Below are 57671 nucleotides of genomic sequence, written 5' to 3' on the forward strand. Positions count from 1 at the left end.
CGGAGGTAAGACCTGCGGTATCCAACCCGCGTATATCAGACTGCCAACCGTCGACGAACCTTGCCTTCGGGCCAGGCATTTAACTCCATGGTCTCTTGACAAGAGAAAAACGAGTGGCGGTTGACGGCCTCGTTCATATCAGTTCACCGAAATCGCACACAAATCATTACACAACGAGGCATTGAAGGCCCGCCCGATTTGGTTGTCGAGATCCTGTCCCCAACCACAGCCAAACGGGACAGAGGGAAAAAGATGGAACTCTATGCACACTACGGCGTCGGGGAATACTGGATTGTCGATGCAGCCAACCGCCTGTTGGAACAATACCTTTTGGACAATCAGCAATTTCGCCTGCACAACGTATACCCCGAAACACAGGAAGTCAGCTCGCCGACGATTTCGTGTGTTTCGTTCACGATGCAGGCGATTTTAGCGCGCATGCCTGAAAATCCTACTGATTAGGTCGGCGTTTTTAGGGTGAATGAAGGCGCATCCCAGCCTCATTTGATTGCTTATCGGATGCGCCGTAAACCCGTAGCTTTAGCGACTGGCGTATTCACCGCTCCCGCACGTATACGCGTTCCCCTGTGGCTGGATTGTACCAAACGCGCTGGCGAATGCCTGTCGTGGGGTCAATATTCACTTCATCCGTCAGCACAAACCCAGGCGGTGGGCTGTCAGTGTCATGCATGCGTTGACGCCGCCTTTGTCGTACAAACAAGGTCGTCCCGACTGCCACCATCACTACGCAGATTTCAACCACGAAGTAAAGCCAGTGCATCACGCATTCGCCTTGTGAATCACGACCGCAGTGCCGTACGCCACCACTTCCGACATCGACTGACCGAGCTCGCTGGAGTCAAAGCGCATCATGATAACGGCATTTGCCCCCATCGCCTGCGCATTCGCGACCATTCTGTCAATCGCTGCCTTGCGCGCATCTTCCAGCATCTCCGTGTACTCGTGAATTTCCCCTCCGGCGAGACTGCGAAACGCCGCCGTGAGATTGCCCCCAAACCCGCGGCTGCGCACAGTGACGCCAAAGACCTGTCCAAGCACTCTATCCACCTGATGGCCAGCTACCGCTTCTGTCGTGGTGATCAACATCGTAAATCCGCTCCTTTGCTCCATCATCTTACATGATATTTTATTCCAATTTGAGATTTTTCAGCTTCACTTCATACAAATCGCGTCGTCGGTCGCGCAGTTGGCGCACAGAGCCGGAATTGCGCGATCTGCGCAAAATTTCCAAGTCCACATCCCCCACCACGACCGTTTCCACGTTCGCATCACACTCGCCCACGATGCCGTCACGCGCGAAGGCAAAGTCGGATGGCGCAAAAATTCCTGATTGGGCATATTGGATATCCATATTCTCCACGTGTGTCAAGTTGCCAACCGTCCCGGCGATGACCGTGTAAACCTGATTTTCAATGGCGCGAGCCTGTGCGCAATAACGCACGCGCAAGTAGCCTTGCCTGTCTTCGGTGCAAAACGGAGTGAAGATGATATTTGCGCCTTGATCCACGGCAATGCGCGCCAATTCGGGGAACTCGATGTCGTAGCAAATTTGAATGGCAATTTTGCCGCAGTCCGTGTCAAATACGTGGACCTCGTTGCCTTCCGCAATGCCCCACCATTTGCGTTCATTGGGCGTGGCGTGAATTTTATACTGTTTTTCAATCGTCCCATCGCGCCGAAACAGGTAGGCCACATTAAAGATGTCCCCCTGCTCCTCGACAAAGTGCGATCCGCCGACGATATTGACATTGTAGCGCACGGCCAACTCCGTAAATAGCTCTATGTACTGCTCCGTGTAGGTCGCCAAACGGCGAACGGCTTCATCTGGCCGCTTCTCCTCGAGGAAAGACATGAGCTGCGTCGTAAAAATCTCGGGAAAAAGCGCAAAATCCGAGCCAAAGTCGGCGGCGACATCTACATAGTACTCTACCTGTCGCGCAAATTCGGCAAATGAGTCAATTTTTTTCATCATGTATTGCACCGTACATATGCGAACGGGAAAAGCAGCTCGGTACACACGACGGGATTTGGGACGGTAGTCGATGTTATTCCATTCCATCAACGTCGCAAAGGAGGCAGACGCCGCATCGTCAGGCAAATAACGGGCGTTTACCCGCTTGATTGTAAAGCCCTCCAGCAGTTGAAAGGACAACACTGGATCATAGATATTGTGTTTTTCGACCTCATCCACATAGGCGCGCGGTGTCATCTCCGAACGATACTTGTGGTAATTCGGGATGCGGCCGCCGATGATGATGCTGCGCAAATTGAGCCGTCGCGCCAATTCCTTGCGGGCCTCATAGAGGCGGTGGCCAATTTTCATGCGCCTGTATTCGGGATCCACCATGACTTCGATGCCATAGAGATTAAACCCGTCGGGATCATGGTTCGTGATGTAGCCATTATCGGTAATGACGTCCCACGTATGTTGGTCATCATACTCATCAAAGTTCACAATCAGGCTGGAACAAGATCCGACGATTTTATCTTCGAACTCAACACAGAACTGCCCTTCTGGAAAAATATTAATATGGCTCTCCAATTGGGATCGCTTCCAGGGTTGCATGTTCGGAAAGCATCGTTTCCAGAGTTCCATCAATTCATCGATGTCTTCCATGCGAAGATTGCGAACCAAAATCTTCTTCTCGTATTTTGACATATCTGAGTCAGGCAAACTCCCACATCCTCCATTGAAATCGCGTTTCTCGGCGCAGACACATCAAGCATGGTGGTCTACCTCAATTTTACGTGGAAGCGCATCGAATTACACACCTTTGGCTGAAAAGTTGCTCCAAAAATGAGCCGAGGGCGGATCGAACGATCCCGCCATATAAGCGTCGCAAATTTGTATTAAATCAGATTCTTCGTTATCCTTAAGAGGCACATTATCTAAAGGAGATGGTTATTTGAGTGTAAAAAAACTGGCGCTGGCCGTTTCATCCGTTGCGCTTGCAGGCGCAGCAATCACTGGATGCGGGGCGTCAAACAGCCAGAACACCAGCAATGCTACAGGGGGCGCCAAGGCTTCAAAAAACATCACCATCGGCTGGCTCGGTTGGACAGAAGATGTCGCAATCACTTACCTTTGGAAGCAAATCCTCGAAAACAAAGGTTATCACGTCTCGCTCAAAGAATTGGATCCCGGACCTTTATTTCTCGGATTGTCAAACCCGAATAATCTGGATTTCTTCATGGACACATGGATACCCAGTGATAGTATTTTCGTCAACAAATATAAAGCCAAGCTGAAAGATTTAGGCGTTTGGTACACTGGCTCTTCCAGTCAGGGCATCGCGGTTCCCCAGTATATGAAGAATGTGAACACACCGCAGGATTTGCAGAAGTACGCGAGTGAATTCGGCAATACGGTCGTTGGGATTGAAGCGGGGTCAGAGGAGATGACAGCGGCGCAAAAGTGGTTGCAAGACTATGGGGTCACCAATATGCACCTGCAGAGCAGCAGTACCACGGCCATGCTCACATCGTTGGAACGCGCATACCAACAGCACAAACCAGTGGCTGTTGTGATGTGGACGCCACACTGGGCGTTTACGAAGTATCACCTCAAGTACATCAAAGATCCGGATAAAATCCTTGCGTCCGACGATTCCATTCATATTGAAGCGAATGGTAATTGGGCAAACGCAAACCCGCAAGTGACGAAATGGCTGCAAAACTTCAAATTGAATGCGACACAATTGAGCGCGCTTGAAGAAGATGTCAATGCAGCAAGCGACAAACAGCAGGGTGCAAACAAGTGGTTGCAACAGAATCAATCACTGGTCAACAGTTGGCTGAAGTAACTGCCATTTGCAAAATGTCTCGGTTCGTAAATTCGCCTAGGACTGTGTCTGAATAACGCCTTGGATTCTCTTGGCTATCTGCACATTTATTCCGAAACAGCCCTCGGTGATTGCCTTTTGGCACTTGACCAAAAGCGGCACAATCCAGTTCAATACAACGGAATAATGTAAATCATGGAGAATGTTTGGGCAGACATGTGTCAGTGACGGTATCTAGGACGTTGCAACGCCTGTCGCATCGGAAAAGAGGGACTGTTTCAAATCGTATGCTCCCCTTTCAGTAGCAGTTTTTTCATTCATAACAACTGTCTACTGTGAGGGGAGCATATCATCTTGGAACAAACCATAGACTCGCATGTCGCTAACACGACATCCCATCACTGTTCAAAAGCGGTACAATGCCTGATAGCGCGCCTGATGCTGTCTCATCCATTGCCGCAGGTCTTGAAACATCGCTGGATAATCCTGCACGACTGGCGCAAAATCCGCGCGTGTGTTGACAAGCGTTTTATCAGAGAAGACCTCATCCGTCGGTTGAATGGCCACATCGTCTTTTTCAAACACGGAGGCCATCACGCAAAGGAGATCATACTTGGAAACCGCTGATGTGCCTGTCAGATGCACGAGACCACTTAAGTCGCTTTGCAATTCCTGTTCAATGATCCGCGCCAACGTCAAAGTCGTCACACCGTTCCAAAATACGCGTCGGAACCCCTGTATGGTCCCGGTTTGCCGCATCAGCCAATGGAATAACCCAATGCCGTTGCGCTTAAGCTCCGGCCCCACAATCGAAGTGCGAATCACCAAGTGGTTTTGGCGGACAAATTCGCCAAGGCTTTTAGTCTTGGCATAGGCGCTTGTCCCATCCTTCACTGCCGTTTCGCTGTAGTGGCCTTCGTTTCCCGAAAACACGCAATCTGTGCTGATATGAATGACACGCGCGCCATGCATATCGCCATAATCAGCCAACCAGTGCGGCAACAGACTGTTGACGTAAATCGCATCGGTCAGTTGTTGTGCCGCATGATCATTTAGCATGCCCACCGCATTGATGATGACGTCCGGTTGACAAGCGCGGAGGCAATCGTAAACAGCTGTTTTGTCGATCCCGTTCAACGTCCGCGCCCGGCTGTCACGCGGTTGACCGCGAACGGTGTAGACGAGGTCCACATGCTCGCGCGTTTCACACACATAATCCACGATGACGTGTCCTGCCATGCCTTCGCCGCCGAGCACCAGCACCTTCATGAGAGAAAACCACCTGTTCGCAGCATGGCTTCAATCGCTGGCTTTTTGAGCAGCCCAGCATTCGAGTCGTACTCGACAAATGTCGCCGGTTGGTAATGGCGGTACACTTCCTGCAAATCTTCAAATCCATGTGTCGGCAGAATGACATAGTACTGGTCACTATAGACGTAAGTGTGCAGCGCCTCTTGGCGGGAGACCAACACCTCATGCAATTTCTCGCCAGGCCGCACGCCGATTTCCGTAATCGGCACCCTTTTCTGACTGAGCTGTTTGGCCATCACATTCGCCAAGTCCTCAATCTTGCACGATTTCATCTTCATGACGAAGGTCTCGCCGCCCAGGGCGACCTCTGCTGCAGTCAGCAGCAAATCAATCGCTTCTGAAACGGTCAAGAAAAAGCGAGTCATCCGTCTGTCCGTCAACTGCAGTCGCCCTGTCGTCTGGATTTGCTGCTTGAACAACGGCACGACACTGCCGTTGGTTCCCAACACATTGCCGCCGCGGATACAGACAAATTTGGTGAACTCGCTATCGTGATTCGCATGTAAAATCAGCTTCTCGCCGATCGCTTTGGTCATGCCGTAAAAGTTGATGGGATCCACCGCTTTATCAGTCGATACGTCGATCACTTTCTTGACCTTGTTGGCAATACTCGCTTGAATCACGTTTTTGGTGCCGGTCACGTTGGTCTTCAATGCTTCCAATGGTTGCTTTTCACAAATCGGCACATGTTTTAACGCTGCTAGATGGAAGACATAGTCCACACCTTTACAGGCTTCCATCAACGCATTGCCGTCGCGCACGTCCCCGATGACAAAAGAAAGCGGCGCGTCGGCGGGAAACGCACGTTGCATCTGCACTTGGGCGTACTCATTACGTGAGAAAATGCGAATTTCCTTGGGCGGCTGGCTCAAATTGAGTAGCTTGCGCGTCAACTCATGGCCCCATGACCCTGTGCCACCGGTAATCAAGCATGTCTGCTGCTCAAACATATGTGAGCCCTCCCAATATAAATTTTGTGATTTTGCTAGAAACCAGCGGGTCTTCATAGCCCTCTGGCAGCGGCCAATCCCGTTTTGCCTGCAGGGCAAGTGCGGTCGATTGGACGATGTGGGCGCTTGTCAGCCCTGACAGCACGTTGCTGCCGCACAGAATCGTCTCTGGCCGCTCTGTGCTTTGGCGTATGGTCACGGCCGGAACGTGAAAGATGCAGCTTTCCTCCTGCACCGTGCCGCTATCGGTCAGAACGCAGCGCGCATGCTGTTGTAGCTTGACGAAATCAAAGAAGCCAAATGGCTCAATCAACCGGACATTCTTTGCTTCTTTGATGCCAAACTGCTGCAATCGCGCTTTGGTACGAGGATGCACACTCACGACAACCGGCAAATTCCATGTCTCTGCAATTTTTTGCAAGGCAGCAGAGATGGCATTCAATCGCTCCTTGTTATCCACATTCTCCGCGCGGTGCGCGGTCACGAGAAAATACTGATTCTTTTCAATCCCCAGCTTGTCGTGAATTTGGCTGGCAGCGATTTGACTTTGATAATGCTGGAGCACCTCGTAAATCGGATTGCCAGACACCCATATCCGCGCTGGCGGCATCCCTTCACGCAAAAGATTCTCCCGACTGCCAGGCGTGTACGGCAAATTGAAATGGGAGACGGCATCAATGATTTTCCGATTCGTCTCCTCCGGCACAGACAAGTCGTAACAACGATTCCCGGCTTCCATGTGGTAGACCTTGATATGCATCCGGGCAGCCAAAATCGCGCACAACGCACTGTTGGTATCGCCCAAGACGAGAATCGCATCAGGTTGTTCGGCCTGAATCAACTGCTCCACCTGTCCGAACATCGCCCCTATCTGTTGGCCAAATGAGGTTGCTTGGTGCTGCAGCGCATGATCCGGCTGACGGATACCGAGTTCATCAAAAAAGACATCTTTCAGCCGCGGATCAAAATTTTGCCCTGTGTGCACCAAAATGTGACGTGACGCCAGTTGATCCAGTTGCTCAATGATGAGTGACAAACGAATCAATTCGGGCCTCGTCCCCACAATTGTCATCACGCGCACAAATATGCCCTCCTTTGCTTGTTGCGCCAATCCGGGTTATCTATTTCAAGCACCGTGCAAATTGAAGTGCGTCTAAAACGGAACTTGTCAAGTTGATTTGCCGCTGCCAACCAGTGGCCTGTTGCAATTGGCCTGGGTCACCGACGATGGTCTGCGGCTCGTTCGGACGAATAAACACCTCGTTAACCGCTGTGTGAAATGAGCGTTTTGATGCTTGTTGCAAGCAGTCAAGCAGCGTTTGAATCGATTGCGACTGACCGCTGCAGACGTTGTATACCTGCCCTGATGCAGGTTGTTCAGATATGGCAAGCAGCAAAAAAGCGCGTACAGCATCCCGAACATCGAGAAAGTCCCGCTCTATCTGGGTGTTGCCGATTTGAATTTCATTTTTGAGCGCATGATTTTTCTCCAACTTCACCACATCATTGATGAGTTGCCCAAAGACCCCTTGTCGCGCGCCAGGGCCAATCAGATTGAATGTACGTGCGACGATGACTGGCAGAGCAAACGACTTTGCATACATCTGGCAGATGGTGGTTTGGAGCAATTTGCTCCAGCCATATGGGCTTGCGGGCACTGTCGGCATGGTTTCCACCAACGCTGGCGGACTGGATACCAGCGTGTATTCGTGACTTGACCCCACAGAGACAATGCGCTTTGTTGCCGAGCTGTATTTGCGAATGGCTTCGAGCAGATTGAGCGTCCCTGCGGCATTGCTTTCGCAAGTGACAAGGGGTGCCTGCCACGCCTTGGCCGCATTTGCCTGCCCTGCAAGATGAAGCACATAGGTCGGCCTGATTTCGCGAATCAACGCATCCACTGCCGCCTGATTCGTGAAATCACAGGAGATATACTCAGTCAAGTTCCGCTTTAACGCAGCAGGCAACCGTGCTGCTGCAGCACGCGCCACACCCACCACCTCGTATGAAAATTGCGTCAAATGCTGCACCATCTGTTGACCGACAAAACCGGTGACGCCGGTGACTAAAATCACTTTTTGTTCACTGTCCATACGCTTCACCTGGATGGAGAAGCGGTGCCATCTCTTCATACTGCTCACAGGCTGTGAAGTAATCATTGGGTGTGCCGACATCGAGCCAATAAGCGTCATTTTCAAAATGGCGCACCGGATGCCGCGCACGAAGCAGCGCCGCAATCAAATCCGGCACATCGAAAAATTGGTTGTCAGGAATCATCTCCATGACCTTTGTGCTCATCATGTAAATGCCCATACTGACATGTACCGAATGACTGGGTTTCTCCTCGAATCCCACCACCTCTTCGCCATCGATGTGCAGGACACCGAGCGAAGACTTGATGCTTTTCTGCTGTGAAGCAATGGTCAGCACACTGCCGCGCTGCCGATGAAATTCAGCGAATTCCTGCAGATTGAGTGAAGTCAACACGTCACAGTTGATAACCAAAAAACCATCATCCAGCCCTTCGACTTGTTTCAGTGCGCCCACTGTTCCTAGTGGCTTCGCTTCTGTCACGTAGCGGATATCTACCCCCCAATCTGATCCATCCATAAAGTAGGCCTGAATCAAATTGGACAAGTAGCCGCACGCCATCGTGATCGAAGTGAACCCGTAGTGATGCAGTTGCCGCACGATGTGCGCCAATAAGGGTGTTCCACCAATCGGCATCAGGCCTTTTGGCAATACTTGTGTATAAGGCGCCAAGCGAGTGCCTTTGCCACCAGTCATAATGACCGCATCCATGTCATCCCTCCTCATACGATGTACTCGTCAAAGCGATACAGCGACCGATGCTGTCTCATCCACTCAATCGTCTTTGCCAGACCATCCTCCAATGAAACAAGCGGTTGCCAAGCTAACACTTGCGCCGCTTTTGCGCTGTCAGAAAACAGTCGGTTGACTTCGCTGTTTACCGGTCGCGTGCGCGCATCTGTGCTGGATATCGGCAAAGAGACCTCCCGGCCGACCATGTCCCGAATCTGTTTTGCAATCTCTCCAATCGAAATTTCATACCCTGACCCTGCATTAAACACGTCGCCGATGCCTTTTTTCGACTGTGCCGCGCAAATAAACGCGCGCGCGGTGTCCTCCACGAACGTGAAATCCCGTGTCGGTGTCAAATTGCCGAGCCGAATCTCATCACCGTAAAGCGCCTGATTGATGATGGTGGGAATGACTGCTCGCATGGATTGCCGCGGGCCATATGCGTTAAACGGGCGAATGGTGATGACAGGTAGGTCATAAGCGTGATAAAAGCTCTCGACCAGTTTGTCCGCGCCAATTTTGCTGGCTGCATACGGAGACTGCCCCTGGAGTGGATGCGCTTCGTCCATCGGCACGTAGCGCGCTGTGCCATACGTTTCACTGGTGGACGTATGAACAAGCCGCTCCACGCCAGCCTTCAACGCAGCTTGAGCGACATTGAGCGTGCCAAGGACATTGGTTTGAAACACATCTGTGGGGCTCAAATAAGAATATGGAATGGCAATCAACGCGCCTAGGTGCAAGACGATGTCAGTGCCCTGAATCGCAGCTTGAACCGTATGCGCATCGCGCAAATCACCGTAGATGAAATGAATTTCCTTTTGCACATGCTTGGGTAAATAATCGATATGTCCGCGCGTATTCAATGCGTTATAGTGAATAAATGCCGACACATCGGCACCCATCGCCAACAGTTGTTCCAAGACATGACTGCCAATAAACCCACCGGCGCCAGTTAGACATACACGTTTACCTCGCAACGTCATGAATGTATTCGCCCCCTTCTGCTTCACCATACGAGGAAAAGCAGGGAAAGGAACGGGCTTTGTCCTATAATGAAAAAGATAGACGCACAACAAGAGCGGGAAGCAGATATGTAGAATAACAACCAAATTGCCGCCACGCTGCAGAAATAGAGGAAGTGAATCTCATGAAAATCAATGGATTTGAAGTGAATGGCGTTGAAGTTGATGCAAACACGGGATGCCAGCACTACAGATCTGCACTGGATATCATCGCCATCAAGTTCCCCTGCTGCCAAACGTATTACCCATGTTTTCAGTGCCATGCGGAAACGGCGGATCACAAAGCCGAAGTGTGGCCCAGAGCACGGTGGAAAGAAAAAGCCATCTTATGTGGTGCATGCAAAAGTGAACTGACCATTGAGCAATATTTACAAAGTCAAGCAATTTGCCCAAACTGCGGCGCGCAGTTTAATCCAGGTTGCAGTTTACACCATCACTTGTATTTTGAAGTGTGAGCAACGTTGCAGGGGACATGTGAAAATCCATCCGTTTGAATGACTAGGGGCTTTTTTCACATATTCTCTAGTTGACACGTCGTAGATTCCATATTAAAATGCGAATCAAATCTTAGTATTCCAATTTATTTTAGACCTATTGAAAGCTCGCCTTGCCATGATGACATAAGGAGTATATTTCCAGTCGACCGGACAACCGGAGACTTCTCATTCGTTCGCAGATGTAGTCTGCGTAGAATGGAGGTCTCCTTTTTTGTTTTTGCCCAGCGGAAAATTGGCAGACATCCCACTGGTATTAGATATCCGCCAATTGAGGCATCGCGCATGGCACACAAAGACAAACTTGATTTTCAAACTAGGAGTGGAACCATGAAGCGTCGACTTGTAAAAGAAGCGTGGAAAATGAGAAGTGATTCTGCGAGCACTGTGTTCAAAAAAACAGCCCTTGTCTCAGGCGCTCTTCTGTCCGGTGTCTTTCTAGTGGCAGGCTGCGGCACATCTGGAGCCAAAACCACCCAGACACAGGTGATCACCTGGATGCTGCCTGAGGATCCGCTCATCGACAAATGGGCAGCGGCAATCGCTAAGTCATTTGAACAGTCGCACAAACAGGTGCAGGTCAAAATCATCACACCAGGCAGCACAGACTATGGTCAAAAATTACTGACCTTGGTCGCGGCCGGCCAAACACCCGATGTATTTACAGATTGGGGCAATACAGGTGTTTACACATTGGTATCCCATCATTTGGTTGCCAATCTGACCCCATATTTCAAAGCGGACAAAGAATCCGATGCTTACTTGCCGCAAACCTATTTGCAGGAATTCACCTATAACAAACAACTGATTGGGATCCCGTGGAACAGCAACCCAACTTTTTTGGTCTACAACAAAGATCTATTTGAAAAGTATCACGTACCTTTGCCACCGACCAATTGGAATGATAAATCATGGACGACAACCAAGTTACTGCAAGATGCGAAACTGCTCACCCACGACACCAGCAATGCCAAAACAGCGACATGGGGCGCATCGCTTTCCGCAGGTTCACTCGGTTCATTAAGCTGGCTTTGGGGAGCGGATGCCCTCAACAACCAAGGTGGTCCGGAAAAATCATCGGCCTATGCAGGGGGTCAAATCCAGAATACGTATGCGACAAACAATGGCGTTGTGCAATCGATGACCTGGCTGGCGAATCTGACAAACCTGTGGCATGTATCGCCCTCCCAAGGTCAACTAAACGCCATGTCAAGTCTAGGCAATCCATTTTTCTCGGGAAAAATCGGGATATCCGAAGTGGCTGGTGGTTGGTTGGAACGGCAAGCAGCCGTGGCCAAACCGAATTTTCAGTGGGCCATTGCGCCGATGCCCTACGGCCCTGGCGGCGTAGATACCGGACAAAGGGAGGACAATGCATTTTACCTGTCTCAGACCAGCGCGCATCCTGACACAGCTTTTCAGCTCATGGTGTATGCGACCACAGGCACAGGCGCGGAAAAGTTAATTGACTTGGCCAAAGATAATCCCCCGCATACAGGGACGAAATATTTGGATCAGTGGACCAATGAGGTGTTCAAAATCCCTGGACTGTCCATGACGAAGAGCCAGTTTACCTCCGTGTTTGAAGGCGGCATTCAGGACGATTTCCCTGACCCGGCAAATCTGATCAACGATGCGGCAGACTATGAAAATCAATTTACGCAACTGATGAGCCCTGTGTGGATCGGTAAGGAAAGCGCACTGACAGGGTTGCAAGCCGTGCAGGCTGCATGGAAAAAGAACGAGCAATGACCATTCACAAGAAGTATCCATCATGGCGATAAGGGTGTGTATGAAGAAATGGGACATCCCAAACCACAAAATCGGCTGGTCACGTCGGTCAAATCACCAAAAAGCTCGCGTTTACTGCGCGCTGAGCGCCGCTGGTTCTACATCTTCATCTCACCGTGGCTCATCAGTTTTTTGGCGCTGACCATCTACCCTATGATCGCATCTGCCTACTACAGCCTGACTGACTATAGCGTGCTCTCGCCCCCAAAATGGGTGGGATTCTCAAACTATACCAGTTTGTTTCACGATCCGCTGTTCTGGCACTCCATTCAGGTGACCATCATCTATTCGGCCTGCACCGTCGTCCTGCAGTTGGTCCTCGGATTTGTGACGGCGCTCTTGCTGAATTTGCGGATACCTGGTATGCGAATTTTGCGCACCATTTACTACTTGCCCACGGTGTTGCCCGTCGCCGCCAGCGCGATGTTGTGGACATTCCTTTTCTTGCCACAGTACGGCATCGCGGATACGGTCATCAAGTTCGTGACCGGCAAAAACGGCCCCCAGTGGCTTGCGGATCCAAAGTGGGCGCTCACCGCCTTGATCATCATGAGCGCTTGGAGTGTCGGCTCAACCATGATCATCTTTCTGGCAGGGTTGCAGTCCATTCCCGAGGAACTCTACGAGGCCTGCGAGATAGACGGCGCGTCGTCACTGCGCAAAATGTTTGCCATCACCGTGCCGATGCTCACACCGCAGCTTCTCTTAAATTTGATCATGGGGTTGATAGGCGCGTTCCAAACGTTCGTCCAACCCTACATGATGACCGATGGCGGTGGGCCGAACTACGCAACCTATCTATATTCTTTGTCCATTTACGAGAACGCTTTTCAGTCCTTCAAGATGGGACTTGCCTCTGCCCAGGCTTGGATTTTGTTCGCTGTGTTGCTCGCGTTGACGGGCTTGATTTTCAAAACTTCCGCTCGCTGGGTTTACTATGGCGGGATGGATGCGTAGGGAGGGAAAACAAATGGTTCGTCGCCTCAATGTCCGGCAGTGGGCAGGATTTATCATCCTCATTCTCGGGGCAATTGTCATCATCTTTCCGGCTTTTTGGATGTTTTCGGCCTCCTTTCAGCAAAACAGCCAGATCTTAGCGTTCCCGCCATCCTTGTTTCCACACCCGTGGACATGGATTGGATACTTGGATGGATTCAAGGCGTTGCCGTTCAGTCGCTATTTCGGCAATACGCTATTCATTGCCGTCATTTCTTCTGTAGGTGGTGTCATTTCATCTTCACTCGTTGGGTTTGCCTTCGCCCGTTTACGCGCAAAAGGGAAAAATTTCTTGTTCTACTGCGTCTTAAGCGGTTTGATGATCCCTTATTCAGTCATCATGATTCCGCAGTATCTCTTGTTCAAACAGTTGCATTGGATCAACACCTATTTTCCATTGATTGTGCCCGCATGGCTGGGGCTGCCGTTTCTCATCTTTCTCTTTCGGCAGTTCTTTGCAGGCATTCCCAATGAGATATTCGAAGCTGCGCGCATCGACGGCAGTGGCTATTTCGGATTGTATTGGCGAATGGCCATGCCGCTTGCCAAACCAGCCGTCGCCACAGCGTTTATCTTTCACTTTGAAGCGGCCTGGAATGATTTTTTGGGTCCGTTGATTTACATCAATTCAAACACGAAATATACGCTGTCCCTGGGGCTTGCCGCCTTTACCAGCAGTTGTGATTGCACGCCTTGGAATCAACTCATGGCGGTATCCGGCGTCGTGGCGCTGGTTCCGATTCTCATCTTTTTCATCGCGCAAAAGTATATTCTGCGCGGCATCACGTTAACGGCCAAGTGACTCAGTGCATGCGCCTATATGGTTTGTCAGCCTATCACAAAAGATAAATGGTAACCTAGAACTATGCCATTCTCTGGCTTGGCTGAATTTTAAGCAAACTAAAAATCATTCGAGAGGTGTAAACACGATGAGAGTACTGGTTTTAGATCTTGATTCCCTGCGCCCAGATCACCTAGGGTGCTATGGCTACACACGAAACACATCGCCCAATATCGATGCCATTGCGGCGCAAGGCGTGCGTTTTACAAATTACTACACATCCGATGCGCCCTGCTTCCCTTCACGGACGGCACTCATGACCGGACAATTCGGGATTCACAACGGCGTTGTCGGCCATGGCGGCACAGCAGGCGACGTGCGGCATGAAGGCAAGAGCCGCAGTTTTCAAGACCGGCTGGCGAGCGAGAGCCTCCCTGCGTTTTTGCGCTCGGTCGGGCTGAAAACGGTCCTGGTTAGCCCATTTGCGGAACGCCACTCTTCTTGGACGTTTTATGCCGGTTTTAACGAAATCTACAACACCGGTAAAAAGGGTATGGAATCTGCAGAAGAAGTGACCCCGACCGTGCTCAAGTGGGTCGAACAAAATGCCCAGACAGACGATTGGCTGCTCTATGTGAACTATTGGGATCCACATACGCCCTATCGCGTGCCAGCGGATTTTGGCAATCCGTTTGCGCAAGAGCCGCTTCCGGAGTGGATCACAGAGGAGGTGTTGGCACAGCATCAACAATTGGTCGGTCCCCACGGGGCGCGCGAGATCAACATGTACAACAATCAGACGAACCCTGCATTTCCCCGCCATCCCGGTGAAATCACAGACATGGATGGGTTGCGCCGCATGATGGACGGCTATGACTGCGGCGTTCGCTACACAGATGACCACGTTGGCCAAATCTTCGCATCACTTCGCGCAGCAGGCGTGATGGACGATGTGATGATTATCATCACGGCGGATCACGGCGAAAGCATGGGTGAATGGGGCATTTACGGCGAGCACGGCGTCGCCGACCAAGCCACCTGCAGAATCCCAATGATCATTCGCGGACCTGGCATCAAACAGGGGCATGTCGATGACGGTTTGCACTACCATCTGGACCTCGGCCCGACATTTGCAGATCTATTTGAAAAAGCGGCGCCGAGCAGTTGGGACGGCGCAAGCTACGCTCCCGTATTGACAGAAGGCGCTACGGCTGGGCGGGAATATCTCGTCGTCTCCCAATGCGCGCATGTCTGCCAGCGGAGCGTTCGTTTCGGCGATTGGCTGTATACGCGCACATATCACGATGGATTTCATCTGTTTGACAAAGAGATGCTGTTCAATCTGCGAGAGGACCCATATGAACAGACCAATCTCGCCCAAACGGAGCGCGGCATCTGCAAAGACGCTGTCTACTATCTCAATGAATGGCACGACGAGATGATGAGTTCGATGGAATTTGATGTCGATCCGCTGTGGACCGTGATTCACGAGGGCGGCCCGCATCACGCACAGCCTGAACATCTGAAGAATTACGTGAAGTATTTAGAAGCGACGGATCGCGCTTGGGCCATTCCCGAGTTGCGCCGCAGACATCCAGCAGCATTTGAATAACGGCTGCACTTTCACATAGGAGGAATTCGCATGGCGAACATACAAGTTGATGACGTAGAATTTGGTTGGTTTCTCCCCACGTCGGGAGATGGGGAATTTATTGGTGTCACACCGGAACGGGAGTCAACGCTTGACTACTTGACACAAGTTGCGCAGACAGCAGAAGCATCAGGGTTTACTTTTGCGCTCATTCCCACTGGGAGCACGTGCACGGACGCCTGGATACTTGGCTCCGCCATTGTCGCCCGAACCAAAACGTTTAAACCACTGGTCGCCATGCGTCCAGGTCTGATTTCACCCATTCTGGCCGCGCGCATGGCCGGGGCGTTAGATTACATCTCCAACGGCCGCGCCCTCATCAATGTGGTCACAGGAGATAACCCCGCTGATTTAGTGGCAACCGGAGATCCGCTTCATGCCGATCACGATGCCAGATATGATCGGACATTGGAATTCCTCCAAGTTGTGAAAAGTGTATGGGAACAATCCGTGCAGTCGGGCAAAGATTACTTTACAGGCGAACGCGTGAAGTTCAAGGGGAAATATTACGAAGTAGAAGCCGCAGCCAGTTACCCACCGCCGGTTCAACAACCACATCCGCCGCTGTATTTTGGCGGCAGTTCCCCAGCTGGCAAACGCGTCGCCTCACAGATGGCCGATGTCTACCTGATGTGGGCAGAACCTTTGGATTGGATTCAAGGGCAAATTGAGGAGATGGAGCAACTCCGCCAGGCATTGAAAGATGAAACACAGGTGGAAAGGTCCATTCGCTACGGTATACGAGCGCAAATTTTGGTGCGAGACACTGCAGAAGAAGCGTGGGCTGCCGCCCGGCGGATCATCAGCAAGGTAGATCCCAAACTGTACGATCTCGCCAAATCAAGACACAACAAAACGGACGCGACGAATCAGCGACGCCAAAATCAACTGCGCGATCTCTCCGAATCGACGGAAGGCTTGGTCGGCCCCAACCTCTGGGCGGGGCTGTCGGCCATCCGCGGCGGTGGCGCCTTGATGTTTGTCGGCACACCGGACGAAGTGTCGGACAGACTGATTGAGTTTGTGGACATTGGGATTTCGTCCTTTATCCTGTCTGGCTACCCACATCTCGAAGAGGCCAAAAATACGGGCGAGCGCGTGATCCCACTGGTTAGACAAAAGCTGCAAGCGCGCAAAGCAACGCAGATTTGACCGAAAATAGGCCAAGATGGCAACACAGATTCACCGTTTTATGCATTTTGGTCGACCGGACCACCGGAGACCCTTTGCTTCACCCCAACAGCACTTGGGATGAAGTGAGGGTCTCTTTGTTTTTTTACAGGTCATTTCAGCGTTTGCAAAACACATGCGGATAAAGGTGGAGAATAGAAAATGAACAAATGGATTTATCGGAGCAGCATCGCCTTATCATTTTTGCTGGTCACCGCATGCGCGCCGAGTCAATCGACTTCCAATGCGAATACACCCAAAACCATCACCTGGTTGCTTCCGGAGGATCCGGAAATCGACGCTTACGCCAATCAGGTGGCAAAAGCGTTCCACAAAAAATATCCCAATGTCCAGGTGAAGGTGATCACGCCGGGCAGCACAGCCTACAATCAGAAACTGTTGACCATGGCCGCTGCGGGTCAAACACCGGACATTTTCACCGATTGGGGCAATACCGGCATATACACCATCATTTCACAGCATTTGGCGGCAAATCTAAATCCGTATTTTAAACAGGATAAGGTGAGTCCGAACTATATTCCCGCAACTTATCAGAAGGAATACAGTGAAAATGGACAATTGTACGGGATTCCTTGGTTGAGCAATCCAACGTTTATCGCATATAACAAAACCTTATTCGAAAAATACGATGTCCCATTGCCGCCGACCAGTTGGGGCGACAAGTCCTGGACAACGACAGCCTTGTTGAACGACGCGGAAAAGCTGACACATAAGACCAGCAGCCCGAAGACATCCGATTGGGGCGCCAACCTATATGCGGGATCCCTGGGTTCATTGTCTTGGCTTTGGGGCGCAGATCCCCTGAACAATCAAGGCGGGCCTACACAGTCACCGGCATATACCGGCAGCACCATCACTCAGACTTATGCCACATCGCCAGGGATGGTCAATTCGATGCAATGGCTGGCCGATTTGACCACGAAGTATAAAGTAACGCCGTCACCCGGGACCATCAACGCCATGTCGGCGAGCGGCAACGCCTTTTGGTCCGGCCATATCGCCATCGCCGAAGTGGCTGGCTGGGTGTGGCGCCAAGCCGCTGTGGTCCAACCCAAATTTCAGTGGGGCATCGCGCCAATGCCTTACGGGCCTGGTGGGGCAGACACGGCACAGCGGGAAGACAATGCGTTCTACCTGTCCAGCAAAAGCGCCAACCCAGACATCGCTTTTAAGCTGATGCTCTTCGCCACACAAGGTGAAGGCGCCAATCTGTTGGTCAATGCTGCGAAAGTGGATCCACCAAATGTAAACCAGAATTATTTTAAACAGTGGTCAGAAGGCATCAGCAAGATTTCTGGTTTTGCCATGGATGAAAAGACATTCTCCAACGTCTTTATGGGCGGTGTGAACAACGACTTCCCAGATCCGACCAACGTCATCAGCAATTCATCGGATTTTGGCGATCCGTTTACGCAACTGATGGCACCGGTTTGGCTCGGACGGGAAAGTGCGGCACAAGGACTCAAAAATGTGCAACAAGCTTGGCAACGCGCTGCGAGCCATTAAAGGCAACGCAGGACACAGTATGTAAAACGAGGATGTACACTCTATCAGCCCTCCATGATAAAGGGACGCCACGCCACAGCCCTTGCGGCGTTTGGAAAAAAACATCGCCCGCTTCCTTGTGGAATCCGCCAGGAACGCGGGCGATGTTTTCAAGTTTTCAACGATGTACAGATACACGCCTTCCCCCACTTTGAAGCCAAGTGATAGAATCGAACATAAGGCGACTTGCGCAATGGTTCCGCACAGGCAGTACGCATGAATATGCCGTCTATCAGCGCATCTCGGATGGCGCGCACCAAGGTATCGATTGAAGTCTCTGGATATCTATGTTGAAAGGTGAGAAATCAATTTGTTGGTTTACCGCAACGATGCCGTGACACATACCAACCATCGGCCAGTTCATGATGACGAACACGCCTTTTTGGCATTGCTTCACCCCAATCAACAGGAAATCAAACATGTGCTCGGCAGCATGTACCATTGTCATCCCATGATCATTGAAAAATGTCTGGAACACGAGAACCGCCCTAAATTGAACGTCTATCAAAATCACGCTTTTTTCCCGTTTTATTTCATCAAAGACGATTGGGAGCTCATTGAAATTTTCGTGGTCATGGGCAAGAACTTCGTCATCGCCGTCTTGACCGAACCCATGCCTTTTCTCAAAGAATTGGAACAGGAATTCGAGCAGTCGCCAGAAAAAATGAAAGATCCCGGCAGAATTCTCTATGAGTTTTTGGATCTCTGCGTTCACCACTATTTAGATTTTCTCGATGCCATCGAAGACCAAGTCGATGATATGGAGAGTCAAGTCTACGACAATCCACAGGCCTCGATTGCCTCGGAAATTTTCTCAACGAAGCGCAAAATCCATAAAATCAGACGTGTGTTCAGTGAAGAGCGCACCGTGATCGAATCCTTGATGCATACGAGTTTTCCATTCACAGCGCAAGAAAATTACGTGTATATGACCGATTTGTTCGATCACATCAACCGCATCGTCGACGGCATCGACAATTTTCGCGAAGCTTTGACCGGCCTGTTGGATTTGCAGATGGCCATCAAGAGCGACCGGATGAACAACATCATGAAAACCTTGACCATTGTCAGCACCTTTTTCATGCCGCTGTCGTTTATCGTCGGTTTATACGGCACCAACGTCAAAGTGCCGGAATACAATTGGCGGTATGGCTACGTATGGATTTGGGCATGGATCATCGCGTCGGTGATTGGTCTGTGGTTCTTCTTTCGCAAGAAAAAATGGTTTTGATACATTCACGTGGCATATATCTACTTGACACCCAATGCAGCGAATCATCGCCCTTTATCCAAAGGGCAGGCGGTGTCTCACCTGCCAGCCCGCTTGGAAACGGCGATTTATTTGCCGTTATCTGATGCGACACTACACGCGCGCTGGCGCTGGTTCGTGCTCCAGCCCTTTCATAGTCAACCCGAGCCTTTGCTTTTGCAAATCAATTTGCATCACGCGCACTTTGACGATATCCCCTACGGCCACCACATCCATCGGATGTTTGACAAACTGATTCGACAGTTGCGAGATGTGCACCAGTCCGTCATTTTTCACGCCCACGTCGACAAACGCGCCAAAATCGACGACATTGCGAATGGTTCCTGTGAGCACCATGCCCACTTCAAGGTCTTCCAACTTCAAGACATCCGTCCGCAACACAGGGGCGGGTACATCTTCACGTGGATCTCGCCCTGGTTGCTCAAGCGCATCAAGTATGTCCCGCAATGTTGGCACACCGATGCCCGTCTGCAAACTTAAGGTCTCGGGCGGGATGGACCGCATTTCTTGGATCCAGGCTTTACGTCGTTCCGCATTCGCCAGCAACGTCTTATCCCCGCCCGCCTGCTTGATGAGCAAAGCGACCGCAGTATACGATTCCGGGTGTATCGGCGTGGCGTCAAGCACCTCATCCCCATCCAGAACTCGCAAAAAGCCAACGCACTGTTCGAGTGTCTTGGGTCCGAGCCGCGGCACCTTCGCCAACGTTTTCCGCGACGGAAAGCGCCCGTTCTGCTCGCGAAATTCCACCAATTTGCGCGCAACGGTCTTGTTGAGGCCAGCCACATAGGACAACAGACTCGCGGAAGCCGTGTTGACGTCCACCCCCACCTGGTTGACCGCCGTCTCCACGACCGCGCCTAGCTGCTCGTCCAATTTCTTTTGTGTCACATCGTGTTGGTACTGCCCTACGCCCACCGACTTTGGATCAATCTTGACCAGCTCTGCCAACGGATCTTGAATGCGCCTGGCAATCGAGATGGCACTGCGCTCGGAGACATCCAAATCCGGAAATTCTTCGCCTGCCAGCGGTGATGCCGAGTACACGCTCGCCCCCGCTTCGGACACTATCACATAAGGCACTGTCTTGTCCTCGGACGCCTTGACCAGACGGACACATTCAGCGATAAACGCTTCCGTCTCCCGCGATGCGGTGCCATTGCCAATCGAGATCAAACCGATATCATATTTGGCGATGAGCCGCAAAATGACTGCCTTCGCCTCTTCCACTTTACTCTGCGGCGGCGTCGGATAAATCACGGCCACTTCCAGCATTTTCCCTGTATCATCGACGACAGCCAACTTGCAACCCGTGCGATACGCCGGATCGACCCCAAGCACATTCCGCCCACGCAGCGGCGGTTGCATCAGGAGATTTCGCAAGTTTTCGCCGAAGATCTGGATGGCGTGCGCTTCCGCTTTCTCTGTCAATTCACCGCGAATGTCCCGTTCAATCGCCGGCGCCAACAACCGCTTATACCCGTCACTGACGGCATCGGCCAACACTTGGGCAGCATAATTGACCTGTCCTACGCCTGCGCGCGCTTTGGGCACATGTCGCCGCAGCAAATATTGGAGAATGTCCTCTTGCGGCGCAATGATGGTCAGTTTCAAGAATTCCTCGCGCTCGCCGCGGTTCATCGCCAAAATGCGGTGTGGCGCAGCTTTGGCGATCCGCTCGGAAAACGCGTAATACGCCTCATACACACTTTCTGCATCCGGATTTGCAGCGACACTTTGCAGTGTCCCCTGCCGAAATGTGCTATCGCGCACCCATTTGCGGGACTGCGCGTCATCTGCCACCTCTTCGGCAAAAATGTCTGCAGCCCCCTGCAAAGCCTCCAGCGCGGAAGCCACCTCTTTTTCTTCGGAGACAAATTGGCTAGCGTACGCCAACACGGCCTGTTCATCCACCTTTTCTCCCTGTGTCGCTTTGCTCGCCGCCTTGAGCCACTGTGTCAGTGGTTCAAGGCCACGCGCTTTGGCAACCGATGCGCGCGTTTTGCGCTTCGGACGAAACGGTCGATAGATGTCATCCACTTCCGTGATGGTCTGCGCCGCTTCGACCGATTTGGCCAGTTGCGCCGCAGTCGTATCGTCGGCAAATGCGCCATGCTCCTCTAGGAGTCGCAGCACATCACATTTTCGGCCATAGAGCGATTGCTCGGATTCATAGCGGCTGGCAATGTCGCGCAATTGATTCTCGTCCAATTCCCCCGTCATCTCTTTGCGATAGCGGGCAATAAAAGGAATCGTGTTTCCTTCGTCAAATAGTTGAATCGCCGCGCGCACTTGCGTCGCTTTCATCTGCAAATGATCGGCAATCAGTTGAATGTAGTCTGGTATCGGCAGTTCAAACATGCACAAAAGCTCCTTCGTTCCCTGATCAAACAGAATGCACTTTTAACAGTTTCACTGTGATTAGGAAAAAAAGCAACCGGTGGAGTAGACAGAGAGGGTTGATGATACGTATCCCCTCCCCAGAAAGAGGAAGGGGACCGTCCATGCTGATTTATTTGCGAAAGAAGCTTTGGTGAGGGTAGCGATATGTGTCAGGTTTTTTGGCCTCGTGAATGGCGAATGCGCCATCAGGCGTGTACGTATATGCATTTTCCGCCGCTGTGTAAGCAGTTTGTTTGCGTCGTTCAATGCAGTCAAAGAGCATGTGTTGTTTCAACGCAATGTATTCCAAAGTGTGCGGGCCAAATTCCATTTCAATTTCTCCCGGCCGGAATTCATAGTAGACAGTACGGCGCAGCGGGTTTCCTTGCCCGCTCGGTGAACCATGCAACAGCAAGATATTGTGGAATATCACATCCCCCGGCTGCATTGGAACCGGAACCGCATCATCCGTATAGAATCCAGGTCGGCTACACCGTGCAATAGACTGCTCCTTGCTCCACTTGTTGCTGCCTGGAATCACCCATAAGCACGTTTGCAGATCTGCTTCATCCAAGTAGAAGTCCACATTGAAAATCGGGCCTGAATCCGTGCATTGTTCCGGAACTTCCGCATCGCGATGCCACTCGACGATCACCCCTTCATTGGGCGCTTTCAACACCATTGAATCCCAGGTGGGAACGAAGTTCTGCCCCTGCAATTTTTCAACGGATCGCAAAATGAACGGATGCCCCAAGAGCGCCTTCATCACATCGCTTTTGTCAATGACATACTCAATGCGGCGCAGGACGTCCTTCCCACTCAGGCTGCCTTTGCCATACATATAGTCGGGATGGTCCACCACTTGACTTGCGCCGCGCTGGTAAAGGACCGTCATTTCATCTTGAACTTGCTTTAACTCTACATCTTGCAATACGTTGCGAACTACGAGAAATCCGTTGTCCAAAAAGAACTGCGCTTGATCATCCGTGATACTTTCCTGTGTAAGCGCATCCACGTGTGGTATGGATATTTTGGAAACCGTCATCGCTTGCACGCTCCTTTATGAAATGAGACATCGCCTTGTCATCAATATATATAACGAGTCGTGCTGGAATGAATGTGTTAAAACATCTTACCCCGACCCTTAGGGCTACTTTTTGGCTATGCGCGTAGTGAGCGGAGAAAGTCGAGTACGCGTCGTATCAACAGTGCCGTCGCATCTGCGTCGTACGATGGCAGGCTGCTGTCAGCGAAATAGTGCTGATCGCCAGGATAAAGAAAGAGTTCCGCATGGTTGGCGGATGCGACCAACTCACGCGCCGCCTCAAGGTCGCCCTCCTCGACAAAGAAGGGGTCTCGGTCCATGCCATGAATTTGTACCGGAACGTCTGTGGGCCATGGTGTTCCGAACATCGATGTCGGCACACACGAGTAGAAGAACAGTGCGCCGCGAGCGCCTGCACGGGTTTGAGCGAGCTGTTGGGCTGCCACCACGCCGAGCGAAAAACCCGCATAGACCATCTCAGCAGGCAATTGGCTCGCTTCACGCGCGCCGCGTTCCATAATTGCTTCAAATCCAATCTGTTCGACATATGCCAAGCCCTCATCAATGGTCGCGAACGTGCGCCCCTCGAAAAGATCGGGCACGTGCACGGTGTGGCCTGCGCGTCTCAATTCGTCGGCGAAAGCGAAAACACCCGCTGTCCGGCCCAACGCGTGGTGAAATAGAAGGACCTCTGCCATTTCTTTTCCCCCCAACCTAAAAATCAATTGACACCGTAGTGCCATACCATCCGCTTCGCCCAGATTGACCGATATTTTATCGTTCTGCTGTTACGAGGCGCATCACGCGTGATTGCCTACCAGATCATACAGATGATTTAGGGATCTCAACTTCTACAATATCTCCATCGTTTAATCCGTACGCGTCACGAAGTTTGACATCTGTCGCAATTTCTATAATGGTCTTCGGGTGATCTCCTAAACCTGATTCATTTTTATCTGTCCGCAAGAGAAAAGCATCCCGTCCAAAAATCTTGCACGGGAGAATACTGACTGAAACTGTGCCTCCATACTCATCCCCTTCTAGACGCAACACACTCTTCGGCATACTAAACGGCGCATCTAATTGTATATTGAGCGTTCCCGGAAACAATTGCATCCCCGTTTTTAATGTGTAGTATTTATCAAGCTTATCAATCCAGTAAGAGAAATTGCCCATCCCGCTAGCCACTTTACCTTTGAGCAACACGATGAATCCCCCGTTTCTTGGCGTGACCACTCCCCATGCCTAAAGGCAGGGGCTTCTCAGAACACGCATGGCGCAACCCGCCTACATAAAATGAAACGCTTTGGTCGATCACCGCTGATAGCTGTATGACTGCACGATACCAAATGTCAGCTTTGTTTGATCACGTCGATATACAACCATCCCCAAAATCGCTTTTATTGTGCTACTCCGGAGAATGTAACAGAAATTTTTGTTCCTCTTGGTACTAATATCCCTGCTGAAATACTTTGACGCACTGCATACCCTGATCCAACAGGCGCCAATTCCAATCCCGCACTGGACAAAATACGTTTTGCCACTTGCATCGATGTCCCAATCAAATTGGGTACCGCCACTTGATTCTGCGTCTTGTGAACGGCAGTTGTTTGCTTGACGTCAAAGGCATTTGTCTGGTGTGCGCTCGTCATTTGCCCTGCTCGATTTTGAAACTGTGCACGCTTGTTCGAAACTGCATAAACCCCGCCAGCAGCGAGGACAATGGCAGTTGCAACTGCAGCCCCTGTTTTCCAAATGCTTATGTGATATTTTACCGGCCTAGGTTTCGTTTCGTCTATCTTTATTCCGATGATTTCCCAGATTTCTTTCTGCTTCTGGGCTGACATTTTCACTTTTGCGAGTGCTGACAGTTTTTCAAGTGTTTCTTGTTCGGATTTCATACTTGCGGTTCATCTCCCAGGATTTCGCGCAGCTTCGTCATCGCTCGGTGCGCTGTATTTCGTATCTTTTTCTCGGACCATCCCAGTAATAATGCCGTTTCGCGAATGGAAAATTCGTCTACATATCGCAAAACCAATACTTCGCGATAATCATGCTTCAGTTGAGAGATCGCGTCTTTCAGCTCCATCACCGCCTCAAGAGACGTTGACACATCGCTGAACTCAAGTACATCTTGATACGTCAGATATTTTCTATCCTTTTGTTTTTTACGGAGAACATCGACGGTATAATTCCGAGCTATCGCCATGAGCCACGTTTTTGGGTGGGCATCGTGCCGAAAGCTGTTCATTGCCCGATGTGCGCGCAAGAACACCTCTTGTACGGCATCGTAAGCGTCCCCCGAGTCCCCCAATACCGAATACGCATACCGGAAAATATCATTAGAATAACGGTCATAAAGTGACCGGAGTGTTTCTTTTGATGTGTTTTGATCTGGCACGTGAAACAACCACCCCCTCGATTCCTTCGTACAATTAGACGTGAAAAGCTCTATTTTGTCTCACTTTATCGCAGTGATTTTATCCACCTGGTTTAACCAAAGGAACACACCATGTATACTTTTTGGGGTAGCACAGCGTGAATACACGACTAGGAGATACAATCAGATGAAGGAACAGTACTATGATAAATTGCTGCATATCAAGACGGGTGGAAAACAACAATTCCCAAGTGGGTTCCACTACTATCCCTATGAACCTACTCCTTACACTGCACTCGAACGGCTTTTTGAAAGGTATGAAATCAAAAACAAAAACCGGTTGGTTGATTTCGGATGCGGAAAAGGCAGGTTGTGCTTTTTTGTCCATCACCTTTTTCAGACATCCGTTGTTGGCGTCGAAATGAACGAGACTTTCTATCAGGACGCGCAAGACAATTTGAGGAACTACCTCAAAGGGACCAAAGTGGGTAAAGGAGAGATTCAGTTCCAACGCTGCCTGGCCGAAGACTATCGTGTCCATCCATCTGATGATTGCTTTTATTTTTTTAACCCATTCTCAGTCCAAATCTTCATGAAGGTTGTCGGCAATATCTTGAGATCATTTGAAAAAACACCTAGAGAATTGAACATGCTTTTATACTACCCTGCAGACGACTACACGTTCTTCTTGGAAAATGAAACCCCATTTGAGCTTCAGAGGGAAGTTGCTTTAGAAGATTTGTACGGAAATAACCCGTACGAACGATTTGCGATTTATCGGTTGGGCGTTTAATGCTGACCATCAACCGAGCGAGGAACAGAGAAATGAGGAAGTTCCTCATATAGACACCTGTGATCCAAAACGCCCATGATGTCACTTTCACATCATGGGACACGCTGCTTGTATGTCTAATCAGTAAATCCGATTAGAACAAGCACGCTTCGGCAAATGTCTTGTCGTGTTTTTTCAGTTATTTATCAGCAACTCGCTGTTCGTCTAAAATCTTTGCACATTCCTCCACACACTCAGAACAGATGTATACACCAGGCCCTGCTGTTTCCGCGTAACTTTTGCGGTGCCATTGCATGGCCCGATTGTAGGCGATTGTCCTGATCCATTTCTCAAACAACGCTGGTTCGCGCAGTCCGTCTAACCCGACAAAAACATGCAACCATACATCCTGTACGACATCGTCAATTTCGCCAGAGGGCAGAATGCGTTTGACCACTTGCAGAACGCTCGAGATATGTTTCTCCACCAGCCTTTCGAATGCTTTTGTATCCCCCTCCTTCGCTCGCACTACATCCTCATTGTCGTTCACGCCATCTCACTTCCTTTCTCACTCTATAAGTCGATCGCGATGGCGCAACTGTTGGCGTGATCGTATGAGGCATTTTTAAATGTAAGTCAACACTCGTTCGGCATGGCGTCTCATTTCCACAGGGCGTTGCCGGAAGGCACTGTAGGCAATATGGTCGAGACCAATGTGGATGAGATAACAGAGAAGTCGCGCTTTCATCTCTGTAGGCTGGCCGCCGTGCTTGGCCCAGTGACAATCCAGCATTTCCTGCAGATCGATGTCCTGCCAAGCTGGATACCAAGACCACCAGTAAAGAAACCATGCATTGTCATAGAGCGGATCGCCATAAAACGCATTTCCCCAATCGATAATCCCGGTTACTCTCCCAGCGTCCACCAGCACGTTTCGGTTCAAGAGATCATTGTGGACGATCCCGCGATACTCTGGCAGTTGCGCTGCAAGCCTACGCAGTTTTTCTACACCTGCATCGAAGACACGCGCATCCTGTGGCGAGGTGTCCAGTCTTTCGCGCCAACCTGATAGTCGCTCACGAGGCTCGGCCACAGTGAGAAGCGAGTCGCCCCAACGCGGACCAGTTCCATCCGGTCGCCAGAGTCCAACTTCTTTTGTGCCTGTAAGATCAAGTTTTTGCAGTTCATCGAGTGCATCGAACAATTGCGGCAAAACGAGTTGTATCTCTGGGCCGTTCAGTGCATCAAGCGGTTTTCCTGAAACTCGCTCAGACACGGCGTAGAACGCGCTTTCTGCCTCGCCAACTTCGTAAACCTTTGGAATCGGAAGCAAATCCGAGGAATATGCGCCCATCGCATGGTCCTTTTCGAAATCCTCCAGATGGAGACCGAAGCGAATCACCATTTCTTGTCCGTCGAGCAGAAAGGAATACGCTTGTGACCAATCACCAGCAGCGAGTGGAACAAGATTTTGGGCCCGGTTACCGAAGTGTGCCTGCACAAAACGAGGCGCCATTTGTTTGAAATTCAGCATGACGATTCCTCCTTGTGGGGTGCTTCAGACGTAGGGAGAAAAAGAGATTCCTTCACCTGACGATCAGCGCTATCCTTGTAATAAAATGGGATACCATCCTTACGGGCGCCCTCCTTCGCATGAGCTGCAGCCCTTGCACACGCATCTTGCAGTATCTGCATCCCGTCCATTTCATTCCCTACCTTCCTCGCTATTTATCTTGAAATCATCCTACACCTTTGCGCACATCAGCGATGCTTTGATTGCCAGACATTTTCACGGTGATGCTGGTGGTTCCATCCCCTCAGGGAAGAAATGTTCAGTTTTGCCGAAAAGAGCACGATGGCTGGCATCCCTGAAAAAGCGTGGATCACTCGTTTTTCGAAGGTGAATTGAAGTCCATAAATAAGAAATTTTCTTTTCACTGTGATCATTTTAAATTTACAACGTCTAAATTAAGTACACAGACAAAAAAGGGGGGACTGCTGCGATTGGCGCCAGCACATCAGGACACTGAAATCATTCGCGAATTATACAATCGTTACCATCAGGACATATACAGATTTGCTCGGTACACATTGGGAGATGCTTCGATTGCATACGACGTAGTACAAGAAGTATTTCTTCGTGCACTACGTTCTTGGGATAATTTTCGTCACGGTGCGCATGAAAAGACATGGTTGTTAAGTATCGCTCGCAACTACATGCATGATTACATGCGAAAACAGAAAAAACGGGAAAGATTCATGTTCCAATATGAACCGCCATTTATTTCGGACGAAACGTTAGCGGTTGAAACCGCAATGGTACTTGAACAAGCGCTTATGTCCTTGAAAAAAACATATCGACAAGTCTTTATGCTTCGTCACATTGAAAACTTGTCTATAGCAGAGACAGCACAAATTCTAGGATGGTCTCAAGGAAAGGTTCGAACCACAGATTACCGCGCGATCGCGAGTCTACGTTGTTTATTAGGGGCAAATGCCGAGGAGGTGAATCCATAATGTCTGAAGCAAAGGATCCAATTAAACTTTATTCCGATTTATCAAAAGTGGAGATGCCCCCTGATAAGAGCGAAGAAATATGGAGTAAGATCGAGCTAGCAACCCAAGCTCAAAAAGGTCATGGTCGGTTCAAAACGTTATTAAAACGACTAGGGCCAATAGGGGCTGCATGTGCTGCAGTCATCATTTTTCTGATTGGTATCAATACGATACGACAGCAATCGATATCTCATACGACTGTTTCCGAAGGAACGGTAAAGTCTATTCAACCAGTTGAAATCACCTCCGGGAATTGGGCACTTGCAATATACAAATCATTACTAAAACCTGGTCCATATTATGAAGTTTCACTGATCTATATAGGTAAAAAAACGTTATCTATGACCGAGTCAACGATGTTGTGGGAAGGCTCAAAAAGCGTTAGTCCTGGAGGCCCACCAATTCAGCCAGGAACACAAGAAAGCGCGATATCCATGCTACCAATTCCGAATGGGTTAGCGAAGACACCTCCACTCGTGTTCAAATGGTCTACTTTGAATAGCAAGAATGACAAAGTCACGTTCACATTCGCAGATGCCAAGCCAATTCAGGTCACGAATATTCATCGATACGCTGGACACGACAGTAAGTGGACTGTACAGTATGCGTATGAAACTGTAAAAGGCAAAGAATTCAGTTATCCTTATGGCGTATTGAATTTGAGATACAACGGTAAACAGATGCCTAGTAAAGTTTCATTAACGTTTGATTCACAAGCAGGCAAGCAACAGAAGAACCTATTTTACAATAATATTCAGGAAAATTCAGTAAGCATACCTATTAATCCCGAGCTTAAAGGCTACAACATCACAGCATCCACTGCTTACGTCACGATTAAATCTAACGGTGTTTCCGACAGGATTACGCTTACTAAGCAGTGATTTTAAACCCGAACACCTGCCGTTCTGACGAACCAGGTGCCCTGATTGGGCACCTGGTTCCTTTTGGAGTTCAATGCACAATCCCATCAGAATTCAGGCAAAACCAGACAGACGCCCACCGATTCTCAGCCTATCTTCTGTTCATTCTTCACGACAGGAATCCATACTTCACACCGGTAATCATCTGCGGTCGTATCTCCCAGAGGATAAACCTCGAGCTCTGGGGCTCCGGCATGCTGATATCCCGTAGCTGGGAAAAACGCTTCGAAGATCCGTTTCCAAACCGCTTGAAGCGTATGAGGCAATGGACCTATAGAAGTAAACACGGCCCAATTGCATGCCGGAATATCCCTTGCTGCCCAACCATCCTCCAGGGCGTTCACTTGTCCTTCCACACCGATTCCATAGGTGAGTTCTTCCGTATCGTGATTCATGTCCATGCAAATCCCAAGCACGTCTTTGCCTGGAGAGAGCTCGCAGAGCCGTTCGATGGTTCCATCGGTATGACATTGTTGCCAAAACTCCGGGATTCTCCTAAAATTCTCGCCATCCTTACAAGAGACATTCCACATCTTTCCGATCACCGTAAAGCCCTCTCGGCTCACAATTTTGTAGTCCATTTCCTGATCTCCCTTCAATGGTAGATGGAAGGATATACGCGGATAGGCCTTCAGTTCAACCCCTTGGGCTCGCGCTTCCGAAGGAGAAATTCCGTGCGCTTTACGGAATGCTTTAGCGAAGGACTCTGGGGAGTCGTATCCGTACTTAAGCGCGACGTACAATACCTTGGCGTGAAATATGGAAAGTTCCTGCGCGGCCATTCCAAAACCGCCATCTCCTTCGTATCCCATCGTAATCCATTGCGAATCAAGTTTCCTGTTCATTCTTGCTTTCTTTGGACAGATATTCACGGAGTTTGTGAGATGACATTCTCAACCGCTTACAAATTCACGACAAACGAACAAAAGATGCCGAGATGCTACCTGCCATTTGATCCGGTCCGGCCAAGACGAAACCTTCCGTGCCATTTGTCACGTCCATCTGAAATTCCAATGTAAATGGGAGAGAGGCCACGTAAAAAGATGATTCCGTGCATGGAAGCAAAGGGGTATTCGGCCAGATGAGTGGATGACCGCTGACGTGAAGCAAGCCACCATCGGCATCAATGTTCAGGACAATCGGATCTTCCTCCGTCAGCTCTCGATATGTACCCACATACCTGTCGATGAACTCAAGTGACAGTTGGGGTTCCTGAAGCGGCGCAAGGCGTAAAAAATTGACGATCCGCCGATAGTAATCGCCCCACTCCCCATCCGAATTGTCAATGGCGATTTTCGTCATTGTACTGCCTTCAAACGCAGCATCCGTCATGCTCCGATATGTGTTCCAGTAGGAGACCGTCCCTGCGAATCCCGATAGTCCACGAGACTTGCCGTAAATGGACGCTGTCGCAGCGGAGATAAAGTGACTTTCGGTGCCAGGACCACGCCTTTGAATGATTTTGGCCAATGCCGTCTCCACGTCACGCTGATAGAAATATAGCAAAACAGGATTGCAAGGTTGCAAAATCTGCTCTACGCGCATTATGTAATGAAGAATTTCTTCTCTTGTGGCCCCATTCGGAAAAAGGCTCCAACTGAGGTAGCCAAACAGACAACTATCAATTACAGTCACATTATCTGAAGACTGTACATCAATGGAAAACTGGCGCCAACGCGCTATCGCAGCATTGATGGTTTTTGGGAATTGCCCTGTCGCCAAGTCGGCAATTACGCTCCTCATCGAGGCTTCGTCGTCAAATATATAGACCGGGTGGTGAAGGTCTTCTTCGTAAAACCATCTGCAGGATGTCCCTGCTTGTGCTAGACAGCGCATGATGTATTGAGCAGTCGAAGACTTGCCGGATCCAGGGATCCCTTCAATCAATATCAACTTTGTCTTTCGCATCAGGCCAACGACCTCCATCTCGTTCCGCCGCCATGAGGAAAATGCCCAACCAATCTTATAGATATACAGTGAAACCCAATTTGTCAGTTATCGATCACGCTTCAAATAAAGGTCCAAACTTTCATTCACACAACGTGTAACCAATTCTACAAATGCTTCATACTGCCCAGTTGTATGAGCCAAATCTAATGATTCGTAATACCTCGGACGCATCTCCTTCTTAATGACCGCTGGAGGAAATCCACTTTGCATCAGCTCAAAATTCATCAGTAATCTGGCGGTCCTCCCATTGCCGTCGACAAAAGGATGGTTCTTCACGAACTCGCCATGCAGCAGCGCTGCTCACTCGACGGGTGTAACATCTTCCATTGTTCATGATAATGAGCGATGAGCCGTTCCATTTCTTCCGGTACCAGATAATGTGCTGGATGCTTGTGTTTTGCGCCACTGATCACAACATTTTCTTGACGATACCTACCTGCATTGTCGTTATCAATTTATCTCAACCGAACTAAAATCCATTGGCTCCACCTCACTATCATCGCGATACCGAAGGCTAGTCACTCACACTACCTATCTATACCAGTGATCGGCAATATCTGTATTATACCGCGTACGCCATCGTACATGGCACTTCCCCCGCGTGCACGATAAACTAACAATATGACGAAGGAGGCAATTGCTTTGCAAACAACGCGAATCCTATTCATCGGCGCTGGACGGATGGCTCAAGCCATTGTTCACGGATTAGTCCAACAGAATGACGAACCAGTTTGGGATATCACTGTGACGAATCGCGCCAATTCGAAGCGACTTACCGCATTAAAAGAGCGCTACGGCGTTCGCACAGTGACAGACTGGTCAGGTGAAGTGACAAAGTCTGATGTGATTGTCCTGGCCATGCCCCCGGAGGATCACGCCGAAGTACTCACTGTACTCCATGGCCTCGTTGAAACCCAACTCGTTGTCAGCGTGGCGGCGGGCATCGGTGTCAGCGGCCTGGCGCAAGCGTTGAAACCAGAGACGTCCGTCGCATGGGTTATGCCCAATACAGCTGCGGGCATTGGCGAATCCATGACGCTGTATGCATGCGGCCAGCATGTTACAGGCGCACAACACGCGACGCTGACGGCCCTACTCAGTGGACTGGGTCGCTATCAGGCATGTTCAGAGGCACAGATTCGCGGCCTGACAGCCATCACCGGCAGCGCTTCTGCCTTTGTCTTTCGCATGGCGCAGGTCTTGGAGCAGATGGCTATGACATATGGTATCGAGGAAAAAGCAGCAAGAATGATGGTCGGCCAAATGATGCTGGGGAGCGCCAAGTTGATTTTGGCTGGTGGACAACCACTCGCACTGGCGGACGAAGTGACCACTCCTGGCGGCGTCACCGCCGCAGGCATCGCTGTGTTGGAGGAAGGCAGGATGGACGATTTGATCCACCGGGCCGTCTTGGCCGCGAACGAACGCGCCGATCAACTTCGTGTTTCGCAAGATCCGTGAAACGGCGCAAAAACTGCACCTCAAACTGAAATGCGCCCCCCCAAAAAGTAGACACCACAGGAAACATTGTCTGTGCTGAACTACTTTTTGGAGGCTTTTTACTTTGAGAAATATTAAGGATGTAACCTTTCTCACCATCTGAATCTCTTTTTTGGAAGGACTTATGTACTAGAACGAGAATTAACACCATTGTACTTATCCCAAAACAAGGTGAACGATATGCTACCTTCAAAAGCGTCAGATGCATTTAACGATTTAATGACTCATGTTGAACATATTAACGAGCAGAACGGCGGTTCTGCATGCGCCTTATATGTTATTCAAAACGAGCATGTGGCCTTCGAAGACTACAGTGGACGACATTCTCATGATACAAATTCTAAAGTAACTGAACCTACCTCACAGTTTAACGTAGCCTCAGTACGAAAGAGCTACATCGGATTAGCGGTTGCATACGCGCTATACCAAGGATCTATAAAATCTCTAGATGATCCCGTGTTGAACTATCTAACATCTGGCAGCCAACCGACTATCCCGAATAGAGTGACAATTCGCCACTTATTGACCCATACACATGGACTTCGTCAAGATGAAGATGGACGTGTTTTTTATGCTTTTGAGGCTGGAACAGCTTGGGAATATAATAATGTTGGCATCCATATCCTGACCCAAATCATCTCCCAGGTGACTGGTCGATCACTATCCGAGTTTCTCTACACAACAGTGTTTCAACCATTGGAAATGAAGGAGACGGCTTGGCACACAACCCCAAATGAAATGCTAGTGCCCGCGATAATCGATGATGGGACTACAGACTCATTACTCGATGACATTTCAGACGGTTCGCGGGCGAATTTGTTTGTCTCAGCCAGAGAACTCGCACTTTGGGCGTACATTCATCTGAAAATGGGCAGGATTGATGGCAAATCAGTTATCCCAGAGCAAGCCATACGCACAAGCATTTCAGTCCAAAGTCCTCTGGAACTCCCTACTGGGTTACCCCGTAATGGATGCCTATGGTTGGTGAAGCATGGCAGATCTGAACAGTCCTTGATAGGAAACAATGTACCAGATGGCTCCTATAAAATAGTGGGCATTACTGGACCTGTCGTTCTGGTCGTCCCACCCTTAGATTTAGTCGTAGTTCGCATGGCAAATCGAGTAGGGAACTACGAAGACGAACATGGAAGCTATATCGATTATTTAAAATCCTTCAGCGACTTAGCCGTGATGTGTGCAAAGAAAAACTGGAAAATAGACTAGTAATGCCCTCCCGTTGCAAACTCACTCTAATTGAGGCGGGCGTCGATGTTTCGTAGCATTTTCAAAACCATATGCAATTTTTATCAAAGTTGGTTCGCTAAATGCCGTACCGACAAATGTCAAACCCTGTGGTCCTTTGGTTGTATATCCTCCACGGGTGAGTACACCGGTTGCTGCATACCCCGCGGGGACTGTAATGATAGGGTAACCTGCCCTTGCAGCGAGGTCTGAACCGCCCTCATTCCCAAGAAACATCAGTGCATCTAAATCATGTTCCGCTAATGCGTAATCAATGCCCATCCTGCGCGACATTTCCTCATTTTTAAGCTTGCTATCCAAATATGCTTGTTCTGACAATGTTCCACTTGTTTGATCTGACCAAATGAGCGTTCCTTGACCATATTTCAAAGCTGTTTCAGCATGCTTTTCGTTAAATGCAATCACTTCTCGCAGCGAATGCACGGGCACATGTTCGGCTAATTTGGCCAAATAGTCATTGAGATCCTTTTTAAACTCGTAGCGCAGGACATTCACGTCCCATTCTGTTTGTTCGCAAGGAAGCTCAACAGGATCGATGATCGTAACACCTTCCTTTATCAAAACATCGATCGCCTCTTCGACAATGGCAAGTCTTGCTTCATCTAGATCCTTATAATAGAATCTTGGGATCCCAATCCTGGCATGTTTTAAATAGCAAGCGTCTAAAAATTGCGTGTAATCTTGATATGAATGACCTACGCTAGATAAAGTTGTGGGATCACGCTCGTCAACTCCAGTCAGAGCGCCGAGCAGAATGGCTGCATCCGTCACTGTTCTTGTAATCGGACCTGCCGAATCTTGACTATGTGCAATAGGAATCATACCAGAGCGGCTGATCAATCCAAGGGTAGGCTTTATGCCCACGACACAATTTTGACTGGATGGACTAATGATGGAACCCGAAGTTTCAGTACCAATCGCTGCGGCTCCAAAATTTGCTGCGACAGCGGCGGCAGATCCTGAACTGGATCCTCCAACGAAAAGCTCGCCGGGCCCATACGGATTCAATACAAGGCCACCCCTTGAACTGTACCCGGACCACATTGTAGCTGACATGAAATTTGCCCACTCCGTCATATTGACTTTTCCAAGTAAGACAGCACCAGCAGAACGGAGTTGAGCGGCAACAAAAGCGTCCTGGGCTGCAATCGAATTTGCTAAGGCGATAGAACCAGCGCTCGTGTGCATTTTATCGTGTGTATCAATATTGTCCTTGAGCAAAACGGGTATCCCATGCAAACGCCCGCGGGAACCCTGCTCCTTTCTTTCTTGATCCAAAGCTTTTGCCAATTCCATCGCATCTGGATTGATTTCTAAAACCGAATTTATCTTGCTATCGTACTTACGAATCCTCTCTTGGTAAGCTTTAACCAAATCCACTGAACTTACAGTGCCGGATTCCATAGCTTTCTGCATTGATGGTATATCAGCCTCTATGATCCAATCTTCAATCCAGTGATCCATAGATGTTCGTTCACTTCCTCTTCCCTTAAAATGCGAATGGTGATCGATACACTGCTACTCTATAGTGGCATAAAAGACTGGACTGTTATAGTGCTCAAAACGAAAAATAAGTCTCTGGACTAACGAGACGTCCGAGCGACTTGAAACGCTTATGTAAACTACTTAAAACGTTGCTTGGAATGATATTGATGTAGAGTCAAATAGACGCCTAATAAGACAACAATTCCACCAATTATCTGTTTAAGTTCTAGGCGCTCATGTAGGATTAATACAGAAAATATCACACCGAACACAGGTACAAGATTCATCATTGTGACTACCGTGCTAGAGGATAGTTTTCTCAAACCGTAGTTGTAGAGTAGAAACGCTACAACGGAACAACATATTCCTAAATACAACAGTGCCAAGCATGATTCCATATTCGGTTGTGTCCACTGGTGCAGCTCAGTTCCCGCTAATGGAATAAATGCGATGGTGCCAATGACAGTCTGATAAAACGACACAGTCGTCGCTGGATATGAATTTACAACCTTACTTGTGACAAAGTTATAAAAGGTCCACACAACACCAGCGATAACCAATAATATATTGCCGATCACCTGTGTCGTATCCAAGCCCATGTGCGCTGAAAAAGATAATTCACATACCCCGCCAACGGCTAATGCAATTCCCATAGTTTTTACAAAAGTTGTTTTTACCTTAAAAACTAGTAATTCTAAGATAGCCGTGATCGCCGGATAAGCAGATACGATCATCGCAGCATTAGAAGCAGATGTCATTTTTACGCCTGTGTTCTCCAATGCGAAATAAAACGTGATGCCAAGAATCCCACTCAGAGATAGCAGGCCAAAGTCCTTTACAGATACCCTTCTAAATTCCCTTCGAATAAACACGACAATGACCAAAGCCACGGTTGCGATAAAAAAGCGAAAAAATCCTATAGTGAACGGTGAAAATGACACGTAGGAGATCTTTGTTGCGACAAACGATGTACTCCAGATCAAGATTGCGCTTATCGTGGACATTAAATTGACGTCATTTCTGGTATTCGAAGACACCACCGATGCTTCACTCATAAAACCACCTCCATAGTGACTACTTAAGTAACTCCTAATCAAAGAATATACTCCGTTCTTCAAGTGTCAAGAACGTCATGCTATACTTCTTGTCAAAATCACTCGGGGGTTGCGATGTGAAACAAGACGTTCTGCGGATGCTAAAAGGGTTGAACTTCACTGAATACGAAGCGAAAGCTTATATGGCTCTCCTGGAAAAATCGCCAATGTCTGGGTATGCAATTGCTTTAAGCTCAGGCGTTCCACGCTCGAAAATTTACGAAGTACTGAATGGACTTGTTGAACGAGGAGAGATCTTTGTAAGCCATGAGGATCCAGCGTTATACATCCCATTATCACCGCAGGAACTGATTTCGAACAAAAAGAGAAAAGCAGATGCAGCTTTTGACGAAGCCTCTAAATGTTTGGAAGTGTTTCATGCTACGATGCAAAACAGAGATCATATTTGGAATATTACAGGCTACAATGCGATTATTGGTCGCATCAAAGAGAGCATCAAAAGAGCAAGCAGCCGTATTTTACTGGAAATTTGGAAAGAGGATGCGGAGTTGCTGAAAGATGAATTACAAACATTATCGGCTACAGGCATCGAAATCATTATTGTTTCATATGGAGAATTGGATTTCGATTTCGCCGACGTTTATCCGCATGATGCCAGTGATGAAATCACATTGGAATATGGCGGGCGTTGGATTGTTCTTAGTATAGATGACATTGAGGTGATCGCAGGCATTGTATCCCTTGGGGAGGACAGTCGGGCAGCGTGGACAATGCACCCTGGATTGGTCATGCCAATCACGGAAGTCATTGTACACGACCTATATATTATGGAGATGTTAAGAGCGCACCGTCCTATACTCGAATCTAGTTTCGGACCGAATCTGATCGAGCTTCGTAAACGTTTTAATATTGGTCCATCTGGATTCACGGTTGCTACGAAATTGGGGTTCGTCAAATAGGTCGTTCAAGAAGTCATCGAATATGTTCGATTTCACAAACATGATTCGGATACTAAAATAAACTTCGTGACATGGCTCCTGTAGAATATCGGAACCACATCACGAAGTCTGCCTAGCTTCTTTTACCCATGCCTACAACGAGGTCGCTGCTGTTTTGCCAGCTTCAGCCACGCAGGCCCAGTGAATCAATCTGGCCGTTCACCGTGTGAAAGCTCACTTCAGATGTGGCAATAATGCCAGTGACCAACGTGTTTTGCTGATTGAAGACAAACGGTTTTAACTGCTTGTCCCCAGTCTGGCCGCCAGCTTCCTCCACCAAGAGCACACCGGCTGCGATGTCCCATTCGTTTTTCGGACTGAGGCTGAATGTCGCATCTGCTTTGCCCGCCGCCAAGACGGCCAGCTTGTAGGCGATAGAGCCCACTGGACGCACCTCAAACACACCGTTGAACGGATCAAACTCGCCTCGCTTCAACTCCGAACGACTGGCCAAGACCACCGGTTTGTCAGGGACAGTGGACGGAACACAGATCAACTCGCCGTTCAAGGTCGCCCCGTCTCCTTTAACAGCCTCAAAATACTCCTCTGTCGCAGGATTATAGACGACACCGAGCACCGGCTTGCCTTTGTTCACCAAAGCAACCGATATAGCATACTCCGGCACACCTTCGACAAACTCTTTTGTGCCATCAATGGGGTCAACGACCCAAACGCGCTCACAGGTCAAGCGGCCTGTATCGTCCACGGTCTCTTCCGACAGCCAACCGTCGCTGGGAAACGCGCCCATCAAGCGCTCCCGCAGAATCGTGTTTGCAGCCAGATCCGCTGTCGTCAACGGATCTGTATTCTCTTTATAGGACGTCTCGAATCCTTCGCGCGCAATCCGGGAGATCTCATTTCCGGCTTGCAGCACTGCTTCTCTGACGACGCGCTTCTCTTCTTCCAACAAACGTCTCAACTCCCACATGTGGCTTATACACATGCTACACGAAACCTTTTATGTTTGGCTATAATACTCCATCAACACTTTGACCACTTCTGGGCGGCTGAACTCCGGCGGAGGCGCAATCCCCTCGCGCAGCATCGCGCGAACCTTTGTGCCGGACAGAATGACATGCTCGTCATCGCCGTGCGGGCACGTTTTGGTCGTCGCCATTCCCTCACATTTCTTGCAGTAGAAAGCGTGATCGAAAAACAGCGGTGTGATGCCCAGTTCTTCTGGTGTGAAGTTGCTAAAAATCTTTTGGGCGTCAAACGTGCCGTAATAATTGCCAACCCCTGCGTGATCACGCCCGACGATGAAGTGCGTGCAGCCGAAGTTCTTGCGCACCATCGCGTGCATGATGGCTTCGCGTGGCCCTGCGTAACGCATTGCAGCTTTGTACACGCCGAAAAACACGCGCGGTTGCGGGTAGTAGTGCTTTAAAATCGTTTGGTAAGCCTTTAGACGCACATGCGCAGGCACGTCATCCGATTTGGTGGGTCCCACGAGCGGATTCAAAAAGAGGCCATCGACAATCTCCAAAGCTGCTTTTTGGATATACTCGTGTGCGCGGTGAATCGGGTTGCGCGTTTGGAATCCGACAATCGTCTTCCAACCTTTGTCGGCAAACGTTTTGCGAACCGCTTCTGGGGTATACGCATAATTGGTGAATTCGTCGACACGCTCATCCCCGAAGACTTCAACCGGCCCGCCCAAATAGACATTGCCGCGTTGGTACAGGCGATGAACGCCAGGATGCGCGTCCTCCGTCGTCCGATAAACCTGTTCTGCTTCATGTGTCAAATTGGGACGATACATATGCGCCACGCGCATCGACGCGCAAATCACGCCATCTTCGCGCACCAGCGCAATTTCGTCATCCAGATGAATTTCAGCCGCTTGTTCCTCTGACACAGGCAACGCAACGGGGATGGACCACACGTCTCCAGTGGTCAAGCGCATGGTTTCAACAACAGATTGGTAGTCCGCTTCGGACATGAAACCATCCATCGGACTGAAAGTTCCGATGCCAATTTGATACACGTCTGATTCAGCAACTTCGTCCAATACCACTTTGCGTTTATCTTGTAAGCTTGCAAGTTTCGCGTCCCGCGCTGCTGGCGAAATCATTCGCATAACAGGCTGTTTTTGTTGGATAGTCACGACAAGATGCTCCTCCTCTGCTCAATGAAAAGATATAACCCTGCAAACAGCATAATGTATATAATACCTATACAACAACTAGGACTATATTTGCAGTCTTGTTTTTACCTCATTTAAAATGTATTGCACACACGTTTCAATCGACATGGTTGCGGTATTGACCGTGACCTCAGCGTCGCCAGGTGGTTCATAAGGGGAACTGATGCCCGTGAAATCGCGAATCTGACCGCTTTTTGCCTTCTCGTATAATCCTTTGGGATCACGTCTTGCGCACTCTTCCAGCGGACATTCGACGTACACTTCAATAAACGAACCTGGCGCAAAAATTTTTCTGGCTTTCTCCCTATCCGCATGAAATGGGGAAATCAAAGCCGTGATGGCAACAACCCCCGCATCGACAAACAGATTCGCCACGTGAGCCACACGTCGGACATTCTCTTTTCTGTCCTCGTCCGAAAAACCGAGATCTCCATTCAATCCATGCCGGACATTGTCACCATCCAACAGATATGTATGCACACCCATTTGATAAAGCGATTGTTCCACGGCGTTTGCAAGGGTTGATTTGCCGGACCCAGATAGCCCTGTAAACCAAATACACAATCCCCTGTGCCCATTTAACATCTCATGGTCCTTCGTTGCAATTTTCTGGGCATGCCATACTATGTTCGTCGACAACCTGAATCCTCCTTAAATCTATCTATCACATTGCATCAGCGACTCTACTACTGAAAGCATTGTGAAATCACACACTAACAGTATGAACCAGTGGACTTCACAACAACCAACTGCTCAAATCGCGATGAACGACATCCTGCAAATTGATGATGTCTTCACGAAAGTAGTTTTTCAGTTCTTGAACAGTTTTCGCTGCGGGTTTTTCCCGCGCCAGCGTCATGTTTTTCGCTCTTTGACCCAATTTTTTCCTGAAATCACGCGGCAAGAAAGGCTTTATCACTTCTTTGACAGCATTCGGCTTTGCGAAGAAATTGTAAAGCGCCCGCGATTTGGGATTGCCAGATACATTGTGACGAATGGTTGTGTCGATTCTATAATCGGTACTCAAATCGAGGAAATTCAGCATGTCCTGCACAACCACATCTGCGCGTTTGAGATCCTCATACAGAAATATCTTGACTTGATGCGCTCCGAACACGTCCACATAGCGCTTCACCTGTTCGGCGTACACACCAATTTCGCGATACCACCACAGCGGTTGATAGTTGTTCTTTTTCCGCTCTGGTTCTGCCTGCAAAGCTTTCTCAAACGACAATGTCTCACGATTGTCGCGCACAGTGTGCATATATGCGGAAAACGCCCGCTCAATCGGATTGCGCAGGATGATAATCACTTTGGATGAAGGATTAAAATCATAAATTTTTTGCGCCACGTCGAGGAAATTCAAATAGTACACAGACGCTTCACCGATGATTTTTTGATCCTCCACAGGATCAAAAAGCGCCTGATAGGCTTCGAAAGTTCGCATTGTGTTATCGTTGAACCCTTGATCTCCTGGCCCTACAAAGCGTTCGGGAAAATGGTGACTACAAAAGTAGTGCGGCTCTTTGACACGACTCATAAAGACGTCAGGATGCATTTCTATGTAACGAAAAAGAGACGTCGTGCCACATTTGGCCGCCCCAGCAATAAAGAAATTCGGTTTTTTCGGCATTATGCGAAGATCCACCTTTCCAAGGGCTCATTATACATCACATCTATTGAAGTCGCATTGAATCGATTGTCCAAACTTTGCGAATGGAGTCCATATGACGCAATGCGCCTTCAGAAAATGATTGGGTTCTGCTCTCTCGTCGGGTGTCTTGTCCACCCGCTGTGGAAGCCTCATTTCCAGAACGCCGCCAGCCATCACGACGCTCTTGCTTCCCTTCCTGACATTGAAGCGCAAATTTTCCGACATTCTGAAGGAACACGGGGCTTTTATCGCGAACATGAATCTGTAGGCCCTAAAGGCATCTTACAACGATACATGGCCCTTCATGAACATCATCGATAGAAAGCGGGAGAGCAAAGTGGCATACCAAGTAGGCGTGTTTAACGGTGACTATATCGGTCCGGAGATCATGGCGGAAGCGCTGAAGATCCTGGATGTGATTGCAAAGAAGCACAACCATCAATTCGACTTGACGTTCCTCGAAGCGAGCGGCGAAGCGTTTGACAAGTACGGCGAACACTTGCCGCAGCACACATTGGACAAAGCGGCTCAATGCGACGCGCTGCTGAAAGGCCCTTTTGGCGGTCCGCCGGAAGAATTGAACCATCCCAAGTGGGCTGGTGTCGAAAAAGGCGCCATTTTACCACTGCGCAAACATTTCAACCTCTACACCAACTTGCGGGAAACACAAGTGTTTGATGCGCTGCGCGACTTGTCGCCCATCAAGTGGGACATTGTCCGCGGCATCAACGTGCTCATCGTCCGCGAACTGACCTCTGGCATTTATTTTGGCCCGAAGAACAACCAAGTGGTGGATGGCGAACGCGAAAGTTCAGACCTGGAAGTCTATCGTGAGTCGGAAATTCGCCGCATCGCCAAGAAGGCGTTTGAATATGCGCAAAACCGCAACCGCAAAGTGACTTTAGTCGCCAAATCCAACGTGTTGACCAGCAGTGTGCTCTGGCGGGAAGTGACTGCGGAAGTGGCCAAGGACTACGCGGACGTGACGCTCGACTACATGCACGTGGACAACGCTTCGATGCAGTTGATTTTGAATCCGCGCCAATTTGACGTCATCCTCACCAACAATATCTTCGGCGACATTTTGTCTGATGAAGCATCGGTCCTATCCGGTTCCATCGGCTTGTTCCCATCAGCCAGCCTGGGCGACACAACCCTGGGGCTGTATGAACCCATCCATGGCTCCGCGCCGAGCATTGCAGGCAAAAACATCGCCAATCCCATCAGCACCATTTTGAGCGTGGCGCTGATGCTGCGTTACTCGTTTGCGCTGCACGAGGAAGCCGCGTCCATCGAACGGGCAGTGGCGGAGGTGCTGTCCAAGGGCCATCGCACGGTCGATCTCGTCGGCCCAGGCCAGGAAAGCGCCAATGTCGTCGGCACCCGCGAAATGGGCGACCTCATCGCAAACGAAATTTGATTTCACCAGACAGACAAACCTCCGCAAAACTGCAGACAGGCGCGCCATTTTACTTTGGCGCGCCTGTGCGTCATCCCACTGTTCCGAGTTCCGCCCTTGCGGCGTACACAACGACTTCATGCGTCTGGCCATCGTCCGTGAGCGGCAAATAGTCCGTGTGCAACACCTGTCCATCCAACGTCCAACGGGCTGGCTCCGTTTCACCACTGTGACAATCCACCTGAATGTGGTACGTCGCCTTGCCGAGACGGTACGCCACGCGAAACGAATTCCAGTGCTCGGGTACGCATGGTTGAACATACAATCTGTCGCCACGGCGTCTGACACCCAACACATACTCAAGCCCAGCCTGATACATCCATCCGGCCGCACCGGTGTACCACGACCATCCGGCACGCCCTCTGTGTGGATCCGCCGTGTAAATGTCGGCTGACATCACATACGGTTCGCAGCCAAATTGCAGGACCTCGCGCGCAGTTTCCGTGTGGGTAATCGGGTTTAACAGGGTGAACAAGGCCCACGCCTTGTCGCGACGACCTAATTTTGCCCAGGCACAGATGCTCCAGATGACCCCGTGCGTATATTGGCCGCCATTTTCCCGGATGCCCGGCGGATATCCCTGAATATACCCAGGGCTGGGCGACGTCTTGTCAAACGCCGGCGTCAAAAGCCGCGCCAGCCGCAACCGCGCATCCACCAGTTCGCGATCAAAGGATCGCATCGCTCTTGCCTGACGTTCGGCTGGCGCGCCATCAGAAATGACCGACCAGGATTGCGCAATCGCATCAATGCGACACTCTTTGTCCTCGATGGAGCCCAACCAGGTGCCACTGTCGGTAAACGCCCGCCGGAACCAAGCACCATCCCAGGCGTGTTGATTCAAGTTCTGTTCAAGTTCGCGCAAAATCGCCTCGTGTTTCTGTCGCCAATCCACGGGGATTCGCTCATCTTCCATCTGACAAAAGCGCTTCAGGATATCGACAATAAACCAGCCGAGCCAGACGCTTTCGCCCCGCCCTTTGGCGCCCACACGGCTCATGCCATCGTTCCAGTCACCAATCCCCATCAGGGGCAACCCGTGCTCACCCAATTGCAAGCCGCGCTCGATGGCCCGCAAACAGTGCTCCAGTATCGTGCCCGTTTCATCCGCCACGCGCGTTTCCTCATAGCGCTCCAATTCACCTTCATGTAGCGGATCGCTCACTAAAAAGGGCACCGTCTCATCCAATACGCGCTGATCGCCTGTATGTTCGATATAGCGGGAGACCGCGTAAGGCAACCACAGCAAGTCATCGGAAAACCGCGTGCGAATCCCTTTGCCCGTCTCCTCGTGCCACCAGTGCTGCACGTCTCCTGCCTGATACTGATGTTGTGCATTGCGCAAGATCTGACGACGCGTGATGGTCGAGTCGGCATGCAGCATCGCCAACGAATCCTGGAGTTGATCTCGATAGCCAAACGCGCCGCCAGCCTGATAAAAGGCGGTTCTGCCCCACATCCGGCAAGCCAACGCCTGGTACAAGAGCCAACCGTTCATCAGCACATCCATTTTTCGATCCGGCGTCTCCACCACGACGCGCCCCAGCAGGTCGTCCCAGTACGCAGTCACCGCTGTGACGGTTTGCGCGTAAGCCGCCTCATGCTGGTATTTCGCAACCAGCTCCTGTGCGTCATCCTGCGAGTTTGTGCACCCTAGAAGGACAAATAGCGTCACTTCTTCGTCGGGGGGCAGTTCAATCTCCGTTTGAATCGCACCGCAGGCATTAAAAGCTGTGCCATCGCGTCCAGACAGCGCATCGTCGAACAAGGCTGCTGGCGATGACAGCGATCCGCCACGCCCGAGAAAATCACGCCTGTCCCCGGTATACGACATACGCCTTGATGCCTTGTCATCCTGCCCATCCGCAAACATGTGCAAAAACGCAGTTGCCTCACGAAATACTTCCTGATACGTGTTATGCGCGAACAGTGTGTTCGTGTCTTCATCCCACTTCGTGATGATAAAGGGCGCTTGTGGCGCCCGTTTTACACCGAGTATCCACTCTGCATAATAGGTCGCCTGCAGACGCCTTGGCTTGTCTGTCGTATTTCGCAATTTCAACCGCATCAGTTTGATTGGATCCGCCAGCGGAACCACGACCTCCAGTTGATGCTCAATGCCGACATGTGCGCTCTCAAAGCGACTGTAACCGTGACCGTGTGTGACGGTGTAGGGCGCCGTTCCCCCCGCTGGCTTTGGCGTCGCTGACCAAAGCGCATCTGTCTCCATATCGCGCAAATAGAGACATTCCCCTGGCGGATCGAGCACAGGGTCATTGCTCCAGGGCGTCAATTTGCATTCACTGCCATTGCGCCACCAACTGTAGCCAGTTCCAAGCTCTGTCATCAAACAGCCAAACACCTGGTTCGCCAAGATGTTGCTCCAGGGTCGCGGCAAATCGTGGCCATGGACAACCCGAATCTGATATGCCTTGCCGTCTTCGACAAAACTGCCCCACTCGTTGTCAAACTCTCCGCCCTCGCCTTGATGTGTATGCACAGGCGCCAAATGCTCTTGCACGGGCGCTGGCGTCTGCTCCACACCGGAACGACGGCTGGGCGCTTGCCCATCCACCTGCAACTGCGCGCGCAAACTCGGGCCATTTGCCTGCAAAATGACGCGCGAGACAGCGAACATCAACGTCTGCTCCGCTTGAGACAACGTATGGCGCTTGAGGACATACAGATGATTCGCCTCGCTGATGCCCCGCGCAGCCAAAGCCGCACGCAAGCGGTTGGGCAACTCATCCTGGTAGCCGCCTTTGGTCTCATCCAGCACCACCAAGTCAAGCTCCAAGCCGAGCGCGCACAAGTACTGATGCTGCCTTGCCAAGAGTACGACAAACGGCAAATCGGCCAAGTTGGCAATCCGCACCATGCCAATCGGCAAATCCCCGCTCATGCCACGCGACCAAAGAGAAGATTGGCCAAGCTCATTTCGAGCGATGGCCTCGCGGCGTTCCTTCGACAATGGCGGCGTATACAGCAAGCGGGCGGCAAGTAAATGGGCAGCAGCCGCTTGGCGCGCCGTCAGATGCAAATGGCGCAAATCGATTTGACTGCGCACCCAAGCCAAGTGGAACGCCCTGTCCGCCTGGCGCGGCTCGCGCAGCCGATGGATGATTTCCTTCGCATCATCGAGATCGTCCGCCACGCCTGTCACCACATAGACGGATGCCGACTCGCCTGGCGCCAGACGCAGGCGACGACGCATGACAAATGCGGGATCCGCCACCGAGCCTACCGAACCAGCGAGTCGCGTCACCATCGCTTGTGGTGCAGCAAGCCCGTATCCTCGGCCAATAAACGCCGCCCTGTCGGTCTCAAACTCGTATGCGCCCGTTTCGTCCTTATCGACGTAGACGGTGTGCACCGCCCAAGTTTCTTTTTCGTCCTCTTCACGAGATCGCCGTTTGGCGACGAGACATTCGGAAGCTTCATCGTGACTGGTCTCGACAAACAGTTTGCTAAAGGCCGGATGACTGTCATCGGCCGAAGGCGTGGCCAAGGCCAATTCGAGAAAAGAAGTCACTTCAATCGTCTTTTCCTCGTCCCCTTGGTTCACCAGGCGCACGCGCCTGATCTCCGCATCGACTTCGGGCGAGACCACGACATCGAGCTTGCCTGTCATATCGCCGACACGCCCTTCGTATGTCGTCTTGTCCAACTGAAAGACACTCATGGCATCTGTCGTCCGCGCACACGGGAACTCAGTTGCACTCCACGTCTTATCCTCGGTGACATCGTGGATGTACAGCGCCGGTCCCCAATTGTCCAGCACCGGATCTTCCCGCCACCGCGTCACAGCAAGCCCCTTCCAACGCAAAAAACCACTGCCTGTATTGGTGGTAACACTTGTCATCGCGCCGTTGGAAAGCACATTGACCTCTGGCACAGGCGTCGGTTCCCTGTAAACCCGCTCGGCATCGTCACGGTGGCCATCCATGTCCGGCAATTTCACTTCAAACCCAGACGGGTTCTTCAACAATGTCGCCTTGATGGGCACACGTTCCTGCAAGAGCAAATCGGTCGCTTGCACACGCGGATCCTGATGGAAGCGATCCACCGCTGACGTCGGCAGCAGCAAATTCGCCAGTGTCAGCATACTCATGCCTTGGTGATGAGCCATAAAACTTTGAATCACCTGGTGCCGCAGTCCCTTGGGCAGTCGCGCACCCGTAAAATCAACCGCTTCATAGAAGCCGTATTTCCCTCTTGCGCCGAGTTCGACCAGATCATCCAAGGCCTTCAAACCCGCCTCACCCGCATACGGCAGAGACAAGATGGTCGCATACGGCGCAATCACAAGGTCGCGCTCCATGCCTCGGTCAAAGCCAAGGCCTGGCACCCCAAAGGCCTGATACTGATAATTCATTTGATAGTCAAACGCGTAATAGCCGCTTTCCGAGATGCCCAAAGGCACGCCCCGATCACGCGCGTACATCGCTTGGCGATGAACCACGCCGCGATACGTGCTCTCCCAAATGGCGTTCTTGTAAGTGCGCATCACAAGCCAAGGCATCAGATATTCAAACATCGTGCCCGACCAGGACAACAGCGTCTTGTGCCCACCTGTACGCGTCATCGTGCGCCCCAAAGCAAACCAGTGCGAAACTGGCACCTGCCCCAGCGCGATGGCCACGAAGCTCGCCTGTCTCGCCTCCGAAGCCAACAAGTCGTACAGCACAGTCTCTTTGCGGCGGTCATCCACGTGGTAGCCAAGACTAAAGAGACGAGCGTCAGCATCATACAACACGTAAAAATCAGTCGCTTCGACCAAGCGCTCAATTCGATGCGCCAACGCCACAAACGCTTCGCCAAGTGTCGTTTCACTTGCGGCCAAATCGCGTAACCCCTGCGCCACCACCATCAGATACGCCACAAAATTGCCCGAATCGACGGTCGAGATATAGCGCGGCGCAAGCGGCGCAGCTTTGGTCGTGTCGTACCAGTTGTATAGATGGCCATGCCATTTGTCGAGCGTTTCCACGGTGGCAATGGTCTGCTCCAGTCGCAGCAGCATCTCCTCACTGTCAATGAACGCAAAATCCCGCGCCGCCAGCACACAGGCCAGGTACAGGCCAATGTTGGTCGGCGAGGTCCGGTGCGCAATCGTCTCCGTCGGATGATACTGCACATTGTCCGGTGGCAAATGGCTGTCCTGATCCGTCACATAGTGATGGTAAAACTGCCACGTTTCACGCGCCAGTTCAGTAAGCTCCGTCTCTGATTGCTTGACCCAGGCATGTGTCTCGGCGCGCACGGGTTGATTGAGCGCCCGAATCGCTGGCCACGCCAACAGCCACAGAATTGTGCCGACGATGGTCACAATACGCCCACCCGGATGTGCAAACAGCATCCCCAACACAAGGTACAACAGCATCGCCACATAGCCTGCCGTTTGATAGACAAAAGTGCGCACGCCAGATTTTGTTCGTTCCACATGCGCAGACGGTGTCCACTCCAACAGCCTTCGTTTGCTGACAAAAACGCGATACAAAGTGCGCGCAATCGCGTCCGCCGCCAGCACAGCCTGAAACGGCAACGTGAGGATTTGCACGATGCTTTGCAGCAACCCAACGCCGATGACAGACCAATTCCCTTGCTTAAACGCAGAGGCCAATGCGCGAATCAACGGCAGGATGAGTGTCAACAAAACAGCGCCTTCCCAAACCACAACACGCCCCGGCAAAGCGCATATCCCCAACAGCGCCACGACAAACAAAACTGGGTGCAACAAGCTGCGGCGCAAATTGTCAATCATCTGCCAACGTGTGAGCCCGTCTAAGTCAACCCGCTCACTTTGCCCCAAGCGGTCGCACACGCGCCGCCCCAGCCATTTGATCAACTGCCAATCGCCGCGAATCCAGCGATGTGTTCTTCTCTGCGCGGCGTAATAAGTCGCCGGAAAATCATCCACGACTTCAATGTCAGCCGCGAGGCCAGCGCGCAGAAAGCCCCCTTCTAACAAATCGTGGCTCAAAATTTGATTGTCTGGAATTCGATTGACCAGCGTGCTCCGAAAAGCGGCAACGTCAAAAATTCCCTTGCCGACAAAAATCCCCTGACCAAACAGATCCTGATATGGATCTGAGACGGCGAACGCATACGGGTCAATGCCTGGCGCGCCTGCCCACAACGCCGCAAAGCGCGATTGTTGTGTCGACTGATAACTGACGCCAATGCGCGGCTGCAGGACGCCATATCCCTCAATAACCCTTGTCCCCGCTTGATTCATCCGCGGGCGGTTGTACGGCAAATGGATGGTCGCCACAAGCCGCGCGGCGACGCCAATCGGCAATTGCGTGTCGAGATCGACCGTGCACACATAGCGAATGTCGGACAAAATGCGCGTTTCACCGCACACCGTGGTAAAGGTGGTCTTTGTACTGCCCGAAAGCAACTCGACGAACTCCACCAATTTGCCGCGTTTGCGCTCCCAGCCCATGTATGTCTTTTCCGGTTCGTTCAAACGCCGTTCCCGGTGAAACAGAAAAAATTTGTCGTGGCCATGGCGCGCGTTCAATTGTTCAATTTGTTCGACGGCAAAATCCAGAATCTGTTTGTCCGTTTCTGCTGTCGCGGTAGACGCATCCTCAAAATCGGCCAAAATCGCAAAATGCAAATGGTCTTGACGATTGCCGAAATAGTGTACCAAAAGCCGTTCGACAACCTCCTTTACTTCGTCCACCGAGGTCCAAAGCACCGGCATCACGACCATCGTGCGCGCATCTTCAGGCACCTCCTCCGAAAAATCGTAACGAAGGAGTCCCTTCGGCCGACAACACTTCATGATCAGCGCATGCACCAACGCCACGGACCACTCACTGGTGGGAATGAGCAGGGCGATGACGATGGCAACCCACGAAATGGGACGTGCCACCAACCCATATCCAGCCCAGACGCCAGCGAGGATGACGAGCGCGATGCACAATAAGACTGTGCTTGTGATATACACGGAAAACGCCCGTTCGCGCAGACGCAGATGCGGCAGTCGCCGGGGCCGGGCGGATGTTGCGAGCGCGGACCGCAACATTTCCATTCCTTCTGGTTCAAGCAAATAGTACGCGAGAAAGGTCACGCGCGCTGAACCAGCTTGCTCACGCGCATCTTCCTGCCGCTCACCTGCCAAACGGACGACCGTTGCCGCGACCAGCGTTTCCGGCACGCGAAGTTTGTCCGCCACATAGGCCACCCGTTGTCGCAACTGATCCCGGCTGGCGAAGTCCAATTGCGTATAGACACCTGTCTTGTCCTTTGCGAGCAAGTGGTCGATGTGAGAGATATGCTCAAACGTCACACGCCACGGCAAACGTTCGAGCCGGTGCAGACTTTGCACGAGATTGCCACAGGTCACTTGTAGCTGCGCTTGCAGTTGATGTTCATAGGACACCATTTGAGACAGACTTTTTTCGCCATTTTCCAAATGGACGGCAAGCCAATCGTGAACCACCTGAATGTCCGGTTTCCACTCTTGAATATGGCGCACCAGATGGACGATTTCCGGCGCGGTTAACGTCCGATTGCGCGTCTCATGCTCCAACAGCGCGCGGACGTCCATTTCCGACAGCGGCTCTGCGCCCAACCGTCCAAGCAAGTTGGCCACAGACTCACACACTTCGTGGCGATGGCGCACTTCAACCATGGCGTCTGCCAAACGGTGGATGATCATCACACGCATCGCGGATGGCAATGCCCATGTTTCCGCCAATTTGAGCACAGTCACATCTTGATAGGCCATCAGATATGTTTCAAACGACGTTACATCATATATCCCATCTACTTGTTCCAAGTAATCGTTACAAATCGCCTCTATACGCGGTTGACCACTTTCTTGCAAGCGTGGCAAACGATTCAATGTCTCGCGCGGCAATTCACTTTTGACGACTTGCGCTTGTTTTTCAATAAAATCAATGTGATCCAATAACCAATCTTCCGCAGGTTGCGTACATTCTGCACGCCCCCGTCCGAGCAGCTCGGCGAATAGGCGCAGGCTGTCAATGTCGGATCGAAAGCTGGGCCAAAAACGGTGTCCGCCATTACTTGCTGATCCCAACTCGTGCGTCAGCGCCTGCTCTCTCGCCCGTTTTTGTAGTTGTTCCTTGTTGAGAATCATGGGGCCTCCCGATTGTCCGTCAATCTTGTCAGTCAGTTGAAAATGAACATGATTGCAACTGAATTCCAACTGAGCCGACAAAATCAGCACTCTAGGAAAATATCCCCTGTTTCCACTTGTTTTATAAGTTCATGACGCACGATTTTATGAAAACGGACCTGCCGATCATTTTGTGCAAGCGATTTCAAAACCTGCTGTTACGGTGATTTGTTTTGTTATGATGCATTCCATATTTGATGAATAAAAATCGGGGCAATTCGTTCCTATTTTCCAGATGGAGCTCTATTTGAAGGAATTGGCGTCGAGCCGGATATCCCTGTCAACTTTACGAGAGATGACTATTACAAAGACAGGGATCCAGTGTTATTAAAAGCATTGGATATGGCCCGAACCTTTAGTCATTCTAAAATGTAAATTCATCCAATTCCCCCCACTAAAACTAACGCAATAAAGATGATAACGAAAGCGCAGACAATCATCAGCACTAACATTAAATTCAATTGGAACTGCTTATTGTCTATTTCTTTATTTGGATGATCCGGTTCTCGAGACTCATGCTCAATTTGAGTAATCTCGTGCTTTTTCAATGTTAAATCATAGGTTCGACGCGAATGTGGATCCGAGAGAACCCGATAAGCGTGGTTAATCGATTTAAACACTTCCGCTGCGTGCACGTCGCCCGGGTTCTTGTCGGGATGCCACATTTTCGTCAGTGGATATCGGTGCTTCAAATCGTGCAAGGAGTCATCCTGACTGATGCCAAAAATGTCGTAATACGTAGCATCTAACCGATTTTTACACATGCCACATACAGCCTGATGCAGTTTTTCAGGGTTCACCCTGTTCATGGTACGACAAAAAGGACAAACGTGAATTACTTGGCCTTCATCATGGTCCATCAAGCACACATCCGTTAGCCGTTAATGGTGATTGCGTCACTCTTCTTTATTTTGCATCGAACGCAGCGCCGAACGGTATACTTCATCTTCGCTCACATTTTCTTGTTGTGCTGACTTCTCGAATTCTCTTGGTTCATCTGGTTTGAGTTTTTGACGTAAGGCCATCCGGTAATGTCCGTCTGGCATCCTGTTATCAGAAATCGTGCTTTCTGAACGAGACAGCGCTTTGCGAGGCGGCTGACCATTCGGCTCTTCAATGGGCATCTCTGTTGTGCTCTGAACCGGTGATTCTGGCTCAACAGCGAGTGTGTCTGCTTGTCTCGTCACTTCTTGTGTTTGTTCCATGTGTTTTTTGTCGTTTGTTTGGTGTTCCTTTTCTTCACGTTTCATGAAGCGAAGGTTCAGAACGACGATGAGTATACAGACAATGACGATAACAAGGACAAATACCGTTAAAAACCCCATACATGTCACCCCTTTTCGGAGTACTTATCCCACCATCTTGGCAGTAATTTCAGCAACTCTTCTCCCTAAAGCTCTGCCCAGGGCCAAATCAGTTTCAGTAGGCATATTCAGCGGTGCATCTTCAGAAAGCTCAACGGGGCAAGTAATACCGACCCCATAGTAAGAACCGTACATCACATTTTCTGGAACATTTGGTGGTAGTCCAACAATAATCATGCCGTTATGCAACATCGGCGTGATGAGATTCCAAAGTGTCATTTCGATACCGCCATGCACCGTCGCTGTCGTACAAAAAGCAGCGCCAACCTTGCCCACCAATGCGCCCTGCGCCCAAAGATAACCCAGTTTGTCGATCCACTGCTTAAGGTCAGAGCTGATGGTGCCAAAGTGTCCTGGGCAGCCCCAGATGATGGCATCCACGTCCGTTAATTCTCGAATATCCGCTGCACGCACGTGACGAAGAAGGACATCAGTCCCCGTTCCTACCTGTGCACCTTCGGCAACCGCTTTAGCCAATGCTTCTGTGTGTCCAATTTCACTGTCATACACTACATATATTTTCATCATGCATCCTCCATCTAATGAAAACTAGTCGCACCTCGTGTACATTACCTGTGTATACGAACAGTTGCACTCATACCTGGAACTAGACCGCTTGGTACCCCTTGTAGCGCAATCGTAACGGGAATCACTTGCGTCACTTTCGTGAAATTGGCATTTGTGCTGTCTGATGGAACCAGAGAAAATGAGGAAGCTGTCGCCAGACCAATTTGACTGACAGTGCCTGTAATGGAGGTGCCCGGATATGCATCTACATAAACGTCGACGGCGTCGCCAACCTTAACATCTTGGATCTCTGTTTCTTTAATGTTTGCAGTGACATACAGATTGTTCATGTTGTACGCAACAGCAAGTGGCGTTCCAGCAGCGACAAATTCATTTGTTACAGCATCGTCTTGGGCAATTGTGCCATCTTGCGGCGTCTTGATGTTGATATCCTCCGTTTTATTGCCGCTTGTGACTTCGACTTTTCCAACTGTTCCTCCAGAACTGAGGTTAGTTCCAACTGCGCCATTCCAGGATACAAGCTTTCCCGTTGTCGGTGCAGAAATTGTGATCTGTTGTCCCGTTACCTGTGCATCATCTGTCTTTAAGTACAACGTTGATTGATTATAGAAGTAGTAGCCAACGAATCCAGCAATTAAAACCACCAAAATCAGTACGACATTTACGATCAACAAGCGTCCAGATTTCATATAGATAATTCCTCCCAAATCATTCCTGTGATATATCATTTCTTGAGCGTGGCGTACGAGATCATCCTATTTTAGGTTTTTCCAACAGCCCCCTAACTTCCCTAGTAAAAATTCTTGGTTTTTCCGCTAAACGCCTAACTCTTCCAGTAGAAATCATCAAAATAGATAACACAACTATGATAAAACCCATGATCAGACAAATCTTATATATATCAGAAGCAGTATCTATCGTCGCCACATCGGTTTGGGTTTTGACAATCGTCTGAATCGCCATGTTTTTAGCTTCAGCAAACGGAAATCCTAATGCTTCATTGTGTACAGTCATTTTTTGTATCTCAATCTGAAGATATGGATTATCCATTGAGAGTGCCCAAGTATTTTTTGATAGATGAATGGTGGATAGCCTACTCACAATCCAAGTAAATAACGGCGCAATGGTACTAAAGAAAAACAATCTGAAACTTTGGACAATCGCCATCGTCTCCGGAAGTGCGCTCGGCGGTGCGCCTAAAGCCGCCCCCAAAAGGCCTGCAGCTAACGTCAACCCCGTCCCAAAACCAAGTAACACCAATTGCCAACTCAAACTAGAAAGCGTTGTGTTTATTTGAATCCAACCCCAATGATAATCTACTGCGATGAGGCAACATCCTCCAATCAGCGCTAACACACCCGGCCCGAATCTATCGATAAAAATGATTGCAAATAACGCAGAAAGCGCTACACCCAGAAATAAACTAACGTAGAAAAATATAATTGAGGCATCCGAAAACATGTCAACTGATCGCAAGATCGAGTTCACCATTGCCAGAGAAAATATCATTGTTGCGTTACTCGTAAGTGCCAATAACGATCCGATTCGAGCTTTAGGGTATCTTAATAATCTCAGTGATAACAACGGATTTGGCGTGACTAGCTCCTGTATTACAAAGAAACACAAAAATACCGCACAAAAACCGAGTGGAACACCTACTTGAAGATCAGTAAATTGGTGCGCATCGAGATTGCCCATTCCAATCGTCAGTGAAATGCCACTTGCGAATAAACATATCAGTCCATAGTAGTCAAATGTATAAGACGCGCGATTCGGTGCAGGGATTGGAAATTTCCCTGGTAATCCTTTTGCTCCGATGACCAAGCCTAATACTGTACAGAGTCCTGAAATAAGGAAAATCCAGCGCCATGCATCGTGATAAATTGCTAACGCCCCCAAAAAAGGCCCCATCGCAATCGCGCCAAAGAAACCTCCGATAAGTACACCAACCACTCTGTTACGTCGTTCTGCTGGGAATGAATGAATAAGGATCGGGATCATAACCATTAACACAAGTCCTGTCATTGCTCCTTGTACCATTCTGGCAAATGTCAAAACCACTAAGCCATTGGAAACTGTGGCCATCAAAGACGCAAGTGTAAACAGACCTGTTGAGAAGACGTATGTGTTTCGAAATCCAATTTTCCGCGCACAGACCGGACCGATGGGAACAAATACTGCAAACGAGATATTCCCCAGTACAACAGCCCACATTGGAGCGTAGCTCCCAGTGGAAAAACTATCCTGAATTAGGCCCTGTGTGAACATCATAGCCACACTCAACATCAAATTTGGCCCAACGGCCAAAATAGTCAGCAGGCTCAACGCAAAATGCTTCTTGGCATGCATCGGGACACTCCTTTCCAAACACCAATTCATCTAGGAACTTCACTTCCATGCATATGCAAGTAACGCTTGCACAATGAGCAAAAAAAAATTAAATAAAATACTCAATCACAAAATTTTTTACCATTTCCTCAATATATTTGTCTGGTGCAATATCTGTCACCGCATCTCCTAACACAACCTTCAAAAAGGCAAGCCCAAAATTGGGGGTAAGAAACAGAAGTGCCGCTTGTTCTGTGTCTATTTTTTTCATGACACCCTCTGCTTGCATTCGCTCAAAATAAGTCTTTAATATCTGTTTTCCGTTCCTAGGAAGTTGCGCGACCAGTTGCGAGATATCCCCTGTAGAATGCTCCTGTACAAGCGTGACAATGAGGTTGATATTCTCAGCAATATATTTGTACTGGATTTTTGCTGCTGCGAGTAAATCCTGATATATTTCACCTGTTGAACCTTGATTTAATACGAACTCGACTTCCCTGCGGCCGGTAGAGCGACTTTCAATAATTCCTTTAACAATTCCCTCTTTAGATCCGAACTGACGAAATAGTGTCACTTCATTGACACCAGCCGAATCAGCGATCATTTTTGTCGTCGTGTGCCGATAACCACGTTCTGAAAACAGCTTAACACTAGCTTCCAAAATTTTATCACGAGTTTCGTTACGTGTAATTTTCCTCCTCCCCCTTCCTCAATAAGCAAGTGTCACTTACATTAAACCTCAGAAAGAGCAGTACTGCAAGTGTCAATTGCAACTGACACTACATTGAAGGTGTGCCGACCACGGAGCAGTTTTCCAATGTGTTTAAGTCAGCAATCAACATGGCATTTAAGAGATAAACCGCAGCATCCGCAGTATTCTAGAAATCGGATAGCCAATCCACGGGATGCGTTCAATCATCCCGACGCGGATGACCTTGAAGTAAAGCAGCGCGCCGAAGTAGACGACACCGCCTAAAAGCACACTGAGCACAACTTGAATCACGGGAGATACGGCGGCAAGCGACGCGTGAATCTGATGGATGACCAAAGTGGCCATGACCGTCGAGATCATCATCTTCACGAGATTGCCAACGTTAATAGAAATCGAAACATACTTCCGCACGAACCAGAGATGGAGCAACGCGCTGACGATGGCGGTAATGGCCGTTGCCTTGGCAATGCCATAAACGCCATCGCCCGGTTGGCTCACGAAATAGTAAATGCAATACATCCGTATCCCACTCGTGAAGAGCGAGATGGCGGCAGAAAGCGTGGCTTTGTTCAGACCTTGCAAAATGGCCGACAGTGGATCCCGAATGTACATAAAGACACAAATCGGCGCGATATATACCAGCACATTCCCCGCGAGATGGTCGCGATACAACGACGTGGCGAGATCGTTCCCTGATAAAAGGAAGAATGCCGTTGCGGGAAAGGCGATTAAAAAGGTCACCTGTATGACTTGATAAAGCCGACGGCTGACAAGTCTGGCGTTCCGCATGGCCGCCGCCTCGGATACGGCTGGGATGATGACCGAAGAGAGCGAAGAAGAAAATACAGTCGGGAGCAACAGCAATTGGATGCCCATCTCAAATGAACCATACAGTGAAGTCGCGTCCATTTTGGCGATGCCCGCTTTGGCGAATGCGTAGTAGACGATGAAGGGCTGCGCCGCATAAGCCATAATGCCAAGAATATTCCGGATGGTCGTCGGCGCGGCGATGTCCACCAAATCGCGCACAGTTCCTTTGAGCAACTCCGGACGAGCCAGTTGGGCGGTCGCGCTGTCGTTGTAGACCAATTGTCGATCCCGCCGGTAGTAGCACCAGAGCATATACAGATAGCCCGCACCTTCCCCGACAGCGGCGCCAATCATCACAGCTAATGCGCCATACGCAATGCCATGTGGATTCATAAGCAGGATGAGTGGAATGGTCACAAGCGTGCGGACGGCGGTTTCCAGAATCCATGCAATCGCTGGTGGCGTCTGATTCTGAATCCCCATGTAATATCCTGTCATGATGGATGACAGACAAACCAACGGCATGCGAATGAGCGCGCCGACAAAAGGCAGAAAGGCGCGTGGGTCCAACCACTTTG

At 50.1% G+C, this 57671-nt stretch carries 51 protein-coding genes (1 of these 51 running past the window's edge); 17 read left to right on the plus strand and 34 right to left on the minus strand.

Annotation, left to right across the window (positions count from 1 at the left end):
- Window positions 1–120: 120 nt before the first annotated feature.
- Window positions 121–462 (plus strand): Uma2 family endonuclease, encoded by a 342-nt coding sequence (locus ACFSB2_RS15485; RefSeq protein ID WP_377943997.1) that lies wholly within the window; start codon window positions 121–123, stop codon window positions 460–462.
- Window positions 463–556: 94 nt separating this feature from the next.
- Here the strand turns inward: ACFSB2_RS15485 and ACFSB2_RS15490 are convergent, their stop codons facing one another.
- From ACFSB2_RS15490 to ACFSB2_RS15500, 3 genes are read right to left on the minus strand one after another with little or no spacing between them, the layout of a single operon-like run.
- Window positions 557–781: a hypothetical protein gene (locus ACFSB2_RS15490; RefSeq protein WP_377943998.1), complete on the minus strand. Its 225-nt coding sequence runs from the start codon at window positions 779–781 to the stop codon at window positions 557–559.
- Window positions 781–1107, minus strand: a complete 327-nt coding sequence (locus ACFSB2_RS15495; protein ID WP_377943999.1) for a YbjQ family protein — start codon at window positions 1105–1107, stop codon at window positions 781–783. Before ACFSB2_RS15495 ends, ACFSB2_RS15490 begins: the two co-directional genes overlap by 1 nt.
- Window positions 1108–1147: 40 nt before the next feature.
- Window positions 1148–2680, minus strand: coding sequence for a GNAT family N-acetyltransferase (locus ACFSB2_RS15500; RefSeq protein WP_377944167.1), 1533 nt, complete (start codon window positions 2678–2680; stop codon window positions 1148–1150).
- A gap of 247 nt (window positions 2681–2927) precedes the next feature.
- Between ACFSB2_RS15500 and ACFSB2_RS15505 the strand changes: the two genes are divergently transcribed.
- Entirely contained in the window at window positions 2928–3824 is an 897-nt protein-coding gene (locus ACFSB2_RS15505; protein ID WP_377944000.1) for a glycine betaine ABC transporter substrate-binding protein, read from the plus strand.
- 384 nt (window positions 3825–4208) lie between these two features.
- Here ACFSB2_RS15505 and ACFSB2_RS15510 read toward each other — a convergent pair whose 3' ends face one another.
- From ACFSB2_RS15510 to ACFSB2_RS15535, 6 genes are read right to left on the minus strand one after another with little or no spacing between them, the layout of a single operon-like run.
- Window positions 4209–5072, minus strand: coding sequence for a dTDP-4-dehydrorhamnose reductase family protein (locus ACFSB2_RS15510; protein WP_377944002.1), 864 nt, complete (start codon window positions 5070–5072; stop codon window positions 4209–4211).
- Window positions 5069–6064, minus strand: coding sequence for a polysaccharide biosynthesis protein (locus ACFSB2_RS15515; RefSeq protein ID WP_377944003.1), 996 nt, complete (start codon window positions 6062–6064; stop codon window positions 5069–5071). Before ACFSB2_RS15515 ends, ACFSB2_RS15510 begins: the two co-directional genes overlap by 4 nt.
- On the minus strand, window positions 6057–7145 hold the full coding sequence (gene wecB, locus ACFSB2_RS15520; protein WP_377944004.1) for a non-hydrolyzing UDP-N-acetylglucosamine 2-epimerase: 1089 nt from the start codon (window positions 7143–7145) through the stop codon (window positions 6057–6059). The genes ACFSB2_RS15515 and wecB overlap by 8 nt, the downstream gene beginning before the upstream one ends.
- Window positions 7146–7185: 40 nt before the next feature.
- A complete protein-coding gene (locus ACFSB2_RS15525; protein WP_377944005.1) occupies window positions 7186–8157 on the minus strand; it encodes a GDP-mannose 4,6-dehydratase in 972 nt (323 codons plus the stop codon).
- Entirely contained in the window at window positions 8147–8866 is a 720-nt protein-coding gene (locus ACFSB2_RS15530; RefSeq protein ID WP_377944006.1) for a sugar phosphate nucleotidyltransferase, read from the minus strand. The genes ACFSB2_RS15525 and ACFSB2_RS15530 overlap by 11 nt, the downstream gene beginning before the upstream one ends.
- An 11-nt stretch (window positions 8867–8877) precedes the next feature.
- Entirely contained in the window at window positions 8878–9873 is a 996-nt protein-coding gene (locus ACFSB2_RS15535; protein ID WP_377944007.1) for an SDR family NAD(P)-dependent oxidoreductase, read from the minus strand.
- A gap of 164 nt (window positions 9874–10037) precedes the next feature.
- Between ACFSB2_RS15535 and ACFSB2_RS15540 the strand changes: the two genes are divergently transcribed.
- From ACFSB2_RS15540 to ACFSB2_RS15575, 8 genes are all read left to right on the plus strand, one after another.
- The gene (locus ACFSB2_RS15540) at window positions 10038–10367 is read left to right on the plus strand and encodes a CHY zinc finger protein (protein ID WP_377944008.1); all 330 of its coding nucleotides are present in this window, start codon (window positions 10038–10040) and stop codon (window positions 10365–10367) included.
- A 369-nt stretch (window positions 10368–10736) separates the two neighbouring features.
- Complete coding sequence (locus tag ACFSB2_RS15545) at window positions 10737–12158, plus strand: ABC transporter substrate-binding protein (RefSeq protein WP_377944009.1); 1422 nt, start codon at window positions 10737–10739, stop codon at window positions 12156–12158.
- Window positions 12159–12206: 48 nt separating this feature from the next.
- The gene (locus ACFSB2_RS15550; protein ID WP_377944010.1) at window positions 12207–13154 is read left to right on the plus strand and encodes a carbohydrate ABC transporter permease; all 948 of its coding nucleotides are present in this window, start codon (window positions 12207–12209) and stop codon (window positions 13152–13154) included.
- A 13-nt stretch (window positions 13155–13167) separates the two neighbouring features.
- Window positions 13168–13995 carry a carbohydrate ABC transporter permease gene (locus tag ACFSB2_RS15555; RefSeq protein WP_377944011.1) on the plus strand — a complete coding sequence of 276 codons (828 nt, stop codon included), beginning with the start codon at window positions 13168–13170 and terminating at the stop codon, window positions 13993–13995.
- 127 nt (window positions 13996–14122) lie between these two features.
- A complete protein-coding gene (locus ACFSB2_RS15560; RefSeq protein ID WP_377944012.1) occupies window positions 14123–15586 on the plus strand; it encodes a sulfatase family protein in 1464 nt (487 codons plus the stop codon).
- A gap of 30 nt (window positions 15587–15616) precedes the next feature.
- Window positions 15617–16777 carry an LLM class flavin-dependent oxidoreductase gene (locus ACFSB2_RS15565; protein ID WP_377944013.1) on the plus strand — a complete coding sequence of 387 codons (1161 nt, stop codon included), beginning with the start codon at window positions 15617–15619 and terminating at the stop codon, window positions 16775–16777.
- A 180-nt stretch (window positions 16778–16957) separates the two neighbouring features.
- Window positions 16958–18322, plus strand: a complete 1365-nt coding sequence (locus ACFSB2_RS15570; RefSeq protein WP_377944014.1) for an ABC transporter substrate-binding protein — start codon at window positions 16958–16960, stop codon at window positions 18320–18322.
- A 349-nt stretch (window positions 18323–18671) separates the two neighbouring features.
- A complete protein-coding gene (locus ACFSB2_RS15575) occupies window positions 18672–19592 on the plus strand; it encodes a magnesium transporter CorA family protein (protein ID WP_377944015.1) in 921 nt (306 codons plus the stop codon).
- 132 nt (window positions 19593–19724) lie between these two features.
- Here ACFSB2_RS15575 and ACFSB2_RS15580 read toward each other — a convergent pair whose 3' ends face one another.
- From ACFSB2_RS15580 to ACFSB2_RS15605, 6 genes are all read right to left on the minus strand, one after another.
- Window positions 19725–21992, minus strand: coding sequence for a Tex family protein (locus tag ACFSB2_RS15580; protein WP_377944016.1), 2268 nt, complete (start codon window positions 21990–21992; stop codon window positions 19725–19727).
- Between the two features lie 151 nt (window positions 21993–22143).
- Window positions 22144–23058: a phytanoyl-CoA dioxygenase family protein gene (locus tag ACFSB2_RS15585; protein ID WP_377944017.1), complete on the minus strand. Its 915-nt coding sequence runs from the start codon at window positions 23056–23058 to the stop codon at window positions 22144–22146.
- Between the two features lie 116 nt (window positions 23059–23174).
- Window positions 23175–23756, minus strand: a complete 582-nt coding sequence (locus tag ACFSB2_RS15590; protein WP_377944018.1) for a dienelactone hydrolase family protein — start codon at window positions 23754–23756, stop codon at window positions 23175–23177.
- A gap of 124 nt (window positions 23757–23880) precedes the next feature.
- On the minus strand, window positions 23881–24264 hold the full coding sequence (locus ACFSB2_RS15595) for a DUF120 domain-containing protein (protein ID WP_377944019.1): 384 nt from the start codon (window positions 24262–24264) through the stop codon (window positions 23881–23883).
- Window positions 24265–24458: 194 nt separating this feature from the next.
- Window positions 24459–24959: a PASTA domain-containing protein gene (locus tag ACFSB2_RS15600; protein ID WP_377944020.1), complete on the minus strand. Its 501-nt coding sequence runs from the start codon at window positions 24957–24959 to the stop codon at window positions 24459–24461.
- Window positions 24956–25459, minus strand: coding sequence for an RNA polymerase sigma factor (locus ACFSB2_RS15605; protein WP_377944021.1), 504 nt, complete (start codon window positions 25457–25459; stop codon window positions 24956–24958). The genes ACFSB2_RS15600 and ACFSB2_RS15605 overlap by 4 nt, the downstream gene beginning before the upstream one ends.
- A 166-nt stretch (window positions 25460–25625) precedes the next feature.
- On the opposite strand from ACFSB2_RS15605, the gene ACFSB2_RS15610 reads away from it, so the two are divergent.
- Window positions 25626–26231: a methyltransferase gene (locus ACFSB2_RS15610; RefSeq protein ID WP_377944022.1), complete on the plus strand. Its 606-nt coding sequence runs from the start codon at window positions 25626–25628 to the stop codon at window positions 26229–26231.
- A gap of 178 nt (window positions 26232–26409) precedes the next feature.
- Here ACFSB2_RS15610 and ACFSB2_RS15615 read toward each other — a convergent pair whose 3' ends face one another.
- Window positions 26410–26760 (minus strand): RNA polymerase sigma factor, encoded by a 351-nt coding sequence (locus ACFSB2_RS15615; protein ID WP_377944023.1) that lies wholly within the window; start codon window positions 26758–26760, stop codon window positions 26410–26412.
- 75 nt (window positions 26761–26835) lie between these two features.
- Window positions 26836–27744 (minus strand): phosphotransferase family protein, encoded by a 909-nt coding sequence (locus ACFSB2_RS15620; protein WP_377944024.1) that lies wholly within the window; start codon window positions 27742–27744, stop codon window positions 26836–26838.
- A gap of 470 nt (window positions 27745–28214) precedes the next feature.
- Between ACFSB2_RS15620 and ACFSB2_RS15625 the strand changes: the two genes are divergently transcribed.
- Together ACFSB2_RS15625 and ACFSB2_RS15630 are read left to right on the plus strand one after the other, a co-directional pair.
- On the plus strand, window positions 28215–28727 hold the full coding sequence (locus tag ACFSB2_RS15625; RefSeq protein WP_377944025.1) for an RNA polymerase sigma factor: 513 nt from the start codon (window positions 28215–28217) through the stop codon (window positions 28725–28727).
- Window positions 28727–29647, plus strand: a complete 921-nt coding sequence (locus tag ACFSB2_RS15630) for a hypothetical protein (protein ID WP_377944026.1) — start codon at window positions 28727–28729, stop codon at window positions 29645–29647. Before ACFSB2_RS15625 ends, ACFSB2_RS15630 begins: the two co-directional genes overlap by 1 nt.
- 125 nt (window positions 29648–29772) lie before the next feature.
- Here ACFSB2_RS15630 and ACFSB2_RS15635 read toward each other — a convergent pair whose 3' ends face one another.
- The 3 genes from ACFSB2_RS15635 to ACFSB2_RS15645 form a co-directional block, all read right to left on the minus strand.
- A complete protein-coding gene (locus ACFSB2_RS15635; RefSeq protein WP_377944168.1) occupies window positions 29773–30498 on the minus strand; it encodes a GyrI-like domain-containing protein in 726 nt (241 codons plus the stop codon).
- 97 nt (window positions 30499–30595) lie between these two features.
- Window positions 30596–31594 (minus strand): P-loop NTPase family protein, encoded by a 999-nt coding sequence (locus ACFSB2_RS15640; protein ID WP_377944027.1) that lies wholly within the window; start codon window positions 31592–31594, stop codon window positions 30596–30598.
- A gap of 87 nt (window positions 31595–31681) precedes the next feature.
- A complete protein-coding gene (locus ACFSB2_RS15645; protein WP_377944169.1) occupies window positions 31682–31930 on the minus strand; it encodes a Fic family protein in 249 nt (82 codons plus the stop codon).
- A gap of 348 nt (window positions 31931–32278) precedes the next feature.
- On the opposite strand from ACFSB2_RS15645, the gene proC reads away from it, so the two are divergent.
- Both proC and ACFSB2_RS15655 read left to right on the plus strand, forming a co-directional pair.
- A complete protein-coding gene (proC, locus tag ACFSB2_RS15650) occupies window positions 32279–33097 on the plus strand; it encodes a pyrroline-5-carboxylate reductase (RefSeq protein ID WP_377944028.1) in 819 nt (272 codons plus the stop codon).
- 219 nt (window positions 33098–33316) lie between these two features.
- Complete coding sequence (locus ACFSB2_RS15655) at window positions 33317–34360, plus strand: serine hydrolase domain-containing protein (protein ID WP_377944029.1); 1044 nt, start codon at window positions 33317–33319, stop codon at window positions 34358–34360.
- A 21-nt stretch (window positions 34361–34381) separates the two neighbouring features.
- Here the strand turns inward: ACFSB2_RS15655 and ACFSB2_RS15660 are convergent, their stop codons facing one another.
- Window positions 34382–35863 carry an amidase family protein gene (locus ACFSB2_RS15660; protein ID WP_377944030.1) on the minus strand — a complete coding sequence of 494 codons (1482 nt, stop codon included), beginning with the start codon at window positions 35861–35863 and terminating at the stop codon, window positions 34382–34384.
- A 158-nt stretch (window positions 35864–36021) separates the two neighbouring features.
- On the minus strand, window positions 36022–36939 hold the full coding sequence (locus ACFSB2_RS15665; protein WP_377944031.1) for a DMT family transporter: 918 nt from the start codon (window positions 36937–36939) through the stop codon (window positions 36022–36024).
- Between the two features lie 116 nt (window positions 36940–37055).
- Here ACFSB2_RS15665 and ACFSB2_RS15670 point away from each other — a divergent pair, with 116 nt between their 5' ends.
- Window positions 37056–37898: a TrmB family transcriptional regulator gene (locus ACFSB2_RS15670; RefSeq protein WP_377944032.1), complete on the plus strand. Its 843-nt coding sequence runs from the start codon at window positions 37056–37058 to the stop codon at window positions 37896–37898.
- Window positions 37899–38061: 163 nt separating this feature from the next.
- Here ACFSB2_RS15670 and ACFSB2_RS15675 read toward each other — a convergent pair whose 3' ends face one another.
- From ACFSB2_RS15675 to ACFSB2_RS15690, 4 genes are all read right to left on the minus strand, one after another.
- Window positions 38062–38847, minus strand: a complete 786-nt coding sequence (locus ACFSB2_RS15675) for a 3'(2'),5'-bisphosphate nucleotidase CysQ (RefSeq protein WP_377944033.1) — start codon at window positions 38845–38847, stop codon at window positions 38062–38064.
- Between the two features lie 48 nt (window positions 38848–38895).
- Window positions 38896–40044: a sulfate adenylyltransferase gene (sat, locus tag ACFSB2_RS15680; protein WP_377944034.1), complete on the minus strand. Its 1149-nt coding sequence runs from the start codon at window positions 40042–40044 to the stop codon at window positions 38896–38898.
- Window positions 40045–40128: 84 nt separating this feature from the next.
- The gene (gene cysC, locus ACFSB2_RS15685; protein WP_377944035.1) at window positions 40129–40722 is read right to left on the minus strand and encodes an adenylyl-sulfate kinase; all 594 of its coding nucleotides are present in this window, start codon (window positions 40720–40722) and stop codon (window positions 40129–40131) included.
- Window positions 40723–40819: 97 nt separating this feature from the next.
- Complete coding sequence (locus tag ACFSB2_RS15690; protein ID WP_377944036.1) at window positions 40820–41716, minus strand: sulfotransferase domain-containing protein; 897 nt, start codon at window positions 41714–41716, stop codon at window positions 40820–40822.
- Window positions 41717–42074: 358 nt separating this feature from the next.
- On the opposite strand from ACFSB2_RS15690, the gene leuB reads away from it, so the two are divergent.
- On the plus strand, window positions 42075–43157 hold the full coding sequence (gene leuB / locus ACFSB2_RS15695; protein ID WP_377944037.1) for a 3-isopropylmalate dehydrogenase: 1083 nt from the start codon (window positions 42075–42077) through the stop codon (window positions 43155–43157).
- Between the two features lie 70 nt (window positions 43158–43227).
- Here leuB and ACFSB2_RS15700 read toward each other — a convergent pair whose 3' ends face one another.
- The 8 genes from ACFSB2_RS15700 to ACFSB2_RS15735 all read right to left on the minus strand — a co-directional run.
- Window positions 43228–51312, minus strand: coding sequence for a glycoside hydrolase family 94 protein (locus ACFSB2_RS15700; RefSeq protein WP_377944038.1), 8085 nt, complete (start codon window positions 51310–51312; stop codon window positions 43228–43230).
- A 416-nt stretch (window positions 51313–51728) separates the two neighbouring features.
- Window positions 51729–52211, minus strand: a complete 483-nt coding sequence (locus ACFSB2_RS15705) for a DnaJ domain-containing protein (protein ID WP_377944039.1) — start codon at window positions 52209–52211, stop codon at window positions 51729–51731.
- A 36-nt stretch (window positions 52212–52247) separates the two neighbouring features.
- Window positions 52248–52676, minus strand: coding sequence for a hypothetical protein (locus ACFSB2_RS15710; RefSeq protein WP_377944040.1), 429 nt, complete (start codon window positions 52674–52676; stop codon window positions 52248–52250).
- Between the two features lie 24 nt (window positions 52677–52700).
- Window positions 52701–53240 (minus strand): NAD(P)H-dependent oxidoreductase, encoded by a 540-nt coding sequence (locus ACFSB2_RS15715; protein ID WP_377944041.1) that lies wholly within the window; start codon window positions 53238–53240, stop codon window positions 52701–52703.
- Window positions 53241–53284: 44 nt separating this feature from the next.
- A complete protein-coding gene (locus ACFSB2_RS15720; protein WP_377944042.1) occupies window positions 53285–53932 on the minus strand; it encodes an HlyD family secretion protein in 648 nt (215 codons plus the stop codon).
- Between the two features lie 61 nt (window positions 53933–53993).
- Window positions 53994–55592, minus strand: coding sequence for an MFS transporter (locus ACFSB2_RS15725; RefSeq protein ID WP_377944043.1), 1599 nt, complete (start codon window positions 55590–55592; stop codon window positions 53994–53996).
- A gap of 88 nt (window positions 55593–55680) precedes the next feature.
- Window positions 55681–56232, minus strand: coding sequence for a TetR/AcrR family transcriptional regulator (locus tag ACFSB2_RS15730; RefSeq protein ID WP_377944044.1), 552 nt, complete (start codon window positions 56230–56232; stop codon window positions 55681–55683).
- Between the two features lie 186 nt (window positions 56233–56418).
- Window positions 56419–57671: the 3' portion of a putative polysaccharide biosynthesis protein gene (locus tag ACFSB2_RS15735; RefSeq protein WP_377944045.1), read on the minus strand. It continues 334 nt past the right edge of the window; 1253 of the gene's 1587 nt are visible here — the last part of the coding sequence; its start codon lies beyond the right edge, outside the window — the gene reads right to left on this strand; its stop codon occupies window positions 56419–56421.

This window comes from Alicyclobacillus fodiniaquatilis (assembly GCF_042678105.1).
Lineage (GTDB): Bacteria > Bacillota > Bacilli > Alicyclobacillales > Alicyclobacillaceae > Alicyclobacillus > Alicyclobacillus fodiniaquatilis.

What these genes read in the sequence shown, in the direction of transcription:
- ACFSB2_RS15490 (WP_377943998.1), bottom strand. Translation starts at nt 781, where the DNA reads ATGCACTGGCTTTACTTCGTGGTTGAAATCTGCGTAGTGATGGTGGCA.
- ACFSB2_RS15495 (WP_377943999.1), bottom strand. Translation starts at nt 1,107, where the DNA reads ATGTTGATCACCACGACAGAAGCGGTAGCTGGCCATCAGGTGGATAGA.
- ACFSB2_RS15500 (WP_377944167.1), bottom strand. Translation starts at nt 2,680, where the DNA reads ATGTCAAAATACGAGAAGAAGATTTTGGTTCGCAATCTTCGCATGGAA.
- ACFSB2_RS15510 (WP_377944002.1), bottom strand. Translation starts at nt 5,072, where the DNA reads ATGAAGGTGCTGGTGCTCGGCGGCGAAGGCATGGCAGGACACGTCATC.
- ACFSB2_RS15515 (WP_377944003.1), bottom strand. Translation starts at nt 6,064, where the DNA reads ATGTTTGAGCAGCAGACATGCTTGATTACCGGTGGCACAGGGTCATGG.
- ACFSB2_RS15525 (WP_377944005.1), bottom strand. Translation starts at nt 8,157, where the DNA reads ATGGACAGTGAACAAAAAGTGATTTTAGTCACCGGCGTCACCGGTTTT.
- ACFSB2_RS15530 (WP_377944006.1), bottom strand. Translation starts at nt 8,866, where the DNA reads ATGGATGCGGTCATTATGACTGGTGGCAAAGGCACTCGCTTGGCGCCT.
- ACFSB2_RS15535 (WP_377944007.1), bottom strand. Translation starts at nt 9,873, where the DNA reads ATGACGTTGCGAGGTAAACGTGTATGTCTAACTGGCGCCGGTGGGTTT.
- ACFSB2_RS15540 (WP_377944008.1), top strand. Translation starts at nt 10,038, where the DNA reads ATGAAAATCAATGGATTTGAAGTGAATGGCGTTGAAGTTGATGCAAAC.
- ACFSB2_RS15545 (WP_377944009.1), top strand. Translation starts at nt 10,737, where the DNA reads ATGAAGCGTCGACTTGTAAAAGAAGCGTGGAAAATGAGAAGTGATTCT.
- ACFSB2_RS15550 (WP_377944010.1), top strand. Translation starts at nt 12,207, where the DNA reads ATGGGACATCCCAAACCACAAAATCGGCTGGTCACGTCGGTCAAATCA.
- ACFSB2_RS15555 (WP_377944011.1), top strand. Translation starts at nt 13,168, where the DNA reads ATGGTTCGTCGCCTCAATGTCCGGCAGTGGGCAGGATTTATCATCCTC.
- ACFSB2_RS15560 (WP_377944012.1), top strand. Translation starts at nt 14,123, where the DNA reads ATGAGAGTACTGGTTTTAGATCTTGATTCCCTGCGCCCAGATCACCTA.
- ACFSB2_RS15565 (WP_377944013.1), top strand. Translation starts at nt 15,617, where the DNA reads ATGGCGAACATACAAGTTGATGACGTAGAATTTGGTTGGTTTCTCCCC.
- ACFSB2_RS15570 (WP_377944014.1), top strand. Translation starts at nt 16,958, where the DNA reads ATGAACAAATGGATTTATCGGAGCAGCATCGCCTTATCATTTTTGCTG.
- ACFSB2_RS15580 (WP_377944016.1), bottom strand. Translation starts at nt 21,992, where the DNA reads ATGTTTGAACTGCCGATACCAGACTACATTCAACTGATTGCCGATCAT.
- ACFSB2_RS15585 (WP_377944017.1), bottom strand. Translation starts at nt 23,058, where the DNA reads ATGACGGTTTCCAAAATATCCATACCACACGTGGATGCGCTTACACAG.
- ACFSB2_RS15590 (WP_377944018.1), bottom strand. Translation starts at nt 23,756, where the DNA reads ATGGCAGAGGTCCTTCTATTTCACCACGCGTTGGGCCGGACAGCGGGT.
- ACFSB2_RS15600 (WP_377944020.1), bottom strand. Translation starts at nt 24,959, where the DNA reads ATGAAATCCGAACAAGAAACACTTGAAAAACTGTCAGCACTCGCAAAA.
- ACFSB2_RS15610 (WP_377944022.1), top strand. Translation starts at nt 25,626, where the DNA reads ATGAAGGAACAGTACTATGATAAATTGCTGCATATCAAGACGGGTGGA.
- ACFSB2_RS15620 (WP_377944024.1), bottom strand. Translation starts at nt 27,744, where the DNA reads ATGCTGAATTTCAAACAAATGGCGCCTCGTTTTGTGCAGGCACACTTC.
- ACFSB2_RS15630 (WP_377944026.1), top strand. Translation starts at nt 28,727, where the DNA reads ATGTCTGAAGCAAAGGATCCAATTAAACTTTATTCCGATTTATCAAAA.
- ACFSB2_RS15635 (WP_377944168.1), bottom strand. Translation starts at nt 30,498, where the DNA reads ATGGGATACGAAGGAGATGGCGGTTTTGGAATGGCCGCGCAGGAACTT.
- ACFSB2_RS15640 (WP_377944027.1), bottom strand. Translation starts at nt 31,594, where the DNA reads ATGCGAAAGACAAAGTTGATATTGATTGAAGGGATCCCTGGATCCGGC.
- ACFSB2_RS15655 (WP_377944029.1), top strand. Translation starts at nt 33,317, where the DNA reads ATGCTACCTTCAAAAGCGTCAGATGCATTTAACGATTTAATGACTCAT.
- ACFSB2_RS15660 (WP_377944030.1), bottom strand. Translation starts at nt 35,863, where the DNA reads ATGGATCACTGGATTGAAGATTGGATCATAGAGGCTGATATACCATCA.
- ACFSB2_RS15665 (WP_377944031.1), bottom strand. Translation starts at nt 36,939, where the DNA reads ATGAGTGAAGCATCGGTGGTGTCTTCGAATACCAGAAATGACGTCAAT.
- ACFSB2_RS15690 (WP_377944036.1), bottom strand. Translation starts at nt 41,716, where the DNA reads ATGCCGAAAAAACCGAATTTCTTTATTGCTGGGGCGGCCAAATGTGGC.
- ACFSB2_RS15700 (WP_377944038.1), bottom strand. Translation starts at nt 51,312, where the DNA reads ATGATTCTCAACAAGGAACAACTACAAAAACGGGCGAGAGAGCAGGCG.
- ACFSB2_RS15705 (WP_377944039.1), bottom strand. Translation starts at nt 52,211, where the DNA reads ATGGACCATGATGAAGGCCAAGTAATTCACGTTTGTCCTTTTTGTCGT.
- ACFSB2_RS15710 (WP_377944040.1), bottom strand. Translation starts at nt 52,676, where the DNA reads ATGGGGTTTTTAACGGTATTTGTCCTTGTTATCGTCATTGTCTGTATA.
- ACFSB2_RS15715 (WP_377944041.1), bottom strand. Translation starts at nt 53,240, where the DNA reads ATGAAAATATATGTAGTGTATGACAGTGAAATTGGACACACAGAAGCA.
- ACFSB2_RS15720 (WP_377944042.1), bottom strand. Translation starts at nt 53,932, where the DNA reads ATGAAATCTGGACGCTTGTTGATCGTAAATGTCGTACTGATTTTGGTG.
- ACFSB2_RS15725 (WP_377944043.1), bottom strand. Translation starts at nt 55,592, where the DNA reads ATGCATGCCAAGAAGCATTTTGCGTTGAGCCTGCTGACTATTTTGGCC.